Raw genomic sequence first — 56,772 nt, 5'->3', positions numbered from 1 at the left:
TCAACTTCTTTTAATTCCTTGTTTTCCAAAATCATCACCCGTCCATAAAGTGGTTCTCACTTATTCGACGTTTGAGGGTTGGAATTCCTTCCTCATAATAGGAAACTTACTGGTTCAACTTATATAGACAATTTTAAAAAATATAGTGAAACTTCCAAAGAAAATTAGGATAAATTGAAGCGACATGCAGGTGTACTCATAATTTACTGAAAACACTAAATTCACACGGCCTTCCTTTTGGAAGGTTTTTTCATTAGTACAAAATTAAAGGCTAGAGACTAAAGTCCAGGAAATATAAAAAATGCTTTACCAGATCGCTAGCGGTGAACCGTATAACAAGTAACAGCAAGTTTTCTTGTCTAACCTGGCCCAAGAGACGCAACTTAGTTGTGCACAAATAGTTGCGATGCGAATGGTCAACTGTTCTATACTTTGGTCGAGAGGAGGGAATTAGATGGATTGGCTTGAGCGGATGAACAGGGCAATGGATTATATCGAATTGAACTTGGCGGGAGAAATTGAACTTAGTGAAGTTGCCCGTAGAGCTTGCTGTTCGTCTCATCAGTTCCAAAGAATGTTCTCGTTTATTACAGATGTAACGCTGGCGGAGTATATTCGGCGTCGTAGGCTTACCCTTGCCGCACTTGAATTACAAAATAGTGAGACTGCAAGAGTTGGCTACCCACATCAGGCTACGAGCAAGTTAGTGGAATGGAGTTCGAAATTTACGGCGAAAAAGCCGGATTAGACTACGTTGAACTATGGTTTGCCGTTAGAAAGGTCTAAACATCCGAAAATATGAGTCGACAGATGGACAACTCCGCCAACTTCTTCAGCCGCAAGTTTGCCACCTGCTATGGCATGAATCCGAATGTGTATCGCAGGAACACGATAATCTCTTGAAAAAACATGCGCATGGTCCAATGATGGTCATGCGCATTTTGCGTCGCAGAGCTAAACTGCGGCAGTTATTCCACATTAGCGAGCAAGCCTTGCCGACTTAGCGGCAGACCGGACTCGTAAAGGTGTGAGATATCGCTGAAGCCAAGACATCTTGGGACCGCCCTGTCGGCTGAACGCTCCTCCAGAAGGATCGTTGTGCCTTCTTGTTATATTGACGGGCAGACCGTCATGGGATCTGTCCGGTGACCAATGCCCCCGGTGTCGGCGTCTGCCGCAGGGAATCCGGCACCCTGCGTTCCATGAGTCTGTCTACCGGATCGAAGGAGGCCGGGTAATAGTAGACGATGCTCTCTCCATCCGAGGCGTCGCAGCTTGTGCCTTGTGTGCACTCCGAGTCCCCGCTGCCTACGTTGTACCAGACGGTGGAGTAACGGTCGACATCCTTATTGCCGAGCGGGCCGATGATGCCGACGAGCCGCTCCTTGTACGCATGGATATCCGTTGCGGGTGCAGTGGTGATATAGACGAATTGGTCGGAAGCCAGGCTTGTGCCGTAATGGCTGTTGAAATCGGAAATCGTTCGATCGGGGTTGCTGAGCAGCCATACGATCTTGGTATCTCCGGGAGAGATCGTCATATCGGCTCCCCGGCCGGCATCGTGCAGCTTGAATTGAAACAGTTCGTATTCCCAGGGGGCCGTCTCTTTGATTTTCCAATAATACGTAATTAGATGATCGGTCAGATCAATGGTTTGTCCGCTGTTGTTGTACAGTTCGATATAACGGTAATCTTGATGGCCTGTGCTGTTCAAGACTGTTTCCGTGATCAGCAAGTCGCCCGGTGTTACCTGGGCTGGCGGGACTGCGCTTGTCAAGCTGACCGCGTCCGTCAAATAGATGCGATCGAGCGGATAGACGGACGGATAGATCGACGTATCCGAATATTTCGGCCCGGCCGATTCGAATGAGACGTAAACGTTTCCATCGTAAGCGAAGATGCCTTCGGATTGAGGCGGCATCCTGAGCGATTTGACCAGGTTCATATTGTCCAGGAACCAGATCGGCACCTCCGGAGAACCGAAGCGATTCGTAGTAGCGTCCGGAGTGCCGGACAAATCGAGATCATAGACTAACAATTCGCTGTCGTATTGAGGTCCGTAGGATTTGCTTAATATCACCTTGTCGCCGATCATGTCCATGCCTTGGATCTCATCGGGAATGGACAAGATATAGTCGGGCACGGCCTGATTCGTACCCGGGCGCTTGCGGGTTGGATCGATCGTATCGTCGCTGTTCAGTTTGAAGCCGACCATCCAAGCCTTATGCGTGCGCCCCATCCGGTTCGTCATGTGGTGGGCTGTGTCGGTCGAATAATTGTATCGGCCGTATTCGCCTATCCATAGAATGCCGTCTTCGTAGCCCATGCTTCCGGATTTACTTTCCAGCTCAATCGCGTCGGAGAACACAAGGGTATCCATATGGACGGCATTCTCAAGGTCCTCGAGCTTGAACTGGTAGGCGTATTTCCAGGACGCGATCCAGCCGTGGACGTCGGATACGGCGATACCCGCAGCATGCTCGTCGTAAGGCGTAGCGGCATCCTTGAACATCTTGACGGCCTTCACGAACTGGCCGGTCGTCCGATCGACGACGGCTATGATACTGGGCTGGCCGCTGTCGTGGTAGTAAGTGATCAGGATCCAGTCTTTCGCCGGATAATAATCCACACCTTGCTGCACGTATCCTTCGTCCAAGCCCGGGATGACGGGTCCTGCGCTGCTGATGTCGAAGAATTCGTCATAATTGACCGTCACTTTGGTCGTACTGAATGTCATCTCGGTTTGGGTCACAGGCGGCGGCGGGACTTGCCAGTCAGCCAGTGTGCCCGGTGAACCCGGCATTCCGAATGATTCGGCTTTGCGCACCATCTCGCGGCTGGCCGTATCGAAATTCGCTGGCGCATAATAATGCACGCTCTCGCCTTGCGAGAAATCACAGGTGGCGCCCGAGCAAGCACCCAGACCGGCATCTGCGTTGTAACGGACGAAGGAATGGCGGTTCACGACTTGATCATACGGCGCTGCTACGATGGAGAAGTAGCGCTGTTGCGTAAAGGACCACCCGCTGCCTTGGATATAGACGAAATTGTCGGCGGACAAGGAGGTGCCATAGGCGGAATTGAAATCGGCGACCGTTTTGGTAGCATCCGATAGCAACCATACGACCTTGGTGCTGTAGGGCTGAATAAACATATCATTCGTCCGCCCGGCCGAGATGATGTCGTAGGACGTGGCGCTGCTGTTGAGCCAGGGCTCACTGTTCACGGCTTGCCAGTAGTACATGATTTTATGCTGCGACAAATCGATGGCATTCCCGCTGTTGTTGTAGATCTCCAAATAGCGGTAAGGCGAATTCGTCCCGGGGGAATGGATCATGGCTTCAGTGATCAGCAGCTTCCCGGGGACGGTTGGGACTTGCTCCTGGGACACGCTTCCCGGCGTCGGGGTGCGATGATAAGAGCCAGGGTCGCGGCGCTCCATCTCCCGGCTCGTCGTATTGAACGCTCGGGGATAGTAGTATTCGACGCTTTCTCCTTCGGTGAAGTCGCATGAAGCGCCGCTGCAGCTGCCGAGTCCGGCGGATTCATTATATCTGGCGAATGTGATCCGATCCTGAACCTTGTCATAAGGGGCGGACGCGACGGCAAAGTATCGCTGATTCGTGTGAGCCCACCCGCTCCCTTGAATATAGACGAAGTCATTGTCGTCCAGGCTGGTGCCGTATGCGGCGTTGAAATCAGCCGTTGTTTTGGTGGGATCACTCAGCAGCCAGACCACCTTGGTGTCATAGGGACGAATGTACATGTCATCCGTGCGTCCGGCGGACACAATCTCATATGGGGTGACCGAGCTGTTGGCCCACGGATCGTTAGAGACGGCTTGCCAATAGTACAGAATCTTCATGTCGGCGAGATTAATTGAACGACCGGTATTGTTATACAGCTCAATGTAGCGGTAAGGGTCGTCCGCGCCGGGAGAATCCGACATAATCTCGGTAATCAGGAGAGAGGGCGGCACTTCCGCGGCTGCGTTCGTTTGATTGGGCGACCAAGCTAACAGGACAACCGCGCATAGGAGAATCATTCCATAATGAATACGATTAAGCTTCCTCATTTAATTACCTCCTCGTTTATGAGGTCGATGTGACCTCGAATCCGACTTGGCGATAATCGAGTCGGTACGTACCGTCCGGAACGAGCTCGATGATATTCACGCTGGATGTAGTCCCGGCAATCATCGCTACACCATTGATAAAAGTGAGGCCCGACTGCAGTGCTCTGACCTCTGAATGACGCTCCATCCACACCGCGCCGGGAGCCTCCGGCCTTCCCGTCCATTCGTCAACCAGATGGATGTCGGTCATCCAATAGATACGCAGATCTATCACCTCCTCTCTTTCAATCCATCATAAGGAAAAAGAAAAACGGGAAGATACGCATATCCCGCTATTTAAACGAAGGATTCGGTTATCTTGAGTTATGCCCTGCCGAACGCGTCCGCAGCATGGCTCGGATGGCCTTGGGATCAGTCGCTGCAGCAGATGAGGGTCCGCCATTCGTCTGGACGGGCCTATGTTCGCGTGCTATCCACAACTCGCAATATCCCGCCGTTCCCGTTGTTTCTCGTATGAATCTCTAGATAGCAAGGCGAGTCAGGTTAGCAGAATAATGAAGTTTGAATAGCGTTATATCACTATAGCCTCCTGTTCTTAGTTGATATAATCGTCCTTATCAGGCAGACACCTAGTACAACCGAATATAGGAGAGTGATTAGTGAAAGCGATTGATTTTGTGGAAGTTAATCTATTATTACACTGGTTTATGTTGGCAAGGTGAATAGTAGAAAACACAAATAAGGAAAATGGGGGAATCGGAATGAAAAGAACAATCGGCCTCATTATGATTATGCTCTTGCTGGCAGGCGCTATATTGGCGGGCTGCTCCGGCTCGAACAACCCGTCTGACCAAAAGGGGGATTCCGGGAGCGACAATGGCAACAATGCCGATAGCGGCAATAAAGTAACGATCACGCTGTGGAATCGCATAGCAACCGATATGTTCGACAATGTGATTGCAGGCTTCGAGGAGGAAAACCCGAATATTAACGTCAAGTTGGTAAATCTGCCGCAAGCCGGACAGGATGTAGCCCAGTTCCAGGCGGCCATCACGAGTGACGAGCTGCCGGATCTCTTCGTCCGGCCGACGACATACAGCCTTACCCAACTGGTAGGGCTCGGGAAGCTGCATTCCTTGGATGACATCTTCCCGGAGAGCATCCATGACCAGTATACTGCGGGCACCTTCACCGAAGGCATGACTATGGTGGATGGAAAGGTATATGTTTTCCCGCTGTTCTCGTCCCTGCATGGATCGCTCATGATGTATTACAACAAGAATGTGCTGAACGAACTAGGTATTGCCGAGTCGGACATTCCCAAGACCTGGGACGAATTCCGTGTCTTCGGCAAAGAAATCTATGACAAGTCGGGCGGTCAAAAATACGCGCTCACCTTCGGGGCCATGACGAATTATATGGACAATTATTTGCTGAATCAGCTGTCGGCCCCGATCTCCCCGGAGACGGGCATGAATTATAGCTCCGGCCGCTACGAGTGGAATACGGCAGGGATGAAGGAAACCATGAATTACTTCAAGCAGCTGTATGACGAGAAGGTTCTGCATCCGTCCACAATCGATTCGGATACGGGGAAAGCTTATTCGTTGATGAAAAGCGGCCAGGTGGCCTTCATGATCCAAGGAAACTGGGGGGGCGACTACCTTACGACGGATGAGGGCGACAATGTATTCACTACAGATGAATGGGGTGTCGTACCTCTGCCGACGAAGGACGGCGGACCCTCCTTCCAGTATTTCGAGGGTGGTGCCGGCGAATCGGTATCCGTCGCCCATAATACGAAGCATTGGGAGGAAGTCAAGCTGTTCCTGGAATATCTGAAGGAGCATATCTATACAGATATCGTTTCGACAGGCTCGACGCTGCCATCGAAGAAGATAGAATTGCTCGGCGACATTGAATCGCCGTTCCCTCAATATGATACGATCGGCGAGATTATGCTGCAATCCAAGGTGCTGACGCCAAGCGTCTACAAACGCAGTCCGGACGCAACGGAAGTAATGAAGCAATTCCAAAGCTACTTGCCGCGCGAGAATGTCGGTACCATCTTCTTGGCGTATCTAACCGGACAGATCGATAATCTCGACCAATTGCTGCAGCAGCTGACCGACGACTATAACCGGGCGCTGGATAAGGCCATCGGGGAGTCAGGCGGGAAGATAACTCGGGAAGACTTCATCTTCTCGGACTGGGTGCCAGGGAAGCCGTACGAAGGGTAAACAAATAACGAGGGAAACATGGGAGGATATCCTATGTCTCCTCTCTTATTTCGCATCAAGGATTAAAAAGGAGGTTGCCTGATGAAGCACAAGAGGACGACCGGAAAGATCAGACCCCAGCTGCGCCGCAAATATATCTGGGCTTACGTGTTTATTTTGCCGCAGCTCCTCTATTTTTTACTCGCATCCTTATATCCGATCGTCATGAGTTATGTTTATTCTTTTTATGAGTGGGACGGACTCGGCCCCTTGGAGAAATTCGTCGGATTCGCCAACTATACGGAACTCCTTAAGGACGAGATGTTTTGGAACAGCTTTGAGAATGCGCTCATCTATGGGGTAGGCACTACCGTGATCTCTGTTGTCGTGTCCTTCCTTCTTGCCCTCATATTGAATGAGCCGCTAATGAAAGGAAAAGCCGTCTACCGCTCGGTGTATTTCCTCCCTGTCGTCACCACTACGGCGATCGTAGGGGTCATCATGAATAACATATTCGGCATCCAAGGCTTCGCGAATGTATTGCTGCAACAGCTGAAGCTGATCTCGGAACCGATCCGCTTCTGGCTTGAGCCGAATCTGGCGATGTTCTTGCTGATCATTATCGGCTCTTGGAAGCATATCGGTGTGGTCATGATTTACTGGCTGGCTGGCCTGCAGATGATTCCGAACGATCTGTACGAAGCGGCACGAATCGACGGGGCGAACTATGGGAGGACGTTATGGCACATTACGATTCCGCTCTTGAAGCCGGTTGCGGCCACGATCCTGCTGCTTACGGTCGGAAGCAGTCTCCATGTGTTTGACCTGGTAAAAACGTTGACGAACGGAGGCCCTTATCACCAAACCGAGACGATCGAACTGTTTATTTATCAATATGCGTTCGCTTCTGATTTCGGGGGCGCGCGGGTTGGGTATGCTTCGGCAGCGGGCGTATGGCTGGGCTTGTTCGTCCTGTTGGTCAGCTTGTTCTTCGGCTGGCTGGTCATGAAATCGGGCGGCAGCACGAAAAGGCAATTGGCGAAGGGAGGGGGGAGGCTATGACCTCGAACAAGACGGTTAAGGCGATCATTCACATCATCCTGATCATTGTAGGAATCATCTGGATCTACCCATTCATCTGGATGGTATCCTCCTCACTCAAAAACAATATGACGTTCTTCACCTCCGGGATCAATCCAATCCCTAAGGAGTGGCGGTGGGATAATTATGTCCGCGCCTGGGAGGTCGCCCAGTTCTCCGACTACTTCATGAATTCGGTCATCATTACGGTGTCGACGGTCATCATTGTGGTCGTCTTGAGCTGTATGACCGGCTACGCGCTAGGCAGGGTCGCCTTTCCTGGACGTACGGCGTTGATCGCGGGCGTGGTCGCCCTCCAGTTTATCCCGAAAGGGTATACAATCATCCCGCTGTATCAGCTTGTCAATTACTTGGGACTGAAGGATTCCTACCTGGGAGTCATTTTCGCGGAGTCCTCCGGCGCCCACGTCCTGTTCATCCTGCTCTTCGCGGCCTTCTTCTCGAAGGTTCCGAAGGAGATTGAAGAATCCGCCGAGATAGACGGATGCGGATTCGTGCGAACGTTCGCCAGCATTGTGCTGCCTACGGCGAAGCCTGTGATCGCGACGGTTTCCATTATGCAGTTTATATGGACTTGGAGCTCATTCTTGGTTCCGCTCGTATTAACGATCAACAAGCCGGAATTGAGAACGTTGTCAGTCGGCATGCTGTCCTTCACGGAATTGTACGCCACGGATTGGACCGGGATGGCCGCAGGGGCCACCATCGCACTGCTGCCGGTGATGCTGATTTTTATTTTCATGCAGCGTTATTTTTACGAAGGCATATCCGGCGCCGTAAAATAGAAACGAGCACATAGGAGGAAGCAGACCATGAATATATCGACTTCGCTTAATGTTTTTCCTACCGAGTACCCGATGGAGGATGCCATCAGGCGATGCCAAGCAGCGGGCTTTCAGCATCTTGACTTCAACTATTGGGATCATCAGCCGAACGTGATGAACCTGTCGTGGGAGGAGGAGGAACGGTGGGCGCGGGAGATCCGCTCGATCGCCGATCGCATCGGGGTACGATTCACTCAGATGCACGGGCCTGTTCACGGCAACTCATTCGGTCAGATGGTGGACGGCCTGAATGCGGACTCGTTCCTCCTATTGGCGGAGCGGTCCCTGAGGACGGCGGCCATCCTGGGAGTGCCTTGGGTTGTCTTCCACCCAAGCCTTCTATCGCCTATGGGAGAAGAACCGTATCAAGAGGTGGTGGACTTTAACTGTCAGTATTACCGCAGGTTGATTCCAACGATGGAAGCGACCGGGGTCGGGATTGCGCTAGAGAATATGTTCGACCGCATAGCCCCCGGAATCAATGGGCGCCGCCGTAAATATTGTGCGCTTGCCGAGGAGCTGGCGGAGCTGATCGACAAGATTGACCACCCGCTGGTCGGCGCGTGCTGGGATACGGGGCACGGGCACAAGCAAGGCTTGCGGCAGGGCGCGTCGATTCGCATATTGGGGAGCTATCTGAAGACCACTCATATCCAAGATAATGACGGCGTAATCGATCAGCATCTGCTGCCTTATCAAGGCACGATCGACTGGACGGATGTAGCCGAAGCGCTTAAGGCGGTGCGTTATGAAGGGGACTTCACCTATGAAGCGCACCAGTCCGTCCGCCCGCTGCCGGATCCCCTGCGCGATGCGGCACTCTCCTATGGGGCTTCGGTCGGTCAGTACATTGTCAGTCAATTATGAGGGGCCATAAGCGATTCTCAAGGTGGAAGAAGGGCCATCCCGCAGAGGTTGGCCCTATTTATGGTAATTCAGCTAGCTAGTGTGGTGTTATCAGGATGTGGAAAGCTTGAGCTGAATATGATAATATGGTGTTATATTACGAATGGAGGGTTACGTGTGGTAGATTAATCCTGATTGAGACAACGTTGCGAATAATTGCAATGGTTATTTCTCCTCTGTCTTGTGCAGAGTAATCGGGATGGTTTGCCTATTTCGCGTGAGTCCCCTTTTCGTAATGGTCACTCTGTTTAAGAGTGGTTATTTTGCGTATTATAAAGGGATTTGCTTTACGGACGTATAGGCACTCTATATTTCGCCTACTTCTGCACAGACATTACAATGTCTGTGTTTTTTATTTTCTGCCGAAAAGGAGAGTGTTCTCTTAATGACAAGACAACAACCTAACGATGGTCGAGATCTAAGGCATGAGCTCCTAACCATAGCGAAGCAAAATGGTCTACAATTGAACGCCGATTATTTCGAGATAAACGAATCCGGCATGGATTTCCTTGTCGTATTTGCTAAGGATGAGCATGGCCAGAAGTGGGTTCTTCGCAAACCAAGACGTAAGGACGTATGGGAGCGGGCGGGGAATGAGCAGAAGGTGCTGAAAGTGGTTGGCAAATATCTTCCCGTTGATGTGCCCAACTGGCGTATCTTTACTCCCGACCTTATTGCTTATCCTCTGCTTAGCGGGCATCCCATTGCGACGGTTGATCCGGCGGGGGGCGGTTATGTATGGAAGTTCCCACAGGATTCATTATCCGATGTATTTTTTAATTCTTTAGCAAACACCTTAGCGGTGTTGCATAACATCGATCACAGCGAAGCGACACGGGGAGGCGTTCGTTACAAAACACCGACGGAAACACGAGAAGCTTTTGCCGCGAACATCGAAGAAGTACGGCAATGCTTCACTATTCCCGCCAAGCAGTATGAACGATGGAATGCATGGTTATCTACGGATACGTACTGGCCGGAGTATACAGTGCTTCATCATGGCGATCTGCATCCTCCTCATATCATCGTTGATGATAATCAACAAGTAACGGGTTTAATTGACTGGACGGAAGCCGAAATTGCAGACCCGGGCAAAGATTTCGTAATCCTTTATGCACTTTTTGGTCATGAGGGGCTGCGGGATTTGCTTAGGCGTTATGAGAAAGCAGGGGGCAATACTTGGCCGCGTATGTCTGAGCATATCGCCGAGCAATGGGCTGCTTACCCGGCCCTAGTAGCCAAGTTCGCACTTACTACAGGGAAAGAAGCCGATATGGAAATGGCAAGAGGGATGATTGCCAACTGGAACGCGGATTGAACAAATGAGGACCGCATAAGATGACTTGCACAAGAGTTGACCTAAAATCTAACGGGTAATAAGAGCACAATCGCGAGGCTGCTATGAGAAAAATTGCAGCCTCGTTAAGCTAAACTGGCAGTTTAACGTTATGGGCGACTCCCTTCGGGAGAATAAGATTTTACTGGAGATCCCCTAAGTTCAAATCAGGCTTTCGATCTCATTTGTATCAAACGTATATTTTTCTCCGCATACATTGCATACAATCTCTAGCAACTTATTATTTTCATAGGCATTAACGAGTTCTTCCTGGTCTAAGGAATACAGCATGGGAAACAGGAGCTCTTTGGAACATCCACAAAACAACCGTACGGGCTGAATGCCTACAACGTCAATGTCTTTGAACATAGATTGCGAAAGCTCCTCCATAGCCCCTTCGTTAGCTGGATCTTTCATATATGAAAGATTCTGAGAAATAATCTTTTTGATTCGGTGAATAAGACGAGCCGGAGCGCCTGGCAGCAGTTGGGCCATGATCCCTCTGCTCGATACAACCTCGTTTTTTTCATCAAAAGCGATATTTACGGAAAAATAGGAAGTCGTCTGTTCACTTTGTTTATAATAATATGATATATCATCAACAATATTACGGTGAGGCATATCAGTGATCCCTGTAAATAAGTTGTTCATTCCTATATCCTTCGTGATTTGGATACATCCTTTGGCACCTATTAATTGCTCGATTGATAAATGGTCTAATTCGTCTGAAGGTGCATTTAATAGTTCATCACTGATATAGCCGCGTACATTCCCGGTAGAATCGGTATCTGCAAAGATTCCGTATTGATGATTACGGGTTCTTATTTTTAAACTGATCCGCTCAGTGCCTTTTAGTGTTCCTGAGATCATGCTTGCAATGGAAACGGTTGTGCCCAGTGCGGCCCTCAAGAGCTTATTCATCTTATGATGATTGCAAACCGTCCTGATCAATTCAGTATTCTCCACGAAAAAAATACGTGCTTGTTTATTACAAGCTAATGTTTTAATTAGATAATTGTCCATTAGTATCATATCCTCTCTTAGATTTCTGATGCCGCTGTATCAAGTATAGAACCTAACGTAACGTTAGGTTCAAGTGTTTCGCAAACGCAGCTAGATGATTGGAGTGACCCCCATGGAATATCGGAGTTGGAAGGTAGGCGAAATCGCCAAACGAACAGGCATAACTATCCGCACCCTGCACCACTATGATCAGATCGGATTGTTCTCTCCATCACGAGTGACCGAATCTGGACACCGTCTATATACTGACGAAGATGTTGTCAGACTGCATCAAATACTATCGCTTAAGCAATTGGGGTTTGCACTAGAGGAAATTAATGGAATGATAAATAACCCGGATTGCACTGCAATAAACATGCTGAAATTGCAGCTTATTCGAATAAATGAGCAGATAAACCAACTGGTTGAACTGCGTGGCCGTCTGGAACAAATATATGAACTTTTATATTCAGGGCAAACGGTATCGAGTGAACGGTTAATGATGGTCATGCAATTGATGAGGATTGCCCGTAGTTCGCACTTTATGCCTGCTCAGGCAGAAGGATTAGAAACTCGATTCAAATCATTAGAAGTAGATGAGTTGGAGAAGAGCTATGCGGAGGGGCTTCAGTTGGTTGCGGAATTCCGTAAATATAAAGAAATAGGTAAGCCGCCAAGTGATCCTGAAGTCTCATTGTTGGCCAAACGTTGGAAGCTTTACGTAGATTCATTTGCTCCGGCGGATGAGGCGTTTATACAATCGGCAGAACGGTATTATAGTGAGTATCCGGAAGACGCAGCTCAGCATGGCATAGATGGTGAACTCTACGAGTATATTAAGCAATCTGTAACATTGATTTAATGTCAATTTAATAGCTTTATTTTCGTTATATGGTAATATTTAGTTATATTTCATCCCATTCATATATTGTAGGGGGTCTCAGGTTTGAATAACAAAAAGAAGATTATGGTTATTTTTGGTACAAGGCCTGAAGCGACGAAAATGTGTCCAGTAGTGCAAGAGCTAAAAAATCATCCGGAATGGTTTGAAACCAAGGGAGTAGAGTACACCTTGCATGAAAATCGGAATGTACACAGATGCCGTAATGAATGCTGCACCGCTCAAAATAGCGATTAGGTTGCTCGAGGCGAACAACTTGTCTTTGAACATTCGGAACGAAATGATAGGTTCTGCAACGCGACGTTCCACAGTTATAAAAATACCGATAAAGATGATAAACCCGAAAATTAAACCAATGACTTCAGGCGAATACCAATCGTACAATTGGCCGCCAAACTGAAGCGCAAACATGAGGCATACGACCGCGCCGACGAGTGTTATAGCGCCAAGCCAATCGATTCGTTGTTTCTCACGATAAACCGTTTCTTTATAGTAAACGGCAACCATTAGTAACGAGACTATACCAAATGGGATATTGATGTAAAACACCCATTGCCATCCAATATAGTCGGTAATAAATGCCCCAAGCAGCGGGCCGAAAACGCTGGATAATCCATAGACCGCTCCGAACAACCCCATCAGTTTCCCTCGGATGTTCGGATTCACCGCGTCAATCAAAATGGTGTAGCATATCGGAATCAGCGCGCCGCCTCCAATACCTTGTATGGCTCGATAAATGCTGAGCTCTGTGATGGAGTCCGCTGTACCGCACAGTGCGGAGCCGATAATGAACATCAAAATGCCGAAAATGAAGAAACGTTTGCGTCCGTACATATCGGACAATTTGCCAAAGATCGGCATCCCCGCCATTTCTGCGATCATATAGGCAGATATAACCCACACGAATTGATGCATCCCGCCAAGATCTCCTACGATGGTTCCCATCGATGTAGCCAATATCGTATTGTCCATCGATGCCATAAGAATCGAAAGCAAAAGCCCCGCTATGATCCATCCAGTTTTATTTGTTCTTAATGCCACATCTAACACCCTTTCATCTGAGTTGACTTCATAATAACCGGGCATATATGACAGCATTATGTCAGTCATAAAGAAAAAAATTGCGATTAATATATTTAGGTGTTCTGAAATTGAGATAACGGCAGTCATAATTAAAAGGCGATTTCACGCGAATGATGTGAACGGACAGACTGATATAATGACAAATGTAACTATTGATGAAAAATAGAATTGGCGATAATTGAGGAAAGAAATAAGAAGGGTGTGTGAAATAGATGACGGTTGCTTCGTTACAAGGGGTTGTCGTAAGGTATGGAACCCATGTTGCGTTGGACTATATTGATCTGGATATCCAGGAAGGGGAAATTGTTGGCTTGCTAGGTCCCAACGGTGCGGGTAAAACTACACTAATTCAAACATTATCCGGCTTAAAGACTGCTGAACGGGGGACGGTGGCGCTCTTCGGACAGTCAAAGCATCCATTCTCGAATCAAAATAAGGAGAAACTTGGTTTAGTTACGCAGGAAATAACGGTGTTTGAGGAACTGACGGCGAAGGAGAATTTGCAGTTTTTTGCCGGGATCTATGGACTAAAAGGAGAAGAGAAGAAAAAACGAGTGGAAGAAGCACTGGAATTTGTCGGCTTAGGAGATAAGGGGAATAAGACACCGTATAAATTTTCCGGGGGAATGAAACGCAGGTTGAATATCGCCTGTGCGTTAACACATCGGCCCCAATTTCTCATTATGGATGAACCGACAGTTGGAATTGATCCGCAGTCAAGAAATCATATTCTGGAAGCGGTAAGGAAATTAAGAAAGGATGGCACGACTATCTTATATACAACCCACTATGTGGAGGAAGTACAGGCCATTGCTTCCAGAGTGGTTATCATGGATCAAGGCCAAATCATTAAAGAAGGTACTGTAGACGAGCTGGTTCAAACCGTGCAGCATGAAGAAAAGGTAACGATCGAAGTCACGGAGCCCGATCGTGTCTCGATGACTAGAATAGAAAATATTGCCGGAGTGAGAAAGGTTGAAGCAGCAGGAAGAAAAGTAACGGTAATATCTGCGGTTGGTTCTGGCAATTTAGATAGAATAGTATCGGTTGTGAAAGAGCAGGCGGGACTGATTGGGATCCATGCGGAGAAGCCCAATCTAGAAGATGTCTTCTTAACGCTTACAGGAAAACAACTAAGAGATGAGGGGGAAGAATGATGAGAGTTCTTTCAACGGTCAGATTCACTGCTCTTAGAATGGTAAGAAACTATATCGTATTATTACTGCTGCTTGTGGTTCCTATTATTCTCATCACTCTTTTCTCCTTTATCCTTTCAGGAATGGTAACAGAATCGGGAGTGCCCTATATTAATGAAAATGCCATGACGTTGGTGCTTTGTTTTCAACTTTTTGGCGGTTCGATTGTCATGTATCTGATCCACAATGATCTATTCGCGGCAAATAGGACAAGGATGTATACGTTGCCATTTAATCAATCGATGTATGCTTTTTCGATTATGATGTGCGGAGTTGTTTTTTCTGTATTCCTTGGCATTATACTGATGCTGTATACACAATATGTCTTGGGAGTGGAATGGGGAAATTGGCCGTGGATTATCTATAACATTTGCTTGCTGGCTGTTTTATCGATCATTGTTTCCTTAATTTTTGCCTTCACCGTAAAAAATAATAAATTGGCCGAACGATTAGTTGATGCGTACGGTGTTGGACTGATCCTATTGGCCGGATTATTTTTCCCTATGCCTAACAATGCTTTCTTTGACTTCATGGGTTCTTACGGGAATCCGCTTGTCATAGCTCTCATGTCGATCGGTGAGATGAATGAATCTAATCCGAGTGAAGCATGGTTCTTAGCGAACATTTTATTAGCAGTGATATGCGTTTTGTTTATTGTGATGCTTGTTGTTGGGAGGAGGAAATTGGCGTGACGATTTTTCGCTTCGCCATCAAAAGAAGCTTTGGTAATAAGACGAATGTTGTCTTCCTTTTGCTCCTTCCCATTGTCTGTATTTTTTTCCCTGAAGGAGAAGATTGGCCGCATCTTCCATATGGATACCAGTATTTTGGCATTGTAATTCTGTTTGCTGGTATTCGTCTGACATCGATTCTGCTGGAAGATCGCGTGAAAGGAGTCGTCAAGCGCTTGGCGGTCGCTCCCATTAGTTATGCACAATATTTAGGTCAAAATCTTCTGGGGTATTCCATCCTATTAGTCATGCAATGTATGATCATCGTTATTGGCGGTGTCCTTGTTGGCCATGAATTGTACCAGCCGTTATGGCTTCTGGTATTATATACTTCATTCAGTTTTACTGCTATAGCGATCGCATTGGCATGGATTTCGTTTTGCCGCAGCAAGGACTCAGCATTTCTAGTGTATATGTCGCTCATTTTTTTGTTTGTCATACTGGGAGGATTGATGATTCCGTTAGATATCTTTCCTGCACTGTTAAAAAAGATTGCGATATTATTTCCAACTTTTTGGCTCGCGGAAGGGCTGAATTGGGTTGTATTCGGAGCAAACCTCCTCGATTTTCTTCTGATTAATGCTGTATTATGGCTGTATGCCCTAATCTTCTCGATTATTGGAAGCATACGGAAAATTCATTGATATTCTTGGGATGAAGGAGGAAGACGATATTGGAGCCCATGCTGTTTGTGAAGGGATGGCGCTTTCTTCAAGCAGGCGTGCTCTTTCATTTATGGATATTAGAGGGATCTAAGGTAAGTTCTTTTATTATGATTCTCCTTTTACTCGTAATGATCAGTCTGAGATGGCGCTATCGCATGCCAGTGTGGTCCGTAGGCTTGGATGTGATGATATGTTTTTTGTACTTTCCGATTACGGATATTAGCTATTATGGATTGGTGCTGCCGATTTTTGAGCTGGCCTTTAGAGGGAAATGGTATTTTTCGCTCCTGCTTTTTGCTAGCTTATTCTTTACTCCGTCTGCTTCGAGTTTTTTATTTTGGTACTATTTCCAGGGATTCTTTTTTGGCACTTTCTCATGGATCGCATTGAAAAATCAGCAAAAATATATACTGGAAGCGGATGAGCAACGTCAGGCTCGGTACGAGCTAGAACGAATTAAGCTTGATTTATTAGAGGCAAACAAGAAAGCTTCTCATCACGCAGAATTATTGGAAAGGCATCGTATATCCAGAGAACTTCATGATCATCTGGGTCATGATTTAACCGGCGCTTCTCTTGCCTTACAAGCTTACGAGTATGTGAAGAACCCCGAAGAGGCGAATCAACTGCTGCAGGAAGTGAAAAATCGGTTAGAACGAAGCACGATCCATTTAAGGGATACCGTTCATAATATGACACCAACGATGTTAATCGGTGTTGATAGCTTTGAGAACATTGTGGATCAATTCCAACAGATGAATATCGAATTTCATAAATCCGGTGATATGCTGCGAGTTCCTTCGCACATCTGGGGATGGTTAGAAGCATGTTTAAAGGAGGCTTTAACGAATGTGGCCAGACATAGCAATGCCACGAAAGTCGAAATTGATTTACAGGCAACGGATTCGATTGTGCGCTTGTTGATTGGAGATAATGGCACAGTTCAAACCAACAATTCGACAGGCAGCGGGCTAAGGGGATTGCAAATGCGAGCCCGCTCATTGGGGGGAAGCTTATCCATTAGTCGAGACAACGGATTCTTGCTAGTTGGTGTCATCCCGTCAGACAAGGAGGGTTAGCAGGATGAGGCTTCTGATCGTAGATGATGATCCGCTGGTGTGCCAGAGTTTACAGTTGCTGCTTGGCAAGGAAGAAGACTTTGAAGTGGTGAACACCGCAGGAAATGGACAAGCGGCGATAGAAATATGTCAACTGGAACTGCCGGATGTGATACTGATGGACATCCAAATGCCGGTGATGGATGGAATTGAATGCTTGAAGAGGATCAAGCAACAGTGGCCTTCTATCCAGATCATGATGTTGACCACGTTTCGGGATGAGCATAATATTCGAATGGCCTTGAAAGCAGGGGCGGAAGGATACTTGCTGAAATCGACATCGATTGAAACCATGGCACAGCAAATAAGAGCGTTAAAAGCCGGATCGACGATACTAGATGCCGATGTTCTAAAAGCGATCGTGGAACCGGACGGAATAAAGCTGGCAGGGTTAACGGATCGTGAAAGGGACATTGTGGAATTAGTTGCTCAAGGCCTGTCGAATAAAGAAATAGCTGATCAGCTTTTCCTGAGTGTCGGTACTGTTCGAAATGTGCTCTCTATTATATTAGATAAATTAGAACTTCGCGATCGGACGCAATTGGCCATTTATTATTGGCAACGATGAGGTGATGGATGGCTGGTTGGTTTGATCAGAATTTCCTGTCCTGATATGGGAGTCCCGTGCCGTCTTCGCAGTAGGTTTTTAGGCTAAATAGGAACATTGCCCAATTATAGTTGCAGAACCGATAGAAATTTGTTACCTCCTTCCAGTTGGAATGGCGCAGAATGATGTTCGTTTTGCCGCGATTCTCATTTAATTCAAAAGAGACCCTAGTACCAACCCACTCAGGATCTGATTCTGTACATAACCATTCAATTTTTTCTGGAGGGGTTAGCTCGATTATTTGCATTTTGGTCAAGTCGTCGTCACCAAAGTAAAATTCATTGATTGCCCCAACCTGATCATTTACCTTCAATTCTCGGGTCCATACTTCAGACAGCCCTTGGCGTGTAGTTAATGCTTTATATACATCTGTCGCGGGCGCATGAATCGTTTGCATATGCTCGATATTTGCCATGAATTACACTCCTCTTGTTTTATTCTTCATACTTTTCGTTCCGTAAATCACATATTCGTATTATACCATTTGTCTAATCGGTACAATTTTTATATATTGCTGTTTTTTTGGTGTATTGCAAATTGGGTGGGGAGTGAGAAATGTAAAAGGCGGTGATTGAAATAGTAAAATTATATGCAGGTTATGGTCTAGACTCCGATGGATTTATTGTAAGCGATGTAAGTAAAGACAAAATTAATGATGTTTATATACCATGCATCCAAGAATCTATTGAGAGGCTTAGAGTGAGGGTGAATGGGCTAGTGTGAACTTTTCAAATGAAGCCAAAAGCAGCGTTTCCAAATGAATGTATGAGCGTAAAAAGAATATAGTTTCCAAACAGAGATACCTGCACTTTAAATAGTATCTCTGTTCACCAACTGAAATTTACCAGCTTTAAAATAGAGGATAACTATCATATAATAGTAGATATGTTAATCTATCAATGATAGTGTTACACTATAATCAGTTTTTCATGGATCCAGAAAAGGTGTGGACACAGGTCGCACCCTGTCTTGCTGTGGGGCTAAGCGGGGGCGCCTGCATCTTTTTCAAATACTAGCGTGTTAGGGACGGTAAAAATGAGTGACAGACAAAACGAAACAGACGTTATCTTGATTGGTGCCGGAATTATGAGTGCGACTTTGGGGACACTGTTGAAAGAATTAGTCCCCGATTGGAAGATTACAGTGTTGGAGAAGCTGGCCAGCGCGGGAGAGGAAAGCTCTAATGAATTGAATAATGCGGGAACAGGGCATGCTGCACTGTGCGAGCTTAACTACACAACGGAAAAACCGGACGGATCGATAGACATTAGCAAAGCTATTAAAGTTAATGAACAGTTTCAAGTTTCCATGCAGTTCTGGTCTTATCTTGTAAACAGCAATCTGATTCGCAATCCGCAGGACTTTATCATGCCCTTGCCTCATATGAGTTTAGTTCAAGGGGAACAGAATGTAGCGTTTTTGAAAAAACGTTACGAAGCGATGTCGAGCAACCCGCTGTTTCAAGGGATGGAATTCTCCGATGACCCGGACCAATTGATGGAATGGATTCCGCTTATTATGAAAGACCGGTCATTGAATGAACCTATCGCGGCAACACGAATCGAATCCGGTACGGATGTCAACTTTGGCGCTTTAACGCGAATGCTGTTCGACCACTTAAAGAGTAAAGACGTCAATATTAAATACAAACATAAGGTTGGCAGTATTAAACGTACCAGCGACGGCTTGTGGGAATTGAAAGTGCGGAATGTCGATAGCGGCAGCGTCGAACGCCATACGGCCAAATTCGTCTTTATCGGCGGCGGGGGAGGAAGCCTGCCCTTACTGCAAAAGTCCGGTATACCCGAAGGAAAACATATTGGAGGTTTCCCGGTAAGCGGACTATTTATGGTGTGCAATAATCCGGAGGTTGTTGCACAGCATCATGCCAAAGTATACGGCAAAGCTAAAGTTGGTGCGCCTCCCATGTCTGTTCCGCATCTGGACACAAGATTTATCGATAATCAAAAATCGCTGCTCTTTGGACCGTTCGCCGGCTTCACGCCCAAGTTCTTAAAAACCGGCTCCATGTTTGATTTGTTAGGTTCCATAAAGCCGAATAATGTTATAACGATGTTGGCGGCAGGTGCCAAAAACCTTTCTTTGACCAAATACCTGATCCAGCAGGTTATGTTATCGAAAGAACAGCGCATGGAAGAGCTGCGAGAGTTTATCCCGAATGCCAAAAGTGAGGATTGGGGTTTGTTGGTAGCTGGCCAACGTGTGCAAGTGATCAAAGATACGGCTGCCGGTAAAGGAACGCTTCAATTTGGTACGGAAGTGGTTAGTGCCGCGGATGGATCGATAGCGGCATTGCTCGGTGCTTCTCCAGGTGCTTCTACCGCCGTTTCGGTTATGCTTGAAGTAATAGAGAAATGCTTCCCGCAGCATATAAAAGAGTGGGAACCGAAAATAAAAGAAATGATTTCTTCTTATGGCGTGTCATTAATGAAAAATCCTGAGCTTATCGACGAAATTCATACTTCTACAGCGCAGGCCCTCTGTCTAAAGAGTGAACTGCAGCCCGCCCTCTAGGCAGTACAACAAAATAAAAAGAGTTAAGCGGCCTTCGTCCCGACTTCTGGGGATGGAGGCCTTTTTGGCTTTGCCTGCAGGCTTTCGGAACTGGGCCAAGAACGGATTCGTGGACCCTGCATTGCTGCTCCCAAGCGACCGCCAATCGCGGCCGTCGCAATTCCCGCCATACCTTCCGCATCTTCCCAATGGATAGGTAAAATGATAGTATGTGGTATAGTGAGTTGTTTTATTTATGGAACGGAGGGTCATATATGGTAAAAGAAGAACAACAGCATGATTCTTCCCTGAAGGCTTTAGATATATTGGAAGCATTGAAAGATTCAGGCCCAAACGGCATGGGGCTTACGGAGGTTGCAGAACGATCGGGACTTACGAAGAGTACGGTGCATCGCATTATGTCAGCATTATCGAACAGAGACTACGTCGTTCGTAACGACGAAACCAAAAAATATAAATTGGGCTTTAAAATATTACAATTCAACGGAGCGATGATCGAAAGCTTAAGTGTAAGAAGCATCGCCCACCCACATCTGGTGGAACTTGGCAGAAGAACCGGGGAAACGATTCACCTCGTTCACCGCGACGGTAATCAAGGGGTGTATATCGATAAGATCGATTGTCAACATTCCGTCGGATTGCTTTCCTATATTGGCAAAAGAATTATGCTGCATTGTACGGCAGCCGGTAAAGTCTTTCTCGCTTACATGGATTCTGAGCAGCGAAACCGGATTATCGACGAAGTCGGATTGCCCCAAAGAACGCAGCATACCATTACGGATCGTTCGATTTTGGAAGAAGAATTGCAAAAGAATAGAGAGCAAGGATTTTCCTGGAACAAAATGGAGGACCGGGAGGACGTCATTGCCATCTCTGCGCCGCTGTTCGATTCGGGAAACACATTGATATCCGCCATCGCCGTGGCCGGACCGACGTATCGATTCAGCCAGGAAGTGGCCATGCAAGCTATTCCTGTCCTGTTGGAAACCGCACAGATCGTTTCCGGAAAACTGGGGTATTCTGCAAATCGAAAGCAGCCCCATTTATAAGTCTGTTCATCTGATGGATGAAATAACATGAGAAGGCCCTTAGGGGCCTTTTGACTTTTTTTATACTGCAAATGAGGGTTGACAACGAAAGAGAATTTATTATAAGGTAAATAATAGTTTCAAATATGGTTTATAGTTCCATATATAGAACAAATAAATTCGTTGATTGCCGAAAATAAGATGCAGGGCATGGCGATCTTCCGAAAGGGGGATGAAGGTGTTTGATGAAAGCGTTTAATTGAAAACGATTAATCTGAATAAAATACTCGATAGAACGGGCGTTCTATTAAACGAACAACTGACTTGTAGGAGGGTCATCCATGAGAAAAACATTTTTTATTTCCATTGCGCTTATCATTGCGCTCAGTACGCTTCTTGCGGCTTGCGGCACGAATTCGCAAACCGGTTCCGAACCGTCCAATGCCGGGAAAACCGCTGGACAGGACGGGGATTTGAATTATCCGAAGAAGCCGATCACGTTTGTTGTTCCGTGGGCGGCCGGCGGCGGTTCGGATATTATGTCCAGAGCTCTAGCCGATATCGTCAGCAAGGACATCGGACAGCCGGTTGTTATTTCCAATCGCGACGGAGCGAACGGAACCATTGCTACGGCTGAAGTCGCTAAATCCAAAGGAGACGGTTACACGATTGTGCTGGAAGCGAGCGGAGTCATGACCGCGCAGCCTACGCTTCGGAAAGTCAATTACAGCATCGATGACTTCAAGGCGATTGCAGGGATCACGTACGAGCCTATCATTTTGGCGGTCCATGCCAATTCCCCTTGGCAAACGCTTGAGGATTTATTGAAGGAGAAAGATTCCGGGAAAACGCTGAAATTCGGTCATTCCGGTTCCGGTTCGTTCCCGCATCTGGCGCAGGCCGAATTCTTCAAGCAAGCCGGCATTCAGGCGAGCGACGTTCCGTTCAAAGGCTCGAATCCGGCTACGACGGCACTCGTTGGCGGACACGTTGATACGATTGCGGGCCATCCGTTCGATCTGTTACCGCAGGTGGAAGCGGGAACGATCCGTATGCTCGGCATCTTCTCGCCGGAGCGCTTCGAGGAGCTTCCCGATGTGCCCACGATGAAGGAGCAAGGCTTTGATATCGATATGAGCGTTTGGAAAATGATCTTGATCCCATCCGAAACGCCGGATGAGATCGTCGCTTTCCTAGAAGAAAAGTTTACCGATGCGATTCGCTCGGAGCAGTTCCAATCCTTCCTGAAGTCGAACAATTTGGCCATGCAACTGCTGACAGGCGAGGAAGTCATGGATAAAATCAAATCGGAATTTGAAATGAACAAGGAAATCATCGAACGGCTGGGAATCACCCAGCAATAACAAGGGAGTTGAATAGGGTGCAAAGCGATTATTTTGCACCCTCTCTTTTTTTGGAGGGGGAGTTCGGATGAACAATGTTCGCAAGGAAAGGTATAGCGCGTTGTGCTTATTTTTGTTCGGCTTAATGCTTTGGCTTTATATCCCTTACGATATCAAGGTCGAGGATTCGTTATCCAGCATTGGACCGGAGTTTTTTCCGAAATTTATTGCCGTTGCAGTGATGGCGTTAAGCGCGGTGCTTGTCCTCAAAACATTTACCCGCAAGAAGCCCCAACAGGACAAAGAACAGCCGCGTCGCTCGGAAGACGAGTCAAGCGGCAGCACCCGGAAATGGGCTGCGCCCGTCGTTTTCCTTCTTATGTTAATCTACGTCTTTACGGTCGAATGGCTCGGGTACTTCATAACTACCGTCGTCGTTATGTCGCTCATCTTATGGGTGCTCTCCTCCCGTAAATGGGTTCATTATGCTGTTCTGATTGTGTTCATCTTTATTATCCAATACGTATTCGAGAACGTCATGTACGTTCAACTGCCGTAAGGAGGAAACAACATGGTCGACAACATTATTACCGGCCTGATCAACGCACTGACGATCCAAAATATTATGTTCATGTTTCTCGGCGTTGCCGCAGGCATTGTGTTCGGTTCGCTTCCCGGCCTTACGGCGACGATGGGTGTGGCATTGATGCTCCCTCTCACGTTCGGAATGATGCCGGAAACGGGCATGTTTCTGCTGCTGGGAGTCTACTGCGGCGGCACATACGGTGGTTCGATCACCGCGATCCTGATCAAGACGCCCGGTACGCCGGCATCGGCGGCCACGGCCGAGGATGGATATGCCTTAGCGAGGCAGGGGCGGGCGGGGGAAGCGCTGCGAATGGCCACTTTCGCCTCGACGGTTGCAGGCCTGTTCAGTGCGTTGATTCTTCTATTCGTGGCTCCTCAGCTGGCACAGTTCGCTCTAAAATTTGGTCCGACGGAATTTTTCGCACTGGCTGTTTTCGGCCTTGCGATGATTTCCAGTGTCAGCGGAAAATCGCTGGTCAAGGGGATGATCATGGGAGCGCTGGGGATGCTGGTCTCAACGATCGGGCTGGACCCGATTGGCGCGGTTCCGCGATTATCGTTCGATAACGAAAATCTGATGGGCGGCATTGCGTTAATCCCTGCGCTTATCGGATTGTTCGCCATATCGGAAATATTGACAAGAAGCCAAGCGGCCCATGAGGTCGTCAAGGAACGGAACGCTTATGTCGACACCAAGCTTCCTTTTCGCAAAGCGATAAGCTATTGGAAAACGATACTGAAATCGAGTTCCATCGGCACGTTCATCGGCGCTATCCCGGGGACGGGGGCGGCGATTGCTTCCTTTCTCAGCTATAACGAAGCCAGACGCGTCGCCAAAGATAAAGATCAGTACGGCAAAGGATCGTTGGACGGCATTGCGGCGTCGGAAGCCGGCAATAACGGCGTGACGGGATCGACCCTGATCCCGCTGCTGACGCTCGGCATCCCGGGCGATACGGTCACGGCGATTATGCTCGGAGCGTTAATGATGCAGGGCTTGACGCCGGGCCCGCAGTTGTTCGTCAATTACGCGGGAATCGTATATACGATCATGGTCGGTTTATTGATCGTGAACCTGATCATGTATATTCAAGGCAGCTTGGCTACGCGGCTGTTTGTTCATATCACCCGGATCCCCGTCAATGTGCTGTTGCCTATCCTGTTGACACTATGTTTCGTCGGGGCCTATGCAGTCAACAACACGTTGTTCGACGCCAAGTTGATGATGATTTTTGGTTTGATCGGGTTTATTATGCCGAAATTCGGTTATCCGGTGACGCCGATGCTGCTCGGCATCATTCTCGGTCCGATTGCCGAGAACTCGCTGCGCCAAGCCTTGATATTATCGGACGGCAGCTGGCTCGTCTTTTTTACCAAGCCGATTTCCGCCATTTTCATTTTCCTTGCCATCGCCTCGTTCCTGGCGCCGGTCGTTACGCCCTATCTGACACGGGCGTTTAGGCGGAAGGAGAATGCCTGATGCGGATACTCATTACATCCAGAATGTTCGGTGTGCTGGATCGGGAACCGATCGATCTGCTTGCTCGGGAAGGATACGAGATCGTGGATCACCCGTATCGGGGAACGACGCTGGGAGAAGACCGTCTCCTGGAGCTTGTTGAGAATGTCGACGCCGCTATTGTCGGCGACGATTATTTTACCGCTGCCGTTATCGCTAAAGCGAATCGCTTGAAGATCATTGCGAAGTACGGCGTCGGTGTCGATCGGATCGATCTCCAAGCCGCAACGGATAAAGGGATCGTCGTCTCCAACATCCCCGGAGGCAATAAGCACGCCGTGGCGGATCTAACGCTGACGCTCATGCTCGCGATCTCCAGACAATTGATGAAAGCCCATGAAGTGGTCAAGCAGTCGGGCTGGAGCGTAGTTACCGGCAGGGAGATATACCGTAAAACGCTGGGTGTGGTCGGCATGGGGCAGATCGGGAAAGAAGTTATTCGGCGAGCCAAAGGTTTTCAGATGAATATTGCGGCTTACGATCCTTATCCCGACCAGGCGTTTGTGCAGGAGCACGGCGTAAGGCTCGTATCGGCCGAGGAACTGATGCGCATTTCCGACTTTGTCAGCCTGCATTTGCCTTCCTTGCCATCCACAAGAGGGTTTGTCGATCGGCGAATGATCGCTCTGATGAAGCCTACCGCTTATCTGATCAATACGGCAAGAGGCGATATTGTGGAGGAGACGGCGCTTGTGCAGGCGCTGCAGGAACGCCGGATCGCGGGTGCGGCGCTGGATACGCTTGCGCAGGAACCGCCGGGGAACCATCCTCTGCTTCATATGGATAACGTCATCGTCACCCCCCATATTGCCGGCCACTCGTATGAAGCGAATTATACGATTGGAATGTCTGCCGCCAGAAGCGTCATTGGGGTGCTTCGAGGCGGCAAACCGGAGCATATCGTCAATCCGGAGGTTTACGATCGGGGCGTCCGTTCGGTTAAGTGAGGACGGCACGATCGGTTTCACCCGAAAATATTGAAAGGTTGCGTTGTCATGAAAATCATTGATGTTATTCCGCACGTCATTACGACACCGTTGTCCGAACCGTTCGCTTTTTCCCAGGGGTGGGTCGAACGACGAAGCTCCATGATCGTGGAAATTGTTACAGACGAAGGGATTGTCGGCTGGGGCGAGTCTCTATGCCACGGGCTGCAGCCGCCGGAAATTGCCGCTTCGTTCGTCGAATTTTGCTTCAAGCCGATGCTGCTGGGCCGGGATCCGTTCGATGTGGAAGTATTGTGGGAAGAAATGTACAACCGAACCCGGCCCTTTGGCCAGTATGGCGCGGCCGTCAATGCGATTAGCGGTGTCGATATCGCATTATGGGATATCAAGGGCAGGGCGCTGAACCGGCCGATTCATCAATTGCTCGGCGGTGCGTTTCGTACGGAAGTGACGCCGTATGCGACCGGATTTTATAGAAAAAAAGGTGAAGCTTATCCCGATGCTGGTGTGGAGGAAGCGAAGCGGCACATCGCCAAAGGATTTAAAGCCATTAAGTTAAAAACCGGCTTCGGGGTGAAAGCCGACATTGACTACGTGTACGCCATTCGCGAAGCGGTGGGCGACGATATCATGATTATGATGGATGCGAACTGCGCGTACAACGTACCGTCGGCACGGCGCATCCTGCTTGAAACGGAGCAGGCGAAGATTCATTTCTTCGAAGAACCGCTGGCTCCGGAAGATATCGAAGGCTACCGGCAGTTGAAGAACCTGACGGCCACTTATCTTGCCGCTGGGGAAAATATTTTCGGCAAGACGGGGTACCGCCATTGGATCGGCAGCGGTGCACTTGATCTGCTGCAGCCGGATTTGATGTCGTCCGGCGGTTTTACAGAGTGCAAGAAAATCGCCGCGATGGCGCAAGCCTATAATACGATGCTCATTCCGCATGTGTGGGGGTCGGGTATTGGACTTGCCGCATCGCTGCAATTTATCGCGAGCCTTCCGGCGCCCCCTCTATCGCTGAATCCGATAGAGCCTATGCTGGAATACGACCAATCGGCCCATCCATTCCGCGAAGATTTGATCTATCACGCTATCTCCATGACGGACGGCACAGTGCCGATTCCGCAAAAAGCGGGCATCGGCGTTGAAGTCAACCGGGATGTATTGAAGGAATACGGCCAGCGGACTTTTTGCAAGTGAGAGATAGATTCCCAAAATACGAGATAGAGAGTGATGAGAAATGAACCAGAAAGTGATCATGTTCGGCGTCGACGGGATGATCCCGGAACTGCTGTACAAATTCGCGGGAGAAGGTTATTTGCCGAACCTGTCCAAAATTCTCGAGGGTGGGGCGAGCGCGGAGCTCCTCCCTTATATATCCACTTGGGGCGACGTGAATTTCGTTTCGTTTATGTCCGGGCAAGCGCCGGGTACGAGTTGGAAAGGACAAAGGATCGCTGCGGACAATCGAAACAATCTGTTAGGCTATATGGACCGGCAAAATAAAAAGAGTGCTCTGGTCCATTTTCCGGAAACCGTATCGGTGGAAGGCACCCGGCATTTTCAGTTTGCCCCATTCGGTGAGGGCCTTTTTGAGCTGGCCTCTCCGATGGTATACAGCACGCATCCGGATCAATGGCCTGAACGGCCGAAAACAGAGTATTTGGGATGGCCGCCGGTGGCCGAAACGCTGGCATATCATGAAAAATCGAATCGAAGCGTCATCGAAACGGAGAATACCCATTTCCGGTTTGCGATAACGACCCATGACGGCCATACGGAAACGATTCGCATCGAACCGCTGGATCGGACGTCGGTCTGCCTTGCATTGAACGACGGAACAACGGTGCATATATCTGTCGGACAATGGTCGGAATGGGCGGAAATGAGGCTGGGGGAGGAAACGGGCATCGGCAGGTTCAAGCTGCTCGCCTACGATCCGGACCGGATGCAGCTGGATCTCCTGCAGTCGCAAATCAACCGCAAGCTTCGGTTCTCCAATCAAAAGGAGCTGGAAGCGGAATTGCTGGAGCATACGGGGCCGTTCATTTCGAAGTGGACGGTTTCGGTCGCCCCCGATCATTTATACATGGAAACCGGACTTGAAGAAGGGGAATACCAGGCTAGGTGGCTTGCCAGAGCGGCCGAGTGGCTTATAAATACCAAGGGCTATGATTTGTTTGCTACTGTCTTTCGCTTGATTGATGAAACCCATCATACCTGTCTCGGGGAGTACGATCCCGCTTCACCGTTCTATTCGCCGGAACGCGCCGAACGTTGCGAGCAGGTCATGCGGAGCGGATACATCGTTCTGGATCGGGCGATTGGCGAGATATTGGCCCATAAATCGGACGATACCCTATTAATCGTCGCTTCCGATCACGGCGACGTACCGAATGCGTACATGTGCGATATTTATGTCCGGTTGGCGCAGACCGGTCTCTGCACGCTCGATCAGGAAGGTCTTCCTGTCATGAGCCGCTCCAAAGCGTACTTAAAAAAAGAGCGGGGCGGTACGGAGATTTTCATAAATCTGAAGGGGCGGGAACCGGAAGGCATCGTCGAGTCCGGCGATTACGACAAAGTGCAGACCGAAATTTTTCAGGCGATCTCGACCTGGTATTATGAGACGCCCAAGGGCGTTAAAAACGTAGCCGGCATTACAGTCAAAAAGCAGGATGCGAGTCCGCTCGGTTTCTGGGGAGACGCTGCGGGAGACGTACTGTTCGCCTACAATCAAGGCTTCGTATGGGGCTACAATCACAACCGGGATGCGGTCGCTCCGGTCACGGCGCCGGGAGCGAACCATGGCCCGCAAATTCCGACGGCCGCTACGGCTCATTCTTCCAATTATGGGATAGCGTTGTTTTATGGCCCTGCGGCACGCCAAGGAGCCAGACGCGATCGAACGAGCCCGTACAAAATGAACGATATGGGGACCACGATCGCCCGCGTACTGCGTTTGCAGGGATGCGAGGGATTGGACGGCCGGCTTATGCACGATTTGCTCGATTTGATTAGGGAAGATAATAAACCGTCGGAGGGACGCCATGAATCCAATTATTGAGTCCATCAAACGTCACAAAATCGTCGTGATCTACAGGGGATTTAGTCCGGAACAATGTCTTGAGATCACCCAAACGCTTTATGCCGCCGGCATCCGCCTGTTCGAGGTAACGCTGAACTCGGAGAGGGCTTTCGAGTCAATCGAGCTGCTATCCAAGCAATTCGAACAAGCGTCGATCGGCGCCGGAACGGTTTTGACGGCCGAGGAAGTGGAACGGGCCGCATCCGCCGGGGCGAAATATATCATTTCTCCCAATGTGAACCTAAAAGTAGTCCGGCGTACCAAGGAGAAAGGCTTGATTTCCATTCCGGGCGCCTTCTCTCCCACCGAGATCCAGGCCGCTGCGGAGGCGGGCGCAGATATCGTGAAAGTGTTTCCCATCAGCACGCTCGGCGCTGCCTACTTGAGCCAGGTCAGGGGACCGCTAAATAACATCCTGTATATGCCAAGCGGCGGGCTGGATGCCGAACTGGCAGAACAGTGCTTCTCGGCCGGGGCGACAGCCATAGGGACCGGCGTTCAACTGTTTGGAAAAGAAGCCATCTCGGCCAAGGATTGGGGTGCCGTCACCTTGAATGTCCAACGCTTTATGCGCGCCGCCGGTCTTTTGGCATAACTAGATTAGGCAACATGAACTGCAGCCCGTCTACTAGGCATTACTAATATAAAGAGTTAAGCGGCCTTCGTCCTGAATTTCGTGGGACGGAGGCCGTTTTAGCTTTTGCCTGCAAGCACGACCCGAGCAACTCTATGGCGCATGCTTATGCTTCAATAGCATTGAAATATAAAAAGCTTCTTTTTCTACAATTAGCTCTGTACTGACTACACCATAATTGATGCCTTCCGTTGTTATTCCATTTACTAATTTAGTAAGACGAAGAAGGTTAACCGGTATCAGCTGGTTAACCTTATTTTGCGTCAAAAGAGCATAACCGGGGGAGAACGATAAACAGACAAAGAAATCCAACCTGTGCAAGGAAAGACGGATGCTAAGTTAGTCATTCATCGATTGTGTCAAGAATTCATTTAAAACAATCGCACTGGCGCCAATGACACCGCTGGCTTTACCAAACGTAGCGTGGGCAAGTACGAAACTCTTCTCCAATGGCCTCCAAATGTAGCGATCGGTTATAGATTTAATATCATTTGTTATCGAGGGATAGTCCTCAATCATGGGGCCGGCGAGCAGCACAACTTCAGGATTGTACATACAAATAATATTGGCAATCGCAATGCCTAAATACTGTTTAGCTCGTTCCAGCAGCTTCTGGCTCCACGCCTCTCCGCGCTCATAAGCGGCGAAAATCTCGGCAATCGGCATTTGCGCCTGCTTTTCCAGTTCGGATATGCTGATAAATGTTTGCAGACAACCCAGTCTGCCACAATCACATAGCGGACCGTTTGGATCCATCGTCAGATGGCCGATCTCTCCTAATGTATTACTGACACCGCGTATAATATCGCCGTTAGTCATCACAGCTCCGCCAACTCCGCTACCGACATAAATACAGACAGCGTGACGGGTATTATTGATCGTGCCGAATAAACGTTCTGCCAATAAGATGGAGCGAACATGATTATCGACATAGACCTGCAGAGGAAGCTTTTCTTCCAGGTAACTCTTGACTTGCACGTCGTTCCAACGAAATTGGGGAACCAACGAGACTTTACCCTCAGGCCAAGATACCAGACCGGGCATACTGACACCGATCGCAATGACTTTCTCGCGATTATCCGGCTCCAGATGCTGCAACAAACTCATAATCCCATCTGCCACTTTATCCAGGATGACATTCGGTTGTCCCTTAATATCGAATGCAAACTGGAGTTGATCCATGACCATCCCATCTAGCGTGACGATCGCAATTTGCACGGAAGTTAAATCGATTTCTACTCCGACGATCAATGCTCCGTATGGATTCAACTCAAGAATGGTTGCCCGCCTGCCAACATCGCCCTCTACATGGCCTACTTCGTGAATGAATCCATCCTGCAGCAACACTTTAACAATTTTCCCAACCGTTGTATTACTCATGGCTGTAAGCTCTGCTAATTGTGAACGAGAGATTTGTTTATGTTTTTGAATCAGGCTTAACAGCAAAAAATAGTGATACTTACGCACATTTTGCTGATCGAATTTCTGTTGCATAAACAATGAGGTGCCACCTCCACCTTTCCGGCAATTGTCAGCCCATTAATAAACTATCATTAATAATAATACATACCCCCTAATGGAAACAAGCGGAAAAATATCAATATATTACACTTAATTTAATATATAAAGAAATAATCATTGACAAAAGCGCTTTCTTTCATTACTATCGTCTTAAATAGATGAACAGGGCTTTTATATATTAAACTTAGTTTATATTATAAGTAAACTTGGTTTAATATATCGGTCGCCCGATTGCTATTTGTGCAGTTGCTGTATAGAGCTGCAGCAACAGGGATAACTAAGCTTTGTTTTCTGTTACATCATTTTGTAAATAGGGGGGAAAGCAGTGAAAAAGAGGTATATGTTGTTAACAATTATTGGTTTGTTAGTCACGATGATGGTTGCTTGTAGTAGTAATAAGCAAGCATCCAATGGTTCAGGTCAAGAAAAAGCTCCGCCAGCGGACGCTTCCGTTACACTTGATATTTTAAGCTGGTGGACGGCCGGCGGCGAGGCGGAAGCGCTCAATGCGGTCTTGAAAGGATTCACTCAGCAGAATCCGTTGATCAAAGTGGAGAATGCAGCGATTGCAGGTGGCGCTGGAGCGAACTCGCAAGCGGTTTTGTCCACCCGTCTGCAAGGCGGAGACCCGCCAGCCGTATTCCAGGCCCAGGGAGGGCCAGATTTATTACGTTGGCAAGACGCTGGTTACTTGCAACCATTAAACGACTTATATGAAGCCAATGGTTGGGCCGAAGTATTTCCGCAAGCACTCATTGACATGAACTCCAAAGATGGCCATATCTATGGATTGCCCATGAATGTGCATCGAAATAATGTGATTTGGTACAACAAAAAAGTGTTCGCCGAACATAACATTGAACCGCCGACAACGTTTGACGACTTCTTTGCCATTGCAGAAAAATTGCAGGCTAACGGTATTGTTCCGTTGGCTCTGGGAGATAAAACCTCTCGTTGGGCAACACTCGTATTCGAGATGGTTTTGTTAGATGAATTCGGCGTGGATGGAGCCGCTGAACTGTGGACTGGAAAAGTGGATTTTGATAGCCCGCAGATGAGGAGCGCACTGGAAACATTCTCGCGCATTCTAGATTTTACTAACGACAACCATAGTGCGCTTGACTGGCAAGACGCCGCTGAACTTGTCATTGGCGGACAGGCTGCCATGCATATTATGGGCGACTGGGAAACCGGTTTTTTTGAAAGCAAAAATTTCAAGTTGGATGTTGATTACGGCTGGGTACAGGCTCCGAATTCGGACAAAGTGTTCAGTATCGTCAACGACTCGATGGGAATGCCTAAAGACGTTGTGAATGTAGAGGAAGCGAGGAAGTTTATCGTATACCTGGGTTCAGAACAAGCACAACAAGATTTTAATAAATTAAAAGGTTCTGTTCCTGCGCGTACCGATGTGGATATTTCGGGCTTCAGCCCTTACAGCCAAGGAGCAGCTCAAGATTTTAAAGAGGCCAAGATCAACATCAGTTTAGCAGGCGGTTCAGCTACCCCGTCTGGTTTCATTAATAAAGTCGATGATACAGTCAAAGAGTTTGTTACCCAGCGAAATATCGACAATTTCATTAAATCTTTAAATCAGGCCAAATCGCTTCTCAATCCATAATCACGATGGGGTGCAAGCTTATTGCGGATAAGACGTTCGGGGGCTCGCCGGTCTGGCGACCCGAACGATTCGCTAACACGATCCTTTGTAATAGACGGATCGCTGGAGGATGGGATACATGGAAATTCGAAGAAGAAAAAGACGATCGCTCGAGAAATGGTTGCCGTTGCTTGTTGTTTTACCGTCCGTATTGCTAGTGTTTATTTTTGTTTATTTGTTTATCGGGTGGACGACTGTAGTTTCTTTTGTAAGCTGGAATTCTCTCAAACCGGACTTTACATTTGTTGGCTTGAAAAATTATGCCCAGCTATTTGACTCCTTTCGTTTTCAATCATCCTTGCGAAATATGATTTTTTTCTCGTTATTTTTCATCGTCGGAGTCGTTGTTTTAGGGCAAATCCTCGCTATTTTCCTGGAGCAAAAACTTGCAGGCAAATGGTTATACCGCAACATTTTTCTATTTCCGATGGCCATGTCTTTTGTAGTGACAGGCGTTGCGTGGCGGTGGATTTTGAATCCCGACTCAGGAATCAATCTTCTATTGCAAAAAGTGGGATTATCCCCAGGCTGGTATACGGATGTAACCATTTTCCCCGGCTGGAGCATCTTCAAAATTGAATTCGGATTGCCGCTTGCTTTGGTTGCCGTGCTGATTGCGGCCATCTGGCAAATGACGGGCTTTTCCTTGGCCATGTATTTAGCCGGTCTTGGCAATGTGCCTGAAGAGTTGAAGGAGGCAGCGATGATCGATGGTGCCGGAACATGGAAAATGTATTATAAAGTGATACTGCCTCAATTGAAACCAATCACATACGGTGTAGTGCTTATTATGCTGCAAATTTCGTTGAAGATCTTCGATCTAGTCTACACAATGACAGGGTCCGGCCCCAACTTTGTTACAGACATGCCGGCAATCTATATGTATGAAACAACTTTCAAGAGCAATTTTTATTCGGAAGGTGCTTCGATTGCCACCATTATGTTGCTCATGGTGATGATCTTTGTTGTCCCGTATATCTTTAGTCGAAAGGAAGAAATGTGATGCCGAAGCTCCTTTCCAAAACATTGTTGTATGTCGTGTTGACAGGGTTAGGTATCCTTTTTCTCATCCCTTTTTATATCCTGATCGTCACTAGTTTAAAACCATTCGATGAAGTATCGTTCATGGAGATGTGGAAGCTGCCAAGTCAACTGGACTTATCAAGCTTCTCCAAAGCTTATCAAGAGTTGTCCCCGAACTTGCTAAACAGCTTTCTGATGGTGATTCCAGCAAGCCTTATTTCCGCTTTACTGGGTTCTCTGAATGGATATGCACTATCTAAATGGAAATTCCCTGGTTCAGAAGTGCTATTCACTTTACTGCTGCTAGGGATGTTTATTCCTTTTCAAAGTATTTTGATTCCACTCATCACGGTCATTCGAAATTTAAATTTATACAATACCATTACTGGATTGGTGCTCGTTCACGTGGTTTATGGCTTGCCGATGACTACCCTGATGTTTAGAAACTTTTATGCCAGCATACCGCAAACCATGATCGAAGCAGCGCAAATTGACGGCAGCGGATTTTTCAGAACGTACACCTATATTATGATGCCTTTATCGATAACAGGATTCGTCGTTGTTGGTTTATGGCAGTTTACAAACATATGGAATGAGTTTCTGTTCGCAATTACGATTACAGGACACGCCAAGCAACCTATCATGGTGGCATTACAAAATTTAGCGGGCAGTCAAATTATAGAATGGAACGTTCAGATGGCTGGAGCCTTGTTGGCGGCCATTCCCACGATGATCGTGTATCTATTTGCAGGACGTTACTTCATTCAAGGACTTTTGGCAGGGTCCGTTAAAGGCTAATGGATATTGGCTTTGCCTAAACAAAGAGGAAGGTGACGCGGATGAGAAAGTTGAAAGTAGGGATCATCGGCTGCGGTGGAATTGCCCAGAATGTGCATATTCCAAATTATATGAAGCATAAAGAACATGTCGAAGTTCTAGCCGTGTGCGATGCAAGTGATGGACGAGCGCAAAATGTTGCTAAACAATGGGGGATTCCCCACGCTTACACAAACTTTCGAGAGATGTTGCAGCACCATGAGCTGGATGCAGTCAGCGTATGCACACCCAATAAGTTTCATGCGGAGATGGCGATAGCTGCCTTGCAGGCGGGCTGCCATGTTCTATGCGAGAAGCCGCCTGCGGTTACCGTAGCTGAGGCTGAAGCAATGGCAGCAGCAGCTAAAGCAGCAAATAAATTTTTGACATTCGGGTTCCATTACCGCCACGCACCGGAAGTCGATTTATTGAAAAGATATATTGATAGCGGGGAATTCGGACATATCTATGCAGCCAAATCCCAAGCGGTGCGCAGGAGAGGAATTCCTGGATGGGGAGTATTCACCAACAAAGAACTGCAAGGCGGCGGCGCACTCATCGATATTGGCGTGCATATGCTTGACACAACGTTGTATTTAATGGGATACCCTCAACCTGAGCTAGTCCTTGGCGTGACATACCAGAAACTGGGCAATCGTGACGGTGTAGGCTTGATGGGGAAATGGGATTGGGAAAACTTCTCCGTTGAAGATATGGCGCGGGGAATGATCGTTTTCAAAGATGGTTCTTCCGTTACTTTAGAGGCAGCATTCGCAGCTAATGTAGAAAAAGACGAAGTCATGCAAGTAAGCCTGATGGGCGATCAGGGCGGCGCCGATGTTTTCCCGGTCAAAATATATCAAGAAAAACATGAAGCGCTCCTGGATACGACACCCGCTTACTTGCAACAAAATAATTATTATGAAGTGCAATTCAAGCGTTTTATCGATTGTTGTCTACAGAACAAGCCGCCGCTCAGCACGGCTGAACAAGCCGTTGTTTTACAAAAAATTATTACGGCGCTTTATGAGTCGGCAGCAAGCGGACAAGCCGTTCGCATACAGTAAAGAGCTTATATGCGACGTACAAATAGATAAGGGGTGGTTCGATGATAAAGGGTTTAAGTTCGGCGGGATTAGGTAAAGTCAATGGACTCCCCCATTTAATTGAACTTGCTGCATCCAATGGATTCTCTGCTGTTGAGACGACTGGAAAAGATCTGCGGGCATTTGTTGATCTCGAAGGCATAGCAGGTGTTCGCACACACTTGCAGCGTCATAAAGTTCAGCTGGGAGCAGTAACTTTGCCTGTAGAATGGCGGCAGGACGATGCATCCTTTAGAAATGGGCTGCCTGATCTGCTAGTTGAGGCCGACCTGGCCTCGCAGCTCGGCTGCCGGACATTCTTCACCTATTTTATGCCATCTACAGACAAGAAAATTACATTGCATCTCATTCAATTATCGCAGCGTCTTCGTCTGCTCGGTAAGTTACTGGCACAATATGACATGAATTTGGCGTTGGAGTACGTTGGTCCGCATCATTTGCGCCATCAATGGAAGCATCCCTTTATTTGGACTGCGGCGGATACGATAGCATGGCTCGATTTGGTCGGCGAAGCCAATGTCGGCATAGTACTCGATAGCTTCCATTGGTACACAAGTGGAGAAACGCTTCAGACCATTGCGGACATAGACCTTCCCTATATCAAGTATGTTCATCTCAATGATGCGCGCGATATACCGGTAGAGGATGTATTGGACAACGATCGTGTGTATCCGGGAGAAGGCGTCATTCACTTGTCAGGCTTTCTTAAAGCATTGCAAGAAAAGCATTATCAGGGAATGGTCACTCAGGAAATCTTGTCGATTACCGAACCACAGGACACGGCAGAACAATTAGCTGAACGTTCTGGCAAAGCTTTTCGCCACGTATTCACATTGGCGGAGATCGGGTAGATCTCGGAGAGGAGCAGATACATGAAAGTTTTAGTCGGCTGTTTCTATCATGAGACGAATACGTTCAATCCTCAACCAACTCACAAGGAAGACTTTGTGTTTGTTGAGGGCGATGCCGTACTTGACCGGCTGCATAGTGTCGCAGCGCTTCGCATGCAACAGGTCGATGTCATACCGGGCATATACGCCACCGGCCTTTCATCAGGTATCGTCACGAAGAGCACCTTTGACTTTTTCGCCCAGAAGCTGCTGGCCGTTCTACAGGATACTGAGGTGGATGGAATCTGGCTGCATCTGCACGGCTCCATGGTCGTGGAAGGCATCGGTTCTGGAGAGCTGGAGTTGATCAAGCAAATCAGGGCGTTCGTCGGTTCGCAGATCCCTATCTCTCTGACATTGGATATACACGGAAACATCCCGGAAGAATTAAGTCAGTTAGTGAATATTGTACGAGCATACCGTACTGTGCCGCATACGGATCAAGCAGAGACCGAACGAATCACAGCAGAAGCTTTAACTGCCTTGATCGCTATTAAGGAGACAATCACGCCGGCATTTGTTAAACTTCCTGTCGTCATCTGTGGCGAGAAAGCATTGGGTAACCGCGAACCGCTGCAATCCATTTTTGCCGAGCTCGCTGCTGTAGAGGAGATAGAAGGAATTGCAACAGCTTCATTCTTCCTAGGTCATGCTTGGAGCGATACCGCCCATACGGGAGCATCCGTTTTTGTCGTGCCGCGGACTCGACATGATGTAGAGACAGCGGAGCAAGCTTGTCATCGTCTAGTGGAATTTATTGTGGCGCGCAAACATCAATTCGATTTTGCTTCGCAGGCGCTAGCTCCCGAACAAGCATTGGATTACGCCCTGCAGATAGACGATAAACCGGTATTTGTCTCCGATTCAGGTGACAACACGACAGCGGGAGCGCCCGGCTGCAATACCGTATTGCTGAAATTGCTTACGCAGCGCGACCTGAACGGAAAAAAAGCAGTGATTGCATCGATTTTCGATCAAGCTGCTTTTGCAGAACTGAACCAGCATGAAGTGGGCGAGCATGTATCCGTTTGGGTTGGCGGTGGTGCAGATGATTACAGCGAGCAAGTGTTGCTTACAGGTATACTGAAGGCCAAAGGGGATTTGCTAGGTTATTTAAATGCCGAGAATGATGTTGTTGGTCAAGTTTGTACCATAGAAATGGATGCTCTGGATGTAGTCATTGCCAATCGAGGAGATTCATTTATATCCATTAATCATTTTGTTCGCGCCGGCCTACAATTTACAGATTATGATGTGATTGTGTTAAAGCAGGGTTACCTATTCGATGCATTGACCAAGGTAGCCCGCGGAGAAGTCCTGGCCCTGACCCCCGGAGCGACTTATTTGCAGATTGCTGAGTTGAATTACCTCGCTCTGCCTGCTGCTGTTGAACGTATATAACCTAATAAGGAGAATGGCTAACCATGAAAGTAATCAAGACGAAAGATTATGCCGAAATGTCACAAAAAGCTTTTGAGGTCCTTAAAGACTTATTGGAGCAAAAAAAAGACGCCGTTGTCAATACAACGGTCGGTGCCAGCTATGACGGAATGTTTGAGTTAATGGTCAAAGCCATTAATGAAGGCACCTTATCCATCAAAGACGCAGTATTTATGAATCTGGACGAGTATATCGCTGAAAGAAACAAGTCTTTCACAATCTATACGTTTATGTATACCAAGTTTTACAATCTAATTACTCAAAAGCCGAAAGTGATCGAATTGTTTGACGGAAGCACGAGGCAGCTGCAAGCAGAGATGGATCGATACCGGCAAGTCCTGGCCCAATACCCGCGTGATCTGCAAATTCTCGGTTTGGGAGTGAACGGTCATCTTGCAGCCAATGAGCCCGGGACTTCCTTTCAATCGCGCGTCTTTCTGGCGGATAGCGATGAGTCGACAATTCAAAGCACGATGCGCTATCAGAATCTGACACGTGAAGAAGCGCCGACACAGATGTTAACGTTAGGATTGGCGGACATCATGGAGGCCAGACAGGTACTTCTCGTTGCTTCTGGAGAACGCAAAGCCCAGGCGGTGAAAGATACGATTGAAGGACCGATTGACGAACGCTGTCCGGCCACCATTCTGCGGGCTCATCCGAATGCAATCTTTATTATTGATGAGGCAGCAGGGTCATTACTAAATAAAATGAACTAAAGAATATATAGATCATGGAGTGGAGAAAGAAAGATGCTTCCAGGGCGAGTTTTGGCTTTGTATTCCTACCATCCAAAGGCCCATTCCATAAATAAGGAATACAAAACAAGATGTTTGAAGCTTCGGAGGCACTTTCCTTCGGAACGGAATGATCCCTTTCTTTAGTGCCACTTATATAACCAGATAAATGATTATGGTGATTACGCTTAAGGTGATAAGGGTGAAACGGTGTGAGCAAATATATTGTCGGTATCGATATCGGCGGTACGAAGGTGAAGTTCGGTGTTTTAAGTATCGAGGGAGAGATCATTGATAAGTGGGAGATTCATACGAATGTGATCGATAGCGGCGCTTCTATTATAGATGATGTATGGTCATCTTTTTCTCATCATCCTTTATTAACAGATCCTGGATCGATACTAGGCATTGGCGTTGGCGCTCCCGGATTTGTGGACGCGCAAACCGGTAAAGTATATGAAGCCGTCAATATCGGCTGGAAAGATCTCGAGCTTGGTGAAATCCTGCGGAAAAAATGTGCACACCCCGTATATGTAGAAAATGACGCAAACATTGCAGCACTCGGCGAGAATTGGCGAGGAGCCGGCAATCAAGCAAACGATCTGATTGTCATCACACTAGGGACAGGCGTTGGTGGAGGGTTCATTGCGAATGGCGAGATTCTGCAAGGAGAAAACGGCACGGCCGGTGAGATCGGCCACATCGTGATCGATCCTCAAGGGTATGCATGCAATTGCGGGCGGACAGGTTGCCTGGATACGGTAGCCTCTGCCACCGGCATTGTAAGACAAGCCATGGAGGAGATGGCGCTTAATCCGACGGGGAAATTAGCCGCCCTCTACGCACAACAAGAAAATATCAGCGCCAAAGATGTCTTCACACTAGCTGAAGATGGTGATCAGGCATGTATACGTGTAATAGCTCGTATAACAGATGCGCTCGGCATGGCTCTGGCTAATGCAGCTGCTATTATTAATCCAGCCAAGATTTTGATCGGTGGAGGACTATCCCAGGCTGGCAGTTGGTTTCTAACAGATATTCGGGCGGCATTCATCAGGCATTCATTAGCGAGAATAGGCGAGATCACACAGATTGAATACGCCCAACTTGGTAATGACGCAGGGATTATCGGGGCGGCTTATCTAGTGCGAAAACATTTGGCTATCGAATAGCAAATTAGACGGTGCAGCCCAATAGGATGTACAGATTCGATTTACTCCAGGGGATGATTACATTGGAGTGTCGATGTTCACGGAGTGAGGGGCCGGCAGTTGCAACTGTCGGCCCCTCAGCTTAATGGGGGTGAGATTCCATCTTGTTCAGCGTGCTCTATGCATGATGATACTCTGCCAAAGCGTTCGCGGCAATAATGGCCTGGTACACATCATCGGGCGTTACGGTTAGTGGTCGATCAGTTCAACGCATCTATGGAAATAGCTAAGTATTATAAAACATTACTTAGTATTACTCGTTTCTTGGCTGGACTACTTGAAATAAATAAAAGCAAAAGAAAACAGCACCAACAATGACTAATCCCCCTCCAAGTCCGCTTAATGGCCCTCCTATGGCTTCCATTCCTGCAATAATAAAGTACATTCCCAACAGCAAGAGAGGAACTCCAATCATATGAAGCCAAAAATGGGCATTTACCATTTTTGAATGCTGCTTAGATTTATAAATCGTGTAAATTATACCGAATAAAGCGGATGTCACCCATCCAACCAAATTCACGTGAACATGCAGGGAGGTAAATTGGAACAAATCCGTGACTCCCATAAAATAACCGATCAATAATCCTAAAAGCAAATAAATGCCGGAAACGATGATAAAGTATTTTCCCATTCATTTAACCTCCTATAGGTGTATTTTCAAAGATTCTAGCTAACACCGTTAGATTTAAAGCAAAAAAATAAATAGCCTAATCTTTGATGGCGTATTTCAAATGGAGCATGCTACTTCCTTGTTTTCAAATCCATACCTTTAACCGTAACGATGGTAATAAATACGGTTATACATACAATTGTAGTACTTGCGACAATAGCAATAGGTAAAGTCATGTGCTTCCCTCCTTTATCGCTGTCTAACGGTGTTAGTTGTCTAACATTGTTAGAGTACAATGTCCATGATATACTTGTCAAGTAAAGGAGGCCTTTTTATCAGTGAGAAATTCAATTGAACAAATCAAAATAGATAAATCCGTTATCGTTCAAACAGCCTTACAATTTCTTCAAGAGCATGGGATTAGAAAATTATCTATGCGAAATATAGCGGAGCGATTAGAAATTAAAGGCGCTTCATTATACTGGCATATTCGAAATAAAAATGAGCTGCTCGAATTAATAGCTGACGAGATTTGTAAAAAAATAAAGTATCCGGATGAAAGCCTCTCTTGCGAAGAGCAGCTAGCCGTACTTACCAGACAGTTAAGAGAGATATTGCTTAATGTACGTGACTCGGCACATGTACTTGTTGAAACTCCGCCAACTACACCCTATCGAATAAATTTAATAAAAAAAATAAGCGGTCTGTTTGAAAAAATGGGGATGAAAAGCGAGGATATCTTCTCAGCATCATGGATACTAAACAATTATGTCACGTCTTTTGTGATTGAAGAGTATCGACTTAATGATGTAACAGATGAAAAAGAGGTCAGCCAGTCACTAGAAGCGCTGCCTTTCAACATTTCAAGTATGGATATGGATAGAGAATATCAATTTGGATTGGAAGTGTTAATCGAGGGTTTTAAAAGTAAACTGAAATAATGCAAATACTTCAGCTTACTCTCGATGACTTTTTGTCCATATCATTCACATAGGCCATTAGCTTGAACCGAAGTTAAGCAAATAAATTTCCAGTGGTTTTTCCGGGTTTTGATAATACTCATAACCAATACTCCCAAGGAAAGGTAAAGACCCCTCGTAAAGGGGTCTTTAACCTGTCTAAAACATGATAGATTATTGCAAATGCAGCCGGTATGGGTCAAAACGGGACTCGTTTTGAACTAATTACGTAGTCATGCTCGGCTGCCCAATTCACAAGGCCATTCCAGAATTCCTCACAGGCTGAAATGATCTTCGACGGTTCTGCTAAATCTCCAGACATAACCATTCCCACTATAGGGTCGAATCCTTCCGGACGACTCGGCAGCTGTAGTGCCTCCGGCAGAACCATGGAGCCAGTGGAGAAAAGTTTTCGGTTGTGCAAACCAACTAACATGGCCCCGTATTGGGCAAAATGCACCGCCAAGTATGGCAAGTAGGTGTGTGGGCCATTTAGACTGACATTTCTAAGTTTTCCAACATACTCGTACATTTCACCTACAAGGACTTCATTGATGGCACGCCTGAAATCTTCCTTTGTTGGTGATTCCGCCGCTTCCTTCAATGTTGGAAAAAAGCCTTCAGGATCATACAGACTAAGTTGGGAAAAGTAGGGGCCATGCGTCAACGGCCACCTTCCCTCCACAGTAGATGCGGTTTTAAGAAGAACGTCTGTACTATAGACGTCCACTTCAGCCTTCCAGGGTCCCGCCGACCACTCATAGCAAAATTCTACGGGTTCGATGGAGCTTGACTCCCTTAGTACGCAAAACATCTCAATGTCCGAGAAAGGGCCGTCTGACCCTCTGGCAACAGAACCGTAGACCCCAATGGCCAGAATTTTTTCTCCATATACCTCGTGTAATCTCGAAGCAATTTCGTGGCAGTTTTGAAGCCTTTCACTGCGAGAAATGGGTACAGGTCCATTCATGTGCATTAGTATGCATCTCCCTTTTGGTTTTATGGTGAGCAATCACTAACCACATGGATGGAGGACCTCGGGCTTAACGGGGGACTTTTTTTGGATGCATGGGGGTTCCTCCTACAGTGTTTTCTTATGGAAATTGTAACCAAACGATTGTGTTTTAGCAAGGCGTAGCAGTTAAGCTCAATGGATTTGGTCGAGGATCGAGACAGCAATCGAGAAGAATCAATCTTATGTGCTGTATGCTACAATTGGCAAAAATAGATGAAAGGAAAGAATATTATGAAAAACCACGTGCTTTTCATCCAGGGAGCCGGACAGGGGGCCTACGAAGCCGATCGAAAATTAGCATCCAATCTGCAAGATTGGCTAGGTTATGAATACCGGGTATTATATCCGAGGATGCCTGACGAGGAAAGACCGGAGTATGAGGCCTGGAGAACCCGTATCGCAGCATATTTATCTGCACTAGAAGGCGAAGTGATTGTTGTTGGACATTCCTTGGGGGTTTCAATCCTATTGAAATATCTCGCAGAAGAGAAGCCAGCCAAACCTATTGCTGGTTTGTTTCTTATAGCGTCTCCCTACTGGGGGAGTGAAGGTTGGGAAGTGGATGAATATGTATTAGATAAAGACCTTAAGTCGAGAATCCCCGAAATACAGCAAATTTTCTTTTATCATAGCCGTGACGATGAAATAGTGCCGTTTTCCCATCTTGCTTTGTATGCAGAAATGTATCCTCAGGCAATCATTCGCGAGTTTGATGGGCGTGGACATCAGTTCAACAACGACTTATTTGAGGTTGTTCAGGATATTAAAGAGCTGTGAATCTAAAAACGTTGCTTCATAGAGGTAAAGTCTAGAACTAAATTCCAGTGAATACGAGAATGCGAACTTTTGGAAGAGCGTAGTGTCTACGTGCCCAGTTTTTGGTTATATAAAGATAATGAATAATTCTTTCCAGTTATGAGGTTTTCCGTTATTTGTTTAATAACATCTACTCCGCGAATTTCGTATAGATTGGGAATCAATAAATCCGATGCCATAATCCACTTGTAATCACTAATCTCACTATCTTCTAATTGAAGAGAACCCCCAATAATTTCACCGGTAAAATGAAACATAATGACTTGATTGTTTGTACTGCTAATAAAATTGTAGATGCCTGTCGTTCCTGTAAGTTTGACATCATATCCGGTTTCTTCTTTTACTTCTCTACGTGCTGCATCTAGGATATCTTCACCTGATTCTATTCTTCCGCCTGGAAAATTCCATTTATTCCTGACCGCTGGTTTGTTTTCTTTTATTATCAAAACTTTGTCTTCTCGAAATATAGATACACTAGCAACCAATACGATTCCAGATTGTTTCATCCCTTAGTCCTCCCATCCTCAATGAAACCGATAAGAAATTCTGCTTGCAATAATAATCAATACCTCAAAAAGAAATTCGTACTGCTTTTGTATATCTTCCCATGACAATATAATTTCGCCGTAGGCACAAGATTTTACCCATTAGGTGTATTCACTGAACTAATTAATTCGATGAATAACCAAAACAAGAAGACTGGAATAAGACATATAAAAGCAATGATTAGCACAAATAACTTGCTATTTAATTTCTTTCTCATGTGACCAAGAACCCACCTCCATCAGTACGAGTTTGTATCCTATAGTTATAAACGAAATAATACAACAAAAGTTTTCGAAAATTATGGGGGAGTTAAAAGAAGAGGGGCACCCCGATGGGCACCCTGAATTTCGCTGTAAACCTGATTGCCGAGCCATCACAGGCGACTTCCCGATCGGCCTTCATCTTTTTCACAGCCAACCAAACTAAAGGATTGTACCAGTGGATCCCTACGGACAACGTCCACAGGGAATTGAACCATAGGTCTAAAAGTTTGGAAGCGTTCAAAGCATTAGCGGCCGAAGCTATTGGCGAAAGTGGATACAATACGCTGAACTACATCCTTCTGGCGGATGAATATTTGAAAAAGGAAACGCGAAACAAGATGTATGGAGCAGACAATTACTATGTTGCTTTTCTTGGAGAACCATCGACGACTTCGCCATGGATGCTGCAAATCAGCGGGCACCACCTTCACCTCCAATATTACGTACAACGGAAAGTCGACCAGTGCCATACCGATGTTTATCGGGATCGAACCCCAATCCTTCACCATGAACGGTATAACTTATCAGCCTTTGGCCACTCGGCGTGATGCCATGTATTCCATGATTAAGTCACTCAGTTCAGCAGAATTGAGTAAGGCAAAAATCCCGGGCACCTACCATGATGTACTGTTAGGTCCGGGGCAAGACGGAAAGTTTACAACAAGCGAAGGAATCCCGGTATCCTCGCTGAATAATAACCAAAAACAACTGGTCAAAAACGCATCACCGCATGGGTAAAAGACACGAACCCGGACATTTCGTCCCTGGCGGCATCGAGCGGATTATACGGAACGCTGCTGCGTAATGAAGGCTATTATTCGGCGAATCGCGCCTGCCGATCTATGATGTATACCGACCATGCCATCTATTCGTCTGATGTCATCTTTTTCCGGGATGAACGGTTTAAGCTCATGAAAAGGCCGGTTACTGCTTCGTTGCTGACACTGCCTGCCGTTAACTATGGACAGGTTGTGTTTCAAGGGGGAGGATTGCCAGGAAGCGGAACGCATAATGAAAAACCGCATGCGGTTGGCTCTATCGATCTTCGCCCACAAGAAAGACAAATATCTTATCTTGGGGGCGTACGGATGCGGCGTGTTTCGAAATGATCCGAAGAAGGTGGCCGGCTGGTGGCATGATCTGCTGAACGATGAAGGCTTCGGGTCGTTATTCTCGGAAATCAGGTTTGCGGTCTTGGATATTTCCAAGGCGGAAAATGCTTACGTGCATTTGAGGACGTATTTTATGGTGTGGAGTAGTGCAATGCCCGGATAGGAGCGCAGAGCCTCTAAGACTTGGTTTTTTGAGGCTCTTTTAGTGCTTTATGACTGGCAAATAATCCGCTATTATCATGTGTGTTAAGATAAAAGGAATTAATTCGGATACGAGGGAATGGGGACGTGGGGCTATGCGTCAAGTTTGGGTGGGCTTATTCAAATATGCGGTGTCCATTTTACCAACCTTATTGGTAATGTATTTTTTAATAAAATTATTTCCGTACACAGGATTGGAAAGAATAGCGGCTTTACCGTCCATTTTTGTTATCAATACGATGGTTATTATATGTGGAATGGCGATTTCCCCAAAAATCAGCAAACAACGTTATCGAATAGCCATGTGGATCGGAATGATTTTGTTGACTATTACCATTTCTATAGCAGCTTATCCTCAGGAATCAAGACCGCATATTATCACACAAGTAAAACATGCTGTGACCGCGATTAAAAATTATGAAAATATAACTAAAGAGGACTTGGAACTTATTGGAAACAAAAAATATGGCAAGAATACAAATCCGGAGCAAAGATATGTGGTAGCCCTATACAAATATAAGCACGAACTTCCACTGGATGGAACCTATAAAATGTATCAGCGTGACCCGGTTTATTTTTATGACAGCCGGATTAGAAGGATCGATGATATACCCGCCAAGTTGATCGGATATCATAAGGTGATTTGGTGGTATTTGGACCATTTTTGAGTTGGCTATCACATCGATTGACTGAATACATTCTGGTTGAAACCGGAAGGTGAAGACATATAATATATTCGTTCCCTTGGATAAAATATTCCCCGAAATCCGCTTTGGCTCGGACTAGCTTGGGAGTCGATAGATGGATAGTGGGCCGGGTCGCCAAGATTTGTACAAGCAATTGTAATGGGGGGCTTGGCGCGCTTGGCGAAGCTGCTAGGTTATAAGCCATGAAGCTCAGGAGATCTGGGTCCTCTCCAATTCACCCCGGCATGCGATCCGGAGATTCCTCGGCATGTGGTGGTTCGCAATTCACACGTTTTATCATTAAACCGGGGGGAGAGAAGTTGTATTAGTAAAATTGATTGACAAATATAAAAAGAACGATATGATTATATTATACAGTTGCTGTTCTTTCCATTTTCTTTCAATCTAACTGGTGAAAGTGTATCATACAATGGGGTTGAAGGAAATACTGTCCTTTTCTTCAGCCGGGCATGCGAGAGGAAGAGCATTGCTTCGCTTGGAGATGCCGGAGAGCGAATTCGTTTAAGCGGATAAATAATAAAAACATTTGATTAACAAAAGATTAATAATCTTACGAGAGCCGCACTATACTATATAATGCAGTGGCCGTTGTTTCTCAGAGCGATTAATCTTCGCAATTTTAAACTAATGCTCGTATTGCAAGCGATTACAAGGCTCTTTTTAGGAGGTGAGAAGCCGGAGGGACATGTAAGGAAGCAAAAGTAAATGCAAAATTGATATTTTGTGTCACTATTTCGCCTCCCCCGGGGCTTTCAGAGCGAAATAAATGCACTCTGCTTTTTATACTGTACTCGGAACTAGTGCGGTCGTTTGTACGATTCTTCATACACAAACGGGACTTTCGCGGCATACGCTTGTCTGATTGTACGATTTTTCGTACAAAACGCACTCACATCCGATCTATCGCGCATTTTTATTTCTATTTAACTATAGGACGGTAATTATGAAATGGCTTCAGGCTGGACAATTAGTAAATCTATCAAAAATTCAAAATGTAAGCGCATTCAAATTATCTTTTAAGAACCGCTCTTTTAAGGAGCGTTTCTGGATATCTAACTATATACAAAGAGGGTGATTCATTTTGTAGCAGTCCTTATTAATCGTTTAGTTACAAATGTATAAAAAGGAGAGGATTATGATGAAGCACCCATGTAGAAGATTACCTTTAATCGTGATCGCCTGCTTTATTGCAGGGTTTGTTAGTCTCTGTTATGGCATTTCTGTATTCGCTTCTTCAGAAAAAACAGATAATGTTAACAAAGAAGATAGAGCAGAACACTTAGGATATACATTGTTCAAAGGTCACATGCATACACATACATCTCTCAGTGATGGGATTGGTTTACCAAATGATGCTTACAATTATGTGAAAGAAAATACAGATTTTGATTTTTACGCAATCACCGAACACGATGTGACATATGACATAAATACGGGCAGTGATTTTATTACCGATGTTAAAGATTCTTATTCAGAAGAATACAAAATATTACACGAGCAATCAGATGCTCACAATAGTAATAATAAATTCATTACGCTGCCTGGTACGGAAGTCACTTGGTATGATGGAGCGGGTCATATCAACTTATTTAATGCCGCATGGTTTGCAAGAACACATGGACAAGGTGCGGATGGTACGTGGGGCTGGGGCGACATCAAATATGATTTGCCAACATTTTACGCCAGACTTGCCCAAGATCCAGATGCCATTGCTCAATTTAACCATCCGCGCACGTCAGGAGACTGGAGTTTCTTTGAATTCAAGCACTATAACAAAGATGTGGACAGAAATCTTAATATGATGGAATATAAATCATCAGGCAATTTTGAACCCTATATTAAAGCGTTAGATCGAGGTTGGCATATTTCTCCCGTGTTTGGAGGAGACGAGCACAAAGGGAATTGGGGGACGGTTCAGCCCCATGTGACCGGCATATGGGCGGATCATTTATCAAGAGACGGTCTTTACGAGGCCATGAGAAACCGTCGTACATATGTGTCATTTGATCGCAATTTAGAAATGACGGTTTCTGCCAACGGTCAAATGATGGGGGCCATACTTCCAGCTGATACCAATGAAATTCATCTTTATATATTGATAAATGACCCTGATGCTAACGATCCTTTGGATAAAGTCGTTGTTTACAAAAACAGCGGTGAAATGGTCAAAGAGTATACGAATATTGCCAGCAATCAATTTACGATTGAAGAGACATTTCCAAGTGAGGACGGGGATTATTTCATCGTTAGAGCTTTCCAAGCAGACGGTGAGGAAGCCATTAGTGCGCCCATTTGGATTGGTGACGAAACGAGAGGCACGGAAGTTGCGCCTGAAATTATGATCCATGGACAATTTCCGGAAACAGTTAAACTTGGTGATCAAGTAGAGGTGCCGGGCGCGACGGCGACAGATCATCGTGGTGAAACCTTGCCAGTGGATGCAATCGTTTTGAATGATAAAGGAGAAGTAACCGTTACGGATCGTCATTTCACGGTCGACTCGTACGGAGAATATTTCATTAAGTATGTGGCAACCGATCATCAAGGAAATACACGTGTTGAACTGGTCAGGCTGCTCGTTGATTCTAAAAAACAACAACTGGATGCCGATAAAATTCTTCATGAATTTCAGCCAATCGTCAATGTTGGTGCCAATGAGCATGAAGTGGGCATTAATTTAGTGACAGATAAGGTATTGGAAACATCCTATGTTCAGTATAAACCTGTATCTCAGACCAAGTGGAACAATGCCAAAAAAATAAAGACAAATGTCTCTTATTTTCAAGTCGCGTATGGGGTTACGATTGAAAAGAGTAACTACCGTGTGCTTGCAGCGCATGAAGCCAATTTGACAGATCTTGAATTAGGGACAACGTATGAGTATCGTTATGGATTTTCACCGAATGGGCCGTGGAGTGATATTTATAGGTTTAGCACGGCTCCGGCTTCAGAAGAAACCGTCATGTATGTGATGGGGGACCTTGAAGTTCCAGATCGAAATTCAGGAAGCTTCCAACTCTTTAATGATATGTTAGACGTTTTGCGAGAGAAGAATTCAAACGGGCAGGCTATGATCCAGGTTGGAGATTTAGTTGAATTTGGGGGCAATGTCTATGCATGGAATGATGTGTTTGACAACATTTATAACAACCTAGACTTAATTTCAGCCCATGTTGTTGGAGAACATGAACGGGACACGGACCGAAAAATCGGTGCATTTGCCGGTTTTTTCAACTTGCCGAAAAACGGTGAAGGCAGTTATCGAGAAACGAATTATTCGTTCGATTATGGAAATATGCATATGGCTGTGCTGAATTCTTTGCTGGATTTTGATGCACAACTGGCATGGTTAGAGAAAGATTTACGATCAACAGATAAAAAGTGGAAAATCGTTATGGGCCATTACCCCTACTACGGCGGACATCATAGTGATGAGACCGGGATGGATATTATGAGGGTGAAGTTATCCAAGGCATTTGAACGGCTGGGTGTTAGTTTGTATATAGGTGGCCATGATCATGTATACAAACGGACAACTATACGAGACGGTGCGAAAAATATATCTGAAGAAGCAATGAATCTAGGAACCACTTTTATTACGGTGGGTTCTTCAGGTCCAACATTTTATGATAATAAATCATTTGACTGGGACCATATCGTCTATGATGATAAAAAGCAAACAGGTGTTATTTTAGAATCAGACGATCATTCTCTCACATTAAAAGCTTACAACAGCGACGGCGATGAAATTGATTCCTTTACTATCGAACAGCCTGAAAATTATATTAACTTAACCAGTGCGATTGTTGAAAATAACGTCTTGAAAGGTGTCGGGGTCTTAAATTACCCGCACTCGCTTGAAAAAGTTACGGTCATTGCTGAAAAGTTTGATCATACGGGCGAAACGGTTTTAGAAACGGTTATTAAAGAGGCGACATTAGAACATCTAGGACGTGAACAAATCATCTTATTTGATAAACCTCTTGCGTTTAAGGAAGAGCATACAGTTATCGTAACATTGGTTGATAACCCTGCCGATAGACATCCGATAGCTGACCCTCTAATGGTTACAGAAGGGATGTTGGGTGATGGATCGGAAAATAACCCATTTCAAATTAAAAGTGTGGAGGGACTCAACAAAATTCATGAGTTCCCGGACAAACATTATATTTTAGATAGAGATATTGATGGTAATGGAGTATTTTTTGAAGCGATTGGTTCTAATGGTGCTCCATTTACAGGGACACTTGACGGGAAAGGACATACGATAACAGGTGTTACTGTTTCTTCAGGCGGTGCTGGTATTTTCGCTGTTAACGAAGGCGTTATTAGAAATGTAGGTATGATAAATGCTAACATTGATGTTCGCAGAAGTAATGTCGGGATATTAGTGGATCAAAATGATGGAACAGTAGAAAACGTATATAGTACCGGATCGATTAGAGGTAATTCTACCGTCGGCGGACTCGTTGGCTACTCGAACGGCATCGTTAGAAACAGCTATTCGACAGCCCGTGTCAGTGCCCGTGGGAAGCAGGCCGGCGGCATTGCCGGGATTACCAATCGGGGCAGTTTAACCGAAAATGTATATTCTATCGGGGCAGTGACAGCAGAAGAATCGAATGCCGGCGGCCTCAGCGGATATGGATACAACCATACGGTCATTCAAAATAGTATCGCCTTAAATCCATCGGTCGTTACAGGATCGGCAGCTAATAGAATTGTCGGCAGAATTCTAGCCGGTGAAACAGCAACTTTAGTGAATAATTACGCCAATAAAAATATGTTTGTTAGTAGCGAAGGGGTTAAAGTGGATGATCCAAACAATGAAAAAGGGCAAGGTGTCGGTGCAGAATCCTTCAATCAACCATCCTTTTTCATAGACAGCCTCGGTTGGGACTTTGAATCGGTCTGGACGTGGAACGAACAGGCCAAGCGTCCGCTGCTGCAAAGCAATTTAGAACAAATTGGCGATGATAATATTCAAAAACCAAAGCTTGACCAAAATGAAGAGGGTTACTACATCATTCGTTCAGTAAATGATTTAAAGATCATGACAGAATTTCCGAATGAAAATTATATATTGGAAAATGATCTCGATTTTGAAGGAAAACTTTTCGAACCCTTATTTAAGGGGATGCCTTTTTTTGGAATTTTCGATGGGAATAATAAATCTTTGCGCAATTTCAATTCAGTAAATGGCGGCTTAATCCATCTTAATGATGGAACGATTAAAAACATAGCAATGATGGATGCGAACGTTACCGGCGGGAGTAATATTGGTATACTCGTAAATACGAACAATGGAGAGATAGCAAATAGTTTCTCGACGGGTACAATTACGGGGTCCAGCACCGTGGGCGGTCTGGTGGGCTATTCAAATGGCATCGTAAGAAATAGCTATTCGAGCGCTGATGTGACGGCTCAAGTAAGTCAGGCCGGAGGACTAATCGGAATTACAAACACGGGCAGTTTAACCGAAAATGTGTACGCGGCCGGAACCGTTCAGGCGATTAAAAGCAATGCGGGCGGAGTGACCGGCTATGGATATAACGGGACAGTTGTGAAGAATGTCATTGCCCTCAACCCTTCCGTTACGACGCCAACCATGGCGAACCGTGTGATGGGGCGGGTTCTAGCGGGCCATACAGCAACTCTTGAAAACAACTATGCTTACAATGGCATGATCGTTGACAAAGAAGGGGTTACGGAGGAGTCATTAACAAACATTAAAGGACTAGGTCTTTCGGAAACTGAAATAGAAACTCCATCAACCTATACAGACAGGTTAGGGTGGGACTTTAATGATATTTGGAGATGGGACGATATCTCTAAGCGTCCAATTTTACAAGCCGTATCGGAAGACTAAATAAATATCATTAAGAAAACCGATCCTCCCGGCTCACTATAGGGGAGGATCGGTTTTGAGTTTGGTTAATAAACTGGGCATACTGACTTCTGCGATCCGAATGGTGTAGCAATCCTGGAACCTGGCGCCGGGCAAAAGAGACTCGTTTCCCCTGTTTTCCCCAATTGGAATTCACATAATGACCAACAAAACTGAGTTTTGTTAAAATAGGGGGAGCCATGCAATCATGTTAGTTGTGAAGCAGGCCTCGATTTGTTCCGGAAGTGGAGGTAGATCCCAGGTCATGAATAAGCGTTGTATCTTCAAACCAGACGAAAGAGAAAAAATAATGAATCGTTTTGGCAAAGATTATTATGAGAAAGTTGTGAGGGATATTGAAGTATACGCAGATAAGTGGACGTTAACCTCTTTTCAGTTTATTCCTTCCTATTCTGCAAACTTGGTTTTTAGATGCCACTCAGAAAACTTTGGGAGCGCAGTGCTTAAAATAGGTAATCCGTCTTCTCGAGAAATATATACAGAATTGAATACTTTATGTCAATATGACGGCAGACGATTCTGTAGAGTGTTTGACGCTGATATTGAGAATGGCGTTATACTGGAAGAGGGTATACAGCCGGGGAACCGTTTAAGGGAAGACAACTCTCTTGATAAGAGACTCTCTGTCTTTTGTTCCCTATATAAAGGCTTGCATATAGCGCCCGCTAAAGTGGAAATATATCCAACTTACACAGAGTGGGTCAGCAGGATCACAGAATACATGAGCACGCGGCATGATTGCAAGGAATTATATTTGTATATGAAAAAAGCACTAGATATCTGCTTATCGGTTTCTGCTTTATATTCGCAAAAAATGCTGCTTCATGGTGATTTGCATCATGATAATATTTTGCTTGGTCATGATGGAGAATATATAATTATCGACCCTAAAGGCGTCATAGGCGATCCTGTATTTGATGTTCCGCGTTTTATACTAAATGAATTTGGTGATGAAATAACTCCGGATTTATATAAGAAAATGAACGGTATTATAAGCATCTTAGAAAAAAACCTTAATATCCCAAACGAAATATTAAGGCAATGTCTTTATGTAGAAACGGCCATGGGAGTATGCTGGAGTGTTGAAGACGGCTCCACCCCTGAGGAATATCCGAAGCTTATAGAACATGCAGCTTTCGCAGAAACCATGATGAATACTTAATTCCGTATTTATACTCTTCAGTTGGAGGGAGGGCGGTGATCCTTCGGAGCTCTCGCTTGAAGGTCCGATGAGCGGCGGGCGAACATATTTGAACCGACTTTAAAAGAATTGGAGGATGTATGATGGCAAAAACGATTGTTGAAAAGCTAAACTTGCAAAAATATAATAAAGCGGCTGTATTATATAAACCGGAAGGCGAGGATTTATTAGCAGGCTTGGAAAAGTATGATACCGAGCTAAAAGACGGCGGTTATGACCTCATTTTTGCTTTTGTGTTAGATTTGAAGTCATTACAGGAACTCGTAAAAAGGGTCATTGATAATAATCATTTGAATGAAGGGGGATATTTGTACGCTGCGTATCCCAAAAAGGGAAACAAAGTTTATCAGACCTATATTCATAGGGACAGCCTGCTGGAAGGGTTGGGTGCCGATGCCGATGGTTATATTGGGACAAGCAGCATAAAATTTGCACGTATGGTTGGGTTAAACGATGTCTTTACAGTTGTCGGTTTAAAAGCAGACGAACGAAATAAAAACCGCACCTCCTCCAAACCTAGTCAAAGCGTCGACGATTATCTTTCCATGATTCCGTATGTGGACCAAGATTTGCAGGACAGCCCGGACGCGCTTGCCTTTTATCAATCACTCACTCCGGGGTATCGCAAGGACTGGGCTCGATATGTGTATAGTGCAGTGCAGGAGGAAACAAGAGTAAAACGACGTGCAGAAATGAAGGCGGTTCTGGCTGCGGGGTATAAGAGCATGGATCTCTATCGAAGAAGATAACCCGTCTGTGTAGACATGGCTAACCATCGTAAAGCAGGTGCAAGGGGGATATTTCAACAGTATCCCCAAAGTAGTAAAATTAACGTGAATTATGGAAAGGAGGCGTTGTTTTATGAGAAGAATGATTATGAAATAAGGGCGCAAATAAATCTTTAGATCAGGCTGTTGAAAAAGTGCATTTGTGTGCCGCTTATTTTCTGTACTCGGACCATTTATACGATTATTCATACAAAAGCAGGGCCGGCGCGGCATATGTGCGGCTAATTGTACGATTTTTCGTACAAAGATGGCCCTTTCACGGAACTTATGCGCCCATTTATATGATTTTTCGTACAAACCGTACTTGTTCGCATCCATCTTTTGCCCAATTGCAATAACATTAATTGGCCTCAAAACAGAAAGGGTACAAAAATTATATTGGGTTAATGAAATGAAAAAAACCAAATAATGAGGTATACACGAGGGAATTTTGCCAATCAACTGAAGGCAGGGAAATTTGAAGAGCAAATTACGCGCATCGCACATAACAGTGAATTTGTGGTTCTACGAGTATCCCAATGTAACGTGTCCAAAAAATCTTAGCTGCTCGGCTTGTTTATGGTATTGGACATTGATAAATATCCCGGAACTCTCTCGTTAAGCGAAACTATTCCCCGCAGGAAAATCATGTTATTTAAAGAAAAAGGTTCGTTATTTATGGTATTGCTGATCCTATCGTTTTGTATTACTTAAGTAATCACTTTACTTATTTTTTGAATGAAATACCTGCTTATTTCTACCCATAGCCAGCTGTAGAAAAGCGAGAACACGTAAACGATGGCGATGGTACTCAGGTTAAACGTAGATGAAACCGCTGGGCCCAGAACAGGAAATCGAAAAACGTAAAGCAACAAAAGGATCCCCGCCCATAAAGAAAACGACCCGACCAGCATAGCCGATAAACGTATTTTCAAATATAACAGCGAACTGCCAATCCCGAGTCCCAATAGGCCTGTCGTGAAAGGAAATACGATCAGTTCGCTTGGTTGGATAAAAAAAAGCAGCAAAATTGCGAGGAAGTAGGCGGTCAGACCGGAACCGACAGAAAGGACAGTACTTAACACAATGGGGGGTGTGGCGAGAGGACTAATCAAGTAGCCCACCCCTGGCAGAAACCCTCCCATGGATTGAAAAATGGCGGATAGCGTGGCAAGAAAAGCGACAATAATCATTTTTCTTGTGGTAACTTGGGCTGTGCCATAACGGGTGTGAATCAATGAAACTTCTTCGCATACAGGTTTTAACCAGTAACTTTTCACAGGGATCATCGTTCAAAAGCGGCTCCTTTCAACAGAATATGGATCAGAAGCAGAACCAGCGCAGAAATGATAATCATCCAATCACGCCAACTAAAGTGCAACCGGCTTGCCCGGATTTTATTTCCCGGTAAGTAACAACGAGCGTCCATAGCGAGAGCCATTTGGTCCGCACGGCGAAGCGAGGCAACGAACAGAGCAACGAGAAGCTGAAGAAGAGATTGCATTTTTATTCGAAAGCTTCCGCTTTTATAACGTGCGTGTTTCACTTTTTGCGATTTCAACATGGAATCCGTCTCGTCGATAAAGAGTGGAATAAACCGGAAGGCCACCGAGATCATAAACACGAAATTCTGAACCGGAAATCGAATGAGAGTGAGCGGGCGCATGATGGCTTCCAAACCGTCTGCCAGCTTTGTCGGGGGGGTCGTTGCACTGAGCACTATAGCCGTTATGATAAAAATAACTAGCTTGCAAGGCAGGATAACTGCATTATTAACATCACCTAACAGCAGGTGGTAAAGAAACAGCGCGAGCAGAAGGGGAAGCAAACCCTTTAGGCCATTCCATAAAAAAGCTAGTGGCAATCGGGCGGCGAAAACCAATAAAAATCCAGCGGTTGCATAGAAAACCATGCGGACTAGATCGTTCGAACAGGTAACCAAATATAAATAGGTCGCTGCAAAAATAAGTTTCGCACGAGGATCAGAGTCCTGCAAAAAAGAGCGTGTATTCATAGACGGCCCGAAAGGCAGCAGCCTAAACCATTGCACGTCGTAAGTCCTCCCCAGAGAGATTATTGATGAATGACATCAGTTGCTCTTCTTTATATAAACTTTCAGGCAATTTTCCGGCGAGCCGCTTTTCGAGTAAATCTATAAAACGGAGCAGGGGTGTTTTTGCAAAACCGATTTGTTCCAGCCGCCACCAGTGAGCCCGAATTTCACAAGGGTGGAAATCCGCGTACAATCGGCCATGGTCTAACACGAGAATCCGGTCCGAGTACTCAAGGGCTTCTTCGAGCCGATGAGTAATGTAGAGAACAGTCATTTTTTTCTCATCATGAATTCGCTTTATAAACGATAAGATTCTGCTTCGTTCATAGCCGTCGAGGCCCGCTGTCGGTTCGTCCAGTATGAGAATCTCTGGTTCCGTAACCAATACGCCTGCCAGTGCAACCCGTCGCAATTCACCACCGCTGAGTTGAAACGGTGATAGGTCTTTGAATTGCGCATAGCATAATCCGACGGCTTCCATGGTCTGTTTCACCCGTTCAGAAACCCATTCCCGACTCATGCCCAAATGATTCAGTCCGGCACCGATATGGTTGAAAACCGTATCCTCAAGTATTTGGTGCTCAGGGAATTGGAAGAGAAAACCGATTGCTTTCCAAAGGCGGCGGCGGTCGGCTTTTTTATTGAGTCGGTAAGGTCCGACCCGTATTACCCCTGAATGGGGGAGGATCAGGCCTCCAATCATCTGCCCCAATGTGGTTTTTCCGCTCCCGGTCGGTCCCATCATCGCCACGAACTGC

The 56,772-nt window shown here is 46.2% G+C and carries 51 protein-coding genes and 2 pseudogenes (1 of these 53 cut by a window edge); 40 read left to right on the top strand and 13 right to left on the bottom strand.

The window, feature by feature from the left end; translation table 11 throughout:
* Positions 1-454: 454 nt before the first annotated feature.
* Positions 455-676: pseudogene (locus tag KJS69_RS26385) on the top strand (AraC family transcriptional regulator); the annotation flags it as partial.
* Between the two features lie 453 nt (positions 677-1,129).
* On the opposite strand, the gene KJS69_RS26380 reads toward KJS69_RS26385, so the two are convergent.
* Positions 1,130-4,075, bottom strand: coding sequence for a lamin tail domain-containing protein (locus KJS69_RS26380; protein ID WP_213586798.1), 2,946 nt, complete (start codon positions 4,073-4,075; stop codon positions 1,130-1,132).
* A gap of 16 nt (positions 4,076-4,091) precedes the next feature.
* Entirely contained in the window at positions 4,092-4,349 is a 258-nt protein-coding gene (locus KJS69_RS26375) for a hypothetical protein (protein WP_213586797.1), read from the bottom strand.
* 84 nt (positions 4,350-4,433) lie between these two features.
* Between KJS69_RS26375 and KJS69_RS26370 the strand changes: the two genes are divergently transcribed.
* The 6 genes from KJS69_RS26370 to KJS69_RS26345 all read left to right on the top strand — a co-directional run bounded on the left by KJS69_RS26370 (position 4,434) and on the right by KJS69_RS26345 (position 10,443).
* Entirely contained in the window at positions 4,434-4,592 is a 159-nt protein-coding gene (locus KJS69_RS26370; protein WP_213586796.1) for a hypothetical protein, read from the top strand.
* 244 nt (positions 4,593-4,836) lie between these two features.
* Positions 4,837-6,315, top strand: a complete 1,479-nt coding sequence (locus KJS69_RS26365; protein WP_213586795.1) for an ABC transporter substrate-binding protein — start codon at positions 4,837-4,839, stop codon at positions 6,313-6,315.
* An 81-nt stretch (positions 6,316-6,396) separates the two neighbouring features.
* Positions 6,397-7,356 (top strand): carbohydrate ABC transporter permease, encoded by a 960-nt coding sequence (locus KJS69_RS26360; protein ID WP_213586794.1) that lies wholly within the window; start codon positions 6,397-6,399, stop codon positions 7,354-7,356.
* Entirely contained in the window at positions 7,353-8,180 is an 828-nt protein-coding gene (locus KJS69_RS26355) for a carbohydrate ABC transporter permease (RefSeq protein ID WP_213586793.1), read from the top strand. Before KJS69_RS26360 ends, KJS69_RS26355 begins: the two co-directional genes overlap by 4 nt.
* 27 nt (positions 8,181-8,207) lie before the next feature.
* Positions 8,208-9,086 carry a sugar phosphate isomerase/epimerase family protein gene (locus KJS69_RS26350; RefSeq protein ID WP_213586792.1) on the top strand — a complete coding sequence of 293 codons (879 nt, stop codon included), beginning with the start codon at positions 8,208-8,210 and terminating at the stop codon, positions 9,084-9,086.
* A gap of 424 nt (positions 9,087-9,510) precedes the next feature.
* Positions 9,511-10,443: a macrolide 2'-phosphotransferase gene (locus KJS69_RS26345; RefSeq protein ID WP_213586791.1), complete on the top strand. Its 933-nt coding sequence runs from the start codon at positions 9,511-9,513 to the stop codon at positions 10,441-10,443.
* Between the two features lie 180 nt (positions 10,444-10,623).
* Here KJS69_RS26345 and KJS69_RS26340 read toward each other — a convergent pair whose 3' ends face one another.
* Positions 10,624-11,484, bottom strand: coding sequence for an Hsp33 family molecular chaperone HslO (locus KJS69_RS26340; protein ID WP_213586790.1), 861 nt, complete (start codon positions 11,482-11,484; stop codon positions 10,624-10,626).
* A gap of 112 nt (positions 11,485-11,596) precedes the next feature.
* Here KJS69_RS26340 and KJS69_RS26335 point away from each other — a divergent pair, with 112 nt between their 5' ends.
* Positions 11,597-12,325 (top strand): MerR family transcriptional regulator, encoded by a 729-nt coding sequence (locus tag KJS69_RS26335; protein ID WP_213586789.1) that lies wholly within the window; start codon positions 11,597-11,599, stop codon positions 12,323-12,325.
* A gap of 204 nt (positions 12,326-12,529) precedes the next feature.
* Here the strand turns inward: KJS69_RS26335 and KJS69_RS26330 are convergent.
* Positions 12,530-13,405: pseudogene (locus tag KJS69_RS26330) on the bottom strand (MFS transporter); the annotation flags it as partial.
* A gap of 254 nt (positions 13,406-13,659) precedes the next feature.
* Here KJS69_RS26330 and KJS69_RS26325 point away from each other — a divergent pair.
* The 5 genes from KJS69_RS26325 (at position 13,660) to KJS69_RS26305 (ending at position 17,725) form a co-directional block, all read left to right on the top strand.
* Positions 13,660-14,604, top strand: coding sequence for an ABC transporter ATP-binding protein (locus tag KJS69_RS26325; protein WP_213586788.1), 945 nt, complete (start codon positions 13,660-13,662; stop codon positions 14,602-14,604).
* Positions 14,601-15,335 (top strand): multidrug ABC transporter permease, encoded by a 735-nt coding sequence (locus KJS69_RS26320; protein ID WP_249730719.1) that lies wholly within the window; start codon positions 14,601-14,603, stop codon positions 15,333-15,335. The genes KJS69_RS26325 and KJS69_RS26320 overlap by 4 nt, the downstream gene beginning before the upstream one ends.
* On the top strand, positions 15,332-16,018 hold the full coding sequence (locus KJS69_RS26315) for an ABC transporter permease (RefSeq protein WP_213586787.1): 687 nt from the start codon (positions 15,332-15,334) through the stop codon (positions 16,016-16,018). The genes KJS69_RS26320 and KJS69_RS26315 overlap by 4 nt, the downstream gene beginning before the upstream one ends.
* A gap of 176 nt (positions 16,019-16,194) precedes the next feature.
* The gene (locus tag KJS69_RS26310) at positions 16,195-17,118 is read left to right on the top strand and encodes a sensor histidine kinase (protein WP_213586786.1); all 924 of its coding nucleotides are present in this window, start codon (positions 16,195-16,197) and stop codon (positions 17,116-17,118) included.
* A 4-nt stretch (positions 17,119-17,122) separates the two neighbouring features.
* Positions 17,123-17,725: a response regulator gene (locus tag KJS69_RS26305; protein WP_213586785.1), complete on the top strand. Its 603-nt coding sequence runs from the start codon at positions 17,123-17,125 to the stop codon at positions 17,723-17,725.
* Positions 17,726-17,750: 25 nt separating this feature from the next.
* Here the strand turns inward: KJS69_RS26305 and KJS69_RS26300 are convergent, their stop codons facing one another.
* Entirely contained in the window at positions 17,751-18,179 is a 429-nt protein-coding gene (locus KJS69_RS26300) for an SRPBCC family protein (protein WP_213586784.1), read from the bottom strand.
* A 620-nt stretch (positions 18,180-18,799) separates the two neighbouring features.
* Here KJS69_RS26300 and KJS69_RS26295 point away from each other — a divergent pair.
* The 9 genes from KJS69_RS26295 (at position 18,800) to KJS69_RS26255 (ending at position 29,413) form a co-directional block, all read left to right on the top strand.
* Complete coding sequence (locus tag KJS69_RS26295; RefSeq protein ID WP_213586783.1) at positions 18,800-20,299, top strand: malate:quinone oxidoreductase; 1,500 nt, start codon at positions 18,800-18,802, stop codon at positions 20,297-20,299.
* A gap of 254 nt (positions 20,300-20,553) precedes the next feature.
* A complete protein-coding gene (locus tag KJS69_RS26290) occupies positions 20,554-21,348 on the top strand; it encodes an IclR family transcriptional regulator (RefSeq protein ID WP_213586782.1) in 795 nt (264 codons plus the stop codon).
* A gap of 320 nt (positions 21,349-21,668) precedes the next feature.
* Positions 21,669-22,691 carry a tripartite tricarboxylate transporter substrate binding protein gene (locus KJS69_RS26285; RefSeq protein ID WP_213586781.1) on the top strand — a complete coding sequence of 341 codons (1,023 nt, stop codon included), beginning with the start codon at positions 21,669-21,671 and terminating at the stop codon, positions 22,689-22,691.
* 67 nt (positions 22,692-22,758) lie between these two features.
* Positions 22,759-23,229 carry a tripartite tricarboxylate transporter TctB family protein gene (locus KJS69_RS26280; RefSeq protein WP_213586780.1) on the top strand — a complete coding sequence of 157 codons (471 nt, stop codon included), beginning with the start codon at positions 22,759-22,761 and terminating at the stop codon, positions 23,227-23,229.
* 12 nt (positions 23,230-23,241) lie between these two features.
* On the top strand, positions 23,242-24,738 hold the full coding sequence (locus tag KJS69_RS26275) for a tripartite tricarboxylate transporter permease (protein ID WP_213586779.1): 1,497 nt from the start codon (positions 23,242-23,244) through the stop codon (positions 24,736-24,738).
* The gene (locus tag KJS69_RS26270; RefSeq protein WP_213586778.1) at positions 24,738-25,724 is read left to right on the top strand and encodes a phosphoglycerate dehydrogenase; all 987 of its coding nucleotides are present in this window, start codon (positions 24,738-24,740) and stop codon (positions 25,722-25,724) included. Before KJS69_RS26275 ends, KJS69_RS26270 begins: the two co-directional genes overlap by 1 nt.
* Positions 25,725-25,772: 48 nt before the next feature.
* Positions 25,773-26,930: a mandelate racemase/muconate lactonizing enzyme family protein gene (locus KJS69_RS26265; protein WP_213586777.1), complete on the top strand. Its 1,158-nt coding sequence runs from the start codon at positions 25,773-25,775 to the stop codon at positions 26,928-26,930.
* A gap of 40 nt (positions 26,931-26,970) precedes the next feature.
* Positions 26,971-28,797 (top strand): alkaline phosphatase family protein, encoded by a 1,827-nt coding sequence (locus KJS69_RS26260; RefSeq protein WP_213586776.1) that lies wholly within the window; start codon positions 26,971-26,973, stop codon positions 28,795-28,797.
* A complete protein-coding gene (locus KJS69_RS26255) occupies positions 28,781-29,413 on the top strand; it encodes a bifunctional 4-hydroxy-2-oxoglutarate aldolase/2-dehydro-3-deoxy-phosphogluconate aldolase (RefSeq protein ID WP_213586775.1) in 633 nt (210 codons plus the stop codon). Before KJS69_RS26260 ends, KJS69_RS26255 begins: the two co-directional genes overlap by 17 nt.
* Positions 29,414-29,791: 378 nt before the next feature.
* Here KJS69_RS26255 and KJS69_RS26250 read toward each other — a convergent pair whose 3' ends face one another.
* On the bottom strand, positions 29,792-30,946 hold the full coding sequence (locus KJS69_RS26250; protein ID WP_249730722.1) for an ROK family transcriptional regulator: 1,155 nt from the start codon (positions 30,944-30,946) through the stop codon (positions 29,792-29,794).
* 352 nt (positions 30,947-31,298) lie between these two features.
* Here KJS69_RS26250 and KJS69_RS26245 point away from each other — a divergent pair, with 352 nt between their 5' ends.
* The 8 genes from KJS69_RS26245 to KJS69_RS26210 all read left to right on the top strand — a co-directional run bounded on the left by KJS69_RS26245 (position 31,299) and on the right by KJS69_RS26210 (position 39,817).
* The gene (locus KJS69_RS26245) at positions 31,299-32,594 is read left to right on the top strand and encodes an ABC transporter substrate-binding protein (protein ID WP_249730718.1); all 1,296 of its coding nucleotides are present in this window, start codon (positions 31,299-31,301) and stop codon (positions 32,592-32,594) included.
* A 118-nt stretch (positions 32,595-32,712) separates the two neighbouring features.
* Complete coding sequence (locus tag KJS69_RS26240) at positions 32,713-33,636, top strand: carbohydrate ABC transporter permease (protein ID WP_374706742.1); 924 nt, start codon at positions 32,713-32,715, stop codon at positions 33,634-33,636.
* On the top strand, positions 33,633-34,454 hold the full coding sequence (locus tag KJS69_RS26235; RefSeq protein ID WP_213586772.1) for a carbohydrate ABC transporter permease: 822 nt from the start codon (positions 33,633-33,635) through the stop codon (positions 34,452-34,454). The genes KJS69_RS26240 and KJS69_RS26235 overlap by 4 nt, the downstream gene beginning before the upstream one ends.
* Before the next feature lie 41 nt (positions 34,455-34,495).
* The gene (locus KJS69_RS26230) at positions 34,496-35,539 is read left to right on the top strand and encodes a Gfo/Idh/MocA family protein (protein ID WP_213586771.1); all 1,044 of its coding nucleotides are present in this window, start codon (positions 34,496-34,498) and stop codon (positions 35,537-35,539) included.
* Positions 35,540-35,580: 41 nt separating this feature from the next.
* Complete coding sequence (locus KJS69_RS26225) at positions 35,581-36,429, top strand: sugar phosphate isomerase/epimerase family protein (RefSeq protein ID WP_213586770.1); 849 nt, start codon at positions 35,581-35,583, stop codon at positions 36,427-36,429.
* Between the two features lie 21 nt (positions 36,430-36,450).
* On the top strand, positions 36,451-37,869 hold the full coding sequence (locus KJS69_RS26220) for a M81 family metallopeptidase (protein WP_213586769.1): 1,419 nt from the start codon (positions 36,451-36,453) through the stop codon (positions 37,867-37,869).
* Positions 37,870-37,892: 23 nt separating this feature from the next.
* Positions 37,893-38,627, top strand: coding sequence for a glucosamine-6-phosphate deaminase (locus tag KJS69_RS26215; protein WP_213586768.1), 735 nt, complete (start codon positions 37,893-37,895; stop codon positions 38,625-38,627).
* Positions 38,628-38,857: 230 nt separating this feature from the next.
* Positions 38,858-39,817 (top strand): ROK family glucokinase, encoded by a 960-nt coding sequence (locus KJS69_RS26210; RefSeq protein ID WP_213586767.1) that lies wholly within the window; start codon positions 38,858-38,860, stop codon positions 39,815-39,817.
* Between the two features lie 292 nt (positions 39,818-40,109).
* Here KJS69_RS26210 and KJS69_RS26205 read toward each other — a convergent pair whose 3' ends face one another.
* Entirely contained in the window at positions 40,110-40,487 is a 378-nt protein-coding gene (locus KJS69_RS26205; RefSeq protein WP_213586766.1) for a cytochrome-c oxidase, read from the bottom strand.
* A gap of 317 nt (positions 40,488-40,804) precedes the next feature.
* On the opposite strand from KJS69_RS26205, the gene KJS69_RS26200 reads away from it, so the two are divergent.
* A complete protein-coding gene (locus KJS69_RS26200) occupies positions 40,805-41,407 on the top strand; it encodes a TetR/AcrR family transcriptional regulator C-terminal domain-containing protein (RefSeq protein ID WP_213586765.1) in 603 nt (200 codons plus the stop codon).
* Positions 41,408-41,624: 217 nt separating this feature from the next.
* On the opposite strand, the gene KJS69_RS26195 is transcribed toward KJS69_RS26200, so the two are convergent.
* Positions 41,625-42,401 carry an ANT(4')-I family aminoglycoside nucleotidyltransferase gene (locus KJS69_RS26195; protein ID WP_213586764.1) on the bottom strand — a complete coding sequence of 259 codons (777 nt, stop codon included), beginning with the start codon at positions 42,399-42,401 and terminating at the stop codon, positions 41,625-41,627.
* Positions 42,402-42,671: 270 nt separating this feature from the next.
* On the opposite strand from KJS69_RS26195, the gene KJS69_RS26190 reads away from it, so the two are divergent.
* Positions 42,672-43,217, top strand: coding sequence for an RBBP9/YdeN family alpha/beta hydrolase (locus tag KJS69_RS26190; RefSeq protein WP_213586763.1), 546 nt, complete (start codon positions 42,672-42,674; stop codon positions 43,215-43,217).
* Positions 43,218-43,303: 86 nt separating this feature from the next.
* On the opposite strand, the gene KJS69_RS26185 is transcribed toward KJS69_RS26190, so the two are convergent.
* Both KJS69_RS26185 and KJS69_RS30380 read right to left on the bottom strand, forming a co-directional pair.
* A complete protein-coding gene (locus KJS69_RS26185; RefSeq protein ID WP_213586762.1) occupies positions 43,304-43,762 on the bottom strand; it encodes an NUDIX hydrolase in 459 nt (152 codons plus the stop codon).
* A 349-nt stretch (positions 43,763-44,111) separates the two neighbouring features.
* Positions 44,112-44,258 (bottom strand): M56 family metallopeptidase, encoded by a 147-nt coding sequence (locus tag KJS69_RS30380; RefSeq protein WP_213586761.1) that lies wholly within the window; start codon positions 44,256-44,258, stop codon positions 44,112-44,114.
* Here KJS69_RS30380 and KJS69_RS29865 point away from each other — a divergent pair.
* The 8 genes from KJS69_RS29865 (at position 44,233) to KJS69_RS26150 (ending at position 53,943) form a co-directional block, all read left to right on the top strand.
* Positions 44,233-44,613 (top strand): DUF3500 domain-containing protein, encoded by a 381-nt coding sequence (locus KJS69_RS29865; protein ID WP_374706741.1) that lies wholly within the window; start codon positions 44,233-44,235, stop codon positions 44,611-44,613. The genes KJS69_RS30380 and KJS69_RS29865 overlap by 26 nt on opposite strands.
* A complete protein-coding gene (locus KJS69_RS30375) occupies positions 44,540-44,803 on the top strand; it encodes a DUF3500 domain-containing protein (RefSeq protein WP_374706740.1) in 264 nt (87 codons plus the stop codon). The genes KJS69_RS29865 and KJS69_RS30375 overlap by 74 nt, the downstream gene beginning before the upstream one ends.
* Positions 44,788-45,174 (top strand): TIGR02452 family protein, encoded by a 387-nt coding sequence (locus KJS69_RS26170; protein ID WP_306434436.1) that lies wholly within the window; start codon positions 44,788-44,790, stop codon positions 45,172-45,174. The genes KJS69_RS30375 and KJS69_RS26170 overlap by 16 nt, the downstream gene beginning before the upstream one ends.
* On the top strand, positions 45,077-45,340 hold the full coding sequence (locus KJS69_RS30065) for a TIGR02452 family protein (RefSeq protein WP_283777488.1): 264 nt from the start codon (positions 45,077-45,079) through the stop codon (positions 45,338-45,340). The genes KJS69_RS26170 and KJS69_RS30065 overlap by 98 nt, the downstream gene beginning before the upstream one ends.
* 133 nt (positions 45,341-45,473) lie before the next feature.
* On the top strand, positions 45,474-46,046 hold the full coding sequence (locus KJS69_RS26165; protein WP_213586759.1) for a hypothetical protein: 573 nt from the start codon (positions 45,474-45,476) through the stop codon (positions 46,044-46,046).
* A gap of 1,174 nt (positions 46,047-47,220) precedes the next feature.
* On the top strand, positions 47,221-51,954 hold the full coding sequence (locus KJS69_RS26160) for a CehA/McbA family metallohydrolase (protein WP_249730716.1): 4,734 nt from the start codon (positions 47,221-47,223) through the stop codon (positions 51,952-51,954).
* Between the two features lie 226 nt (positions 51,955-52,180).
* Positions 52,181-53,155 carry an aminoglycoside phosphotransferase family protein gene (locus tag KJS69_RS26155; protein WP_249730715.1) on the top strand — a complete coding sequence of 325 codons (975 nt, stop codon included), beginning with the start codon at positions 52,181-52,183 and terminating at the stop codon, positions 53,153-53,155.
* Positions 53,156-53,274: 119 nt separating this feature from the next.
* Entirely contained in the window at positions 53,275-53,943 is a 669-nt protein-coding gene (locus tag KJS69_RS26150) for a YdeI/OmpD-associated family protein (protein WP_306434435.1), read from the top strand.
* A gap of 728 nt (positions 53,944-54,671) precedes the next feature.
* On the opposite strand, the gene KJS69_RS26145 is transcribed toward KJS69_RS26150, so the two are convergent.
* The 3 genes in view from KJS69_RS26145 to KJS69_RS26135 are tightly spaced (each overlapping or abutting the next) and all read right to left on the bottom strand, a layout consistent with a single transcriptional unit that may run on beyond the window.
* Entirely contained in the window at positions 54,672-55,250 is a 579-nt protein-coding gene (locus tag KJS69_RS26145; protein WP_213586758.1) for a hypothetical protein, read from the bottom strand.
* On the bottom strand, positions 55,247-56,011 hold the full coding sequence (locus KJS69_RS26140; RefSeq protein ID WP_213586757.1) for an energy-coupling factor transporter transmembrane component T family protein: 765 nt from the start codon (positions 56,009-56,011) through the stop codon (positions 55,247-55,249). Before KJS69_RS26140 ends, KJS69_RS26145 begins: the two co-directional genes overlap by 4 nt.
* Positions 55,998-56,772: the 3' portion of an ATP-binding cassette domain-containing protein gene (locus KJS69_RS26135; RefSeq protein WP_213586756.1), read on the bottom strand. It continues 101 nt past the right edge of the window; only the last 775 of its 876 coding nucleotides appear in the window; its start codon lies beyond the right edge, outside the window; the stop codon is at positions 55,998-56,000. Before KJS69_RS26135 ends, KJS69_RS26140 begins: the two co-directional genes overlap by 14 nt.

It is taken from the genome of Paenibacillus sp. J2TS4 (assembly GCF_018403245.1).
Lineage (GTDB): Bacteria > Bacillota > Bacilli > Paenibacillales > NBRC-103111 > Paenibacillus_L.
Note: the sequence above shows the minus strand (reverse complement) of the source record. Positions and strands in the feature narration are given on the sequence as shown.

Excerpts from the sequence above, each read along its gene's own strand:
- KJS69_RS26265 (WP_213586777.1), top strand. The coding sequence starts at position 25,773 with ATGAAAATCATTGATGTTATTCCGCACGTCATTACGACACCGTTGTCC.
- KJS69_RS26220 (WP_213586769.1), top strand. The coding sequence starts at position 36,451 with ATGAAAGTTTTAGTCGGCTGTTTCTATCATGAGACGAATACGTTCAAT.
- KJS69_RS26240 (WP_374706742.1), top strand. The coding sequence starts at position 32,713 with ATGGAAATTCGAAGAAGAAAAAGACGATCGCTCGAGAAATGGTTGCCG.
- KJS69_RS26355 (WP_213586793.1), top strand. The coding sequence starts at position 7,353 with ATGACCTCGAACAAGACGGTTAAGGCGATCATTCACATCATCCTGATC.
- KJS69_RS26150 (WP_306434435.1), top strand. The coding sequence starts at position 53,275 with ATGATGGCAAAAACGATTGTTGAAAAGCTAAACTTGCAAAAATATAAT.
- KJS69_RS26300 (WP_213586784.1), bottom strand. The coding sequence starts at position 18,179 with ATGGCAAATATCGAGCATATGCAAACGATTCATGCGCCCGCGACAGAT.
- KJS69_RS26295 (WP_213586783.1), top strand. The coding sequence starts at position 18,800 with ATGAGTGACAGACAAAACGAAACAGACGTTATCTTGATTGGTGCCGGA.
- KJS69_RS26275 (WP_213586779.1), top strand. The coding sequence starts at position 23,242 with ATGGTCGACAACATTATTACCGGCCTGATCAACGCACTGACGATCCAA.
- KJS69_RS30065 (WP_283777488.1), top strand. The coding sequence starts at position 45,077 with ATGAAAAACCGCATGCGGTTGGCTCTATCGATCTTCGCCCACAAGAAA.
- KJS69_RS26255 (WP_213586775.1), top strand. The coding sequence starts at position 28,781 with ATGAATCCAATTATTGAGTCCATCAAACGTCACAAAATCGTCGTGATC.
- KJS69_RS26155 (WP_249730715.1), top strand. The coding sequence starts at position 52,181 with ATGTTAGTTGTGAAGCAGGCCTCGATTTGTTCCGGAAGTGGAGGTAGA.
- KJS69_RS26340 (WP_213586790.1), bottom strand. The coding sequence starts at position 11,484 with ATGGACAATTATCTAATTAAAACATTAGCTTGTAATAAACAAGCACGT.
- KJS69_RS26325 (WP_213586788.1), top strand. The coding sequence starts at position 13,660 with ATGACGGTTGCTTCGTTACAAGGGGTTGTCGTAAGGTATGGAACCCAT.
- KJS69_RS26205 (WP_213586766.1), bottom strand. The coding sequence starts at position 40,487 with ATGGGAAAATACTTTATCATCGTTTCCGGCATTTATTTGCTTTTAGGA.
- KJS69_RS26190 (WP_213586763.1), top strand. The coding sequence starts at position 42,672 with ATGAAAAACCACGTGCTTTTCATCCAGGGAGCCGGACAGGGGGCCTAC.
- KJS69_RS30375 (WP_374706740.1), top strand. The coding sequence starts at position 44,540 with ATGTTTATCGGGATCGAACCCCAATCCTTCACCATGAACGGTATAACT.
- KJS69_RS26165 (WP_213586759.1), top strand. The coding sequence starts at position 45,474 with ATGCGTCAAGTTTGGGTGGGCTTATTCAAATATGCGGTGTCCATTTTA.
- KJS69_RS26365 (WP_213586795.1), top strand. The coding sequence starts at position 4,837 with ATGAAAAGAACAATCGGCCTCATTATGATTATGCTCTTGCTGGCAGGC.
- KJS69_RS26360 (WP_213586794.1), top strand. The coding sequence starts at position 6,397 with ATGAAGCACAAGAGGACGACCGGAAAGATCAGACCCCAGCTGCGCCGC.
- KJS69_RS26290 (WP_213586782.1), top strand. The coding sequence starts at position 20,554 with ATGGTAAAAGAAGAACAACAGCATGATTCTTCCCTGAAGGCTTTAGAT.
- KJS69_RS26250 (WP_249730722.1), bottom strand. The coding sequence starts at position 30,946 with ATGCAACAGAAATTCGATCAGCAAAATGTGCGTAAGTATCACTATTTT.
- KJS69_RS26380 (WP_213586798.1), bottom strand. The coding sequence starts at position 4,075 with ATGAGGAAGCTTAATCGTATTCATTATGGAATGATTCTCCTATGCGCG.
- KJS69_RS26160 (WP_249730716.1), top strand. The coding sequence starts at position 47,221 with ATGATGAAGCACCCATGTAGAAGATTACCTTTAATCGTGATCGCCTGC.
- KJS69_RS26285 (WP_213586781.1), top strand. The coding sequence starts at position 21,669 with ATGAGAAAAACATTTTTTATTTCCATTGCGCTTATCATTGCGCTCAGT.
- KJS69_RS26335 (WP_213586789.1), top strand. The coding sequence starts at position 11,597 with ATGGAATATCGGAGTTGGAAGGTAGGCGAAATCGCCAAACGAACAGGC.
- KJS69_RS26280 (WP_213586780.1), top strand. The coding sequence starts at position 22,759 with ATGAACAATGTTCGCAAGGAAAGGTATAGCGCGTTGTGCTTATTTTTG.
- KJS69_RS26320 (WP_249730719.1), top strand. The coding sequence starts at position 14,601 with ATGATGAGAGTTCTTTCAACGGTCAGATTCACTGCTCTTAGAATGGTA.
- KJS69_RS26350 (WP_213586792.1), top strand. The coding sequence starts at position 8,208 with ATGAATATATCGACTTCGCTTAATGTTTTTCCTACCGAGTACCCGATG.
- KJS69_RS26260 (WP_213586776.1), top strand. The coding sequence starts at position 26,971 with ATGAACCAGAAAGTGATCATGTTCGGCGTCGACGGGATGATCCCGGAA.
- KJS69_RS26145 (WP_213586758.1), bottom strand. The coding sequence starts at position 55,250 with ATGATCCCTGTGAAAAGTTACTGGTTAAAACCTGTATGCGAAGAAGTT.
- KJS69_RS26195 (WP_213586764.1), bottom strand. The coding sequence starts at position 42,401 with ATGCACATGAATGGACCTGTACCCATTTCTCGCAGTGAAAGGCTTCAA.
- KJS69_RS26230 (WP_213586771.1), top strand. The coding sequence starts at position 34,496 with ATGAGAAAGTTGAAAGTAGGGATCATCGGCTGCGGTGGAATTGCCCAG.
- KJS69_RS26215 (WP_213586768.1), top strand. The coding sequence starts at position 37,893 with ATGAAAGTAATCAAGACGAAAGATTATGCCGAAATGTCACAAAAAGCT.
- KJS69_RS26185 (WP_213586762.1), bottom strand. The coding sequence starts at position 43,762 with ATGAAACAATCTGGAATCGTATTGGTTGCTAGTGTATCTATATTTCGA.
- KJS69_RS26310 (WP_213586786.1), top strand. The coding sequence starts at position 16,195 with ATGCCAGTGTGGTCCGTAGGCTTGGATGTGATGATATGTTTTTTGTAC.
- KJS69_RS26270 (WP_213586778.1), top strand. The coding sequence starts at position 24,738 with ATGCGGATACTCATTACATCCAGAATGTTCGGTGTGCTGGATCGGGAA.
- KJS69_RS26225 (WP_213586770.1), top strand. The coding sequence starts at position 35,581 with ATGATAAAGGGTTTAAGTTCGGCGGGATTAGGTAAAGTCAATGGACTC.
- KJS69_RS26305 (WP_213586785.1), top strand. The coding sequence starts at position 17,123 with ATGAGGCTTCTGATCGTAGATGATGATCCGCTGGTGTGCCAGAGTTTA.
- KJS69_RS26345 (WP_213586791.1), top strand. The coding sequence starts at position 9,511 with ATGACAAGACAACAACCTAACGATGGTCGAGATCTAAGGCATGAGCTC.